The organism is Caldalkalibacillus salinus (assembly GCF_016745835.1).
In the GTDB taxonomy this organism is placed as follows: Bacteria; Bacillota; Bacilli; order Caldalkalibacillales; family JCM-10596; genus Caldalkalibacillus_A; species Caldalkalibacillus_A salinus.
Window position 1 is genome coordinate 1 of sequence record NZ_JAERVL010000028.1, and the last position, 57106, is coordinate 57106.

General features: G+C 44.2%; 72 protein-coding genes and 1 other annotated feature (1 of these 73 cut by a window edge). Of the genes, 71 read left to right on the forward strand and 1 reads right to left on the reverse strand.

Annotated elements, in window-relative coordinates:
- Positions 1-116: 116 nt before the first annotated feature.
- Positions 117-1286 (reverse strand): hypothetical protein, encoded by a 1170-nt coding sequence (locus tag JKM87_RS15090; protein WP_202081207.1) that lies wholly within the window; start codon positions 1284-1286, stop codon positions 117-119.
- Positions 1287-1425: 139 nt separating this feature from the next.
- Here JKM87_RS15090 and JKM87_RS15095 point away from each other — a divergent pair, with 139 nt between their 5' ends.
- The 71 genes from JKM87_RS15095 to rpsI form a co-directional block, all read left to right on the forward strand.
- Positions 1426-2145: an MgtC/SapB family protein gene (locus JKM87_RS15095; RefSeq protein WP_236838873.1), complete on the forward strand. Its 720-nt coding sequence runs from the start codon at positions 1426-1428 to the stop codon at positions 2143-2145.
- A gap of 263 nt (positions 2146-2408) precedes the next feature.
- Positions 2409-2870 carry a CtsR family transcriptional regulator gene (locus JKM87_RS15100; RefSeq protein WP_202081208.1) on the forward strand — a complete coding sequence of 154 codons (462 nt, stop codon included), beginning with the start codon at positions 2409-2411 and terminating at the stop codon, positions 2868-2870.
- 50 nt (positions 2871-2920) lie between these two features.
- The gene (locus JKM87_RS15105) at positions 2921-3442 is read left to right on the forward strand and encodes a protein-arginine kinase activator protein McsA (protein WP_202081209.1); all 522 of its coding nucleotides are present in this window, start codon (positions 2921-2923) and stop codon (positions 3440-3442) included.
- A 13-nt stretch (positions 3443-3455) separates the two neighbouring features.
- Positions 3456-4523 (forward strand): protein-arginine kinase McsB, encoded by a 1068-nt coding sequence (locus JKM87_RS15110; RefSeq protein WP_202081210.1) that lies wholly within the window; start codon positions 3456-3458, stop codon positions 4521-4523.
- Between the two features lie 24 nt (positions 4524-4547).
- Entirely contained in the window at positions 4548-6974 is a 2427-nt protein-coding gene (clpC, locus tag JKM87_RS15115) for an ATP-dependent protease ATP-binding subunit ClpC (protein WP_202081211.1), read from the forward strand.
- Between the two features lie 249 nt (positions 6975-7223).
- The gene (gene radA / locus JKM87_RS15120) at positions 7224-8612 is read left to right on the forward strand and encodes a DNA repair protein RadA (RefSeq protein ID WP_202081212.1); all 1389 of its coding nucleotides are present in this window, start codon (positions 7224-7226) and stop codon (positions 8610-8612) included.
- Positions 8609-9685: a DNA integrity scanning diadenylate cyclase DisA gene (disA, locus tag JKM87_RS15125; RefSeq protein WP_202081213.1), complete on the forward strand. Its 1077-nt coding sequence runs from the start codon at positions 8609-8611 to the stop codon at positions 9683-9685. The genes radA and disA overlap by 4 nt, the downstream gene beginning before the upstream one ends.
- Before the next feature lie 73 nt (positions 9686-9758).
- Complete coding sequence (gene pssA, locus JKM87_RS15130; RefSeq protein WP_202081214.1) at positions 9759-10496, forward strand: CDP-diacylglycerol--serine O-phosphatidyltransferase; 738 nt, start codon at positions 9759-9761, stop codon at positions 10494-10496.
- 139 nt (positions 10497-10635) lie between these two features.
- Positions 10636-11130: a CarD family transcriptional regulator gene (locus tag JKM87_RS15135; RefSeq protein ID WP_202081215.1), complete on the forward strand. Its 495-nt coding sequence runs from the start codon at positions 10636-10638 to the stop codon at positions 11128-11130.
- Between the two features lie 78 nt (positions 11131-11208).
- Entirely contained in the window at positions 11209-12303 is a 1095-nt protein-coding gene (locus JKM87_RS15140; protein ID WP_202081216.1) for a PIN domain-containing protein, read from the forward strand.
- A 173-nt stretch (positions 12304-12476) separates the two neighbouring features.
- Positions 12477-13190 carry a 2-C-methyl-D-erythritol 4-phosphate cytidylyltransferase gene (ispD, locus tag JKM87_RS15145; RefSeq protein WP_336885193.1) on the forward strand — a complete coding sequence of 238 codons (714 nt, stop codon included), beginning with the start codon at positions 12477-12479 and terminating at the stop codon, positions 13188-13190.
- The gene (gene ispF / locus JKM87_RS15150; protein WP_202081218.1) at positions 13187-13672 is read left to right on the forward strand and encodes a 2-C-methyl-D-erythritol 2,4-cyclodiphosphate synthase; all 486 of its coding nucleotides are present in this window, start codon (positions 13187-13189) and stop codon (positions 13670-13672) included. The genes ispD and ispF overlap by 4 nt, the downstream gene beginning before the upstream one ends.
- A gap of 75 nt (positions 13673-13747) precedes the next feature.
- The gene (gene gltX, locus JKM87_RS15155) at positions 13748-15226 is read left to right on the forward strand and encodes a glutamate--tRNA ligase (RefSeq protein WP_202081219.1); all 1479 of its coding nucleotides are present in this window, start codon (positions 13748-13750) and stop codon (positions 15224-15226) included.
- Between the two features lie 439 nt (positions 15227-15665).
- Positions 15666-16334 carry a serine O-acetyltransferase EpsC gene (gene epsC / locus JKM87_RS15160; protein ID WP_202081220.1) on the forward strand — a complete coding sequence of 223 codons (669 nt, stop codon included), beginning with the start codon at positions 15666-15668 and terminating at the stop codon, positions 16332-16334.
- Positions 16315-17709 (forward strand): cysteine--tRNA ligase, encoded by a 1395-nt coding sequence (cysS, locus tag JKM87_RS15165; RefSeq protein WP_202081221.1) that lies wholly within the window; start codon positions 16315-16317, stop codon positions 17707-17709. Before epsC ends, cysS begins: the two co-directional genes overlap by 20 nt.
- A 73-nt stretch (positions 17710-17782) precedes the next feature.
- The gene (locus JKM87_RS15170) at positions 17783-18142 is read left to right on the forward strand and encodes a Mini-ribonuclease 3 (RefSeq protein WP_202081301.1); all 360 of its coding nucleotides are present in this window, start codon (positions 17783-17785) and stop codon (positions 18140-18142) included.
- Complete coding sequence (gene rlmB, locus JKM87_RS15175) at positions 18139-18882, forward strand: 23S rRNA (guanosine(2251)-2'-O)-methyltransferase RlmB (protein ID WP_202081222.1); 744 nt, start codon at positions 18139-18141, stop codon at positions 18880-18882. The genes JKM87_RS15170 and rlmB overlap by 4 nt, the downstream gene beginning before the upstream one ends.
- 12 nt (positions 18883-18894) lie before the next feature.
- Positions 18895-19404, forward strand: coding sequence for an NYN domain-containing protein (locus tag JKM87_RS15180; RefSeq protein WP_202081223.1), 510 nt, complete (start codon positions 18895-18897; stop codon positions 19402-19404).
- A 68-nt stretch (positions 19405-19472) separates the two neighbouring features.
- The gene (gene sigH / locus JKM87_RS15185) at positions 19473-20129 is read left to right on the forward strand and encodes an RNA polymerase sporulation sigma factor SigH (protein WP_202081302.1); all 657 of its coding nucleotides are present in this window, start codon (positions 19473-19475) and stop codon (positions 20127-20129) included.
- A gap of 255 nt (positions 20130-20384) precedes the next feature.
- The gene (gene rpmG / locus JKM87_RS15190) at positions 20385-20534 is read left to right on the forward strand and encodes a 50S ribosomal protein L33 (protein ID WP_202081224.1); all 150 of its coding nucleotides are present in this window, start codon (positions 20385-20387) and stop codon (positions 20532-20534) included.
- 100 nt (positions 20535-20634) lie between these two features.
- Positions 20635-20847: a preprotein translocase subunit SecE gene (secE, locus tag JKM87_RS15195; RefSeq protein WP_202081225.1), complete on the forward strand. Its 213-nt coding sequence runs from the start codon at positions 20635-20637 to the stop codon at positions 20845-20847.
- Between the two features lie 43 nt (positions 20848-20890).
- Positions 20891-21424, forward strand: a complete 534-nt coding sequence (gene nusG, locus JKM87_RS15200; RefSeq protein WP_202081303.1) for a transcription termination/antitermination protein NusG — start codon at positions 20891-20893, stop codon at positions 21422-21424.
- A 250-nt stretch (positions 21425-21674) separates the two neighbouring features.
- Complete coding sequence (rplK, locus tag JKM87_RS15205) at positions 21675-22100, forward strand: 50S ribosomal protein L11 (protein ID WP_202081226.1); 426 nt, start codon at positions 21675-21677, stop codon at positions 22098-22100.
- A gap of 98 nt (positions 22101-22198) precedes the next feature.
- Entirely contained in the window at positions 22199-22897 is a 699-nt protein-coding gene (rplA, locus tag JKM87_RS15210) for a 50S ribosomal protein L1 (protein ID WP_202081227.1), read from the forward strand.
- A 53-nt stretch (positions 22898-22950) separates the two neighbouring features.
- Positions 22951-23114: a sequence feature (ribosomal protein L10 leader region), on the forward strand.
- Between the two features lie 35 nt (positions 23115-23149).
- A complete protein-coding gene (gene rplJ / locus JKM87_RS15215) occupies positions 23150-23638 on the forward strand; it encodes a 50S ribosomal protein L10 (RefSeq protein ID WP_202081228.1) in 489 nt (162 codons plus the stop codon).
- A 32-nt stretch (positions 23639-23670) separates the two neighbouring features.
- Positions 23671-24036 (forward strand): 50S ribosomal protein L7/L12, encoded by a 366-nt coding sequence (gene rplL / locus JKM87_RS15220; RefSeq protein WP_202081229.1) that lies wholly within the window; start codon positions 23671-23673, stop codon positions 24034-24036.
- Positions 24037-24134: 98 nt separating this feature from the next.
- Entirely contained in the window at positions 24135-24734 is a 600-nt protein-coding gene (locus JKM87_RS15225) for a methyltransferase (RefSeq protein ID WP_202081230.1), read from the forward strand.
- 246 nt (positions 24735-24980) lie between these two features.
- Positions 24981-28514: a DNA-directed RNA polymerase subunit beta gene (rpoB, locus tag JKM87_RS15230; RefSeq protein WP_202081231.1), complete on the forward strand. Its 3534-nt coding sequence runs from the start codon at positions 24981-24983 to the stop codon at positions 28512-28514.
- A gap of 31 nt (positions 28515-28545) precedes the next feature.
- Positions 28546-32181, forward strand: a complete 3636-nt coding sequence (gene rpoC / locus JKM87_RS15235; protein ID WP_202081232.1) for a DNA-directed RNA polymerase subunit beta' — start codon at positions 28546-28548, stop codon at positions 32179-32181.
- A 173-nt stretch (positions 32182-32354) separates the two neighbouring features.
- A complete protein-coding gene (locus tag JKM87_RS15240) occupies positions 32355-32603 on the forward strand; it encodes a 50S ribosomal protein L7ae-like protein (protein WP_202081233.1) in 249 nt (82 codons plus the stop codon).
- Positions 32604-32741: 138 nt separating this feature from the next.
- Positions 32742-33164, forward strand: a complete 423-nt coding sequence (gene rpsL, locus JKM87_RS15245; protein WP_202081234.1) for a 30S ribosomal protein S12 — start codon at positions 32742-32744, stop codon at positions 33162-33164.
- Positions 33165-33267: 103 nt separating this feature from the next.
- Entirely contained in the window at positions 33268-33738 is a 471-nt protein-coding gene (gene rpsG, locus JKM87_RS15250) for a 30S ribosomal protein S7 (protein ID WP_202081235.1), read from the forward strand.
- 94 nt (positions 33739-33832) lie between these two features.
- Positions 33833-35905 carry an elongation factor G gene (gene fusA / locus JKM87_RS15255; protein ID WP_202081236.1) on the forward strand — a complete coding sequence of 691 codons (2073 nt, stop codon included), beginning with the start codon at positions 33833-33835 and terminating at the stop codon, positions 35903-35905.
- Between the two features lie 132 nt (positions 35906-36037).
- Positions 36038-37228 carry an elongation factor Tu gene (gene tuf, locus JKM87_RS15260; protein ID WP_202081237.1) on the forward strand — a complete coding sequence of 397 codons (1191 nt, stop codon included), beginning with the start codon at positions 36038-36040 and terminating at the stop codon, positions 37226-37228.
- 390 nt (positions 37229-37618) lie between these two features.
- Complete coding sequence (gene rpsJ, locus JKM87_RS15265) at positions 37619-37927, forward strand: 30S ribosomal protein S10 (protein WP_202081238.1); 309 nt, start codon at positions 37619-37621, stop codon at positions 37925-37927.
- 74 nt (positions 37928-38001) lie between these two features.
- Positions 38002-38625 carry a 50S ribosomal protein L3 gene (gene rplC / locus JKM87_RS15270; RefSeq protein WP_202081239.1) on the forward strand — a complete coding sequence of 208 codons (624 nt, stop codon included), beginning with the start codon at positions 38002-38004 and terminating at the stop codon, positions 38623-38625.
- A 24-nt stretch (positions 38626-38649) separates the two neighbouring features.
- Positions 38650-39273, forward strand: coding sequence for a 50S ribosomal protein L4 (rplD, locus tag JKM87_RS15275; protein ID WP_202081240.1), 624 nt, complete (start codon positions 38650-38652; stop codon positions 39271-39273).
- The gene (gene rplW / locus JKM87_RS15280; RefSeq protein ID WP_202081241.1) at positions 39273-39563 is read left to right on the forward strand and encodes a 50S ribosomal protein L23; all 291 of its coding nucleotides are present in this window, start codon (positions 39273-39275) and stop codon (positions 39561-39563) included. The genes rplD and rplW overlap by 1 nt, the downstream gene beginning before the upstream one ends.
- A 31-nt stretch (positions 39564-39594) precedes the next feature.
- The gene (gene rplB / locus JKM87_RS15285; RefSeq protein WP_202081242.1) at positions 39595-40428 is read left to right on the forward strand and encodes a 50S ribosomal protein L2; all 834 of its coding nucleotides are present in this window, start codon (positions 39595-39597) and stop codon (positions 40426-40428) included.
- Positions 40429-40485: 57 nt separating this feature from the next.
- Entirely contained in the window at positions 40486-40764 is a 279-nt protein-coding gene (gene rpsS / locus JKM87_RS15290; protein WP_202081243.1) for a 30S ribosomal protein S19, read from the forward strand.
- A 24-nt stretch (positions 40765-40788) separates the two neighbouring features.
- Positions 40789-41130, forward strand: a complete 342-nt coding sequence (gene rplV, locus JKM87_RS15295) for a 50S ribosomal protein L22 (RefSeq protein WP_202081244.1) — start codon at positions 40789-40791, stop codon at positions 41128-41130.
- A gap of 3 nt (positions 41131-41133) precedes the next feature.
- The gene (gene rpsC / locus JKM87_RS15300; protein WP_202081245.1) at positions 41134-41793 is read left to right on the forward strand and encodes a 30S ribosomal protein S3; all 660 of its coding nucleotides are present in this window, start codon (positions 41134-41136) and stop codon (positions 41791-41793) included.
- Between the two features lie 3 nt (positions 41794-41796).
- Positions 41797-42231: a 50S ribosomal protein L16 gene (gene rplP / locus JKM87_RS15305; protein ID WP_202081246.1), complete on the forward strand. Its 435-nt coding sequence runs from the start codon at positions 41797-41799 to the stop codon at positions 42229-42231.
- Positions 42221-42424, forward strand: coding sequence for a 50S ribosomal protein L29 (gene rpmC, locus JKM87_RS15310; protein WP_202081247.1), 204 nt, complete (start codon positions 42221-42223; stop codon positions 42422-42424). Before rplP ends, rpmC begins: the two co-directional genes overlap by 11 nt.
- 17 nt (positions 42425-42441) lie before the next feature.
- Positions 42442-42705, forward strand: a complete 264-nt coding sequence (gene rpsQ / locus JKM87_RS15315; RefSeq protein ID WP_202081248.1) for a 30S ribosomal protein S17 — start codon at positions 42442-42444, stop codon at positions 42703-42705.
- A 42-nt stretch (positions 42706-42747) separates the two neighbouring features.
- Positions 42748-43116 carry a 50S ribosomal protein L14 gene (gene rplN / locus JKM87_RS15320; RefSeq protein ID WP_202081249.1) on the forward strand — a complete coding sequence of 123 codons (369 nt, stop codon included), beginning with the start codon at positions 42748-42750 and terminating at the stop codon, positions 43114-43116.
- A 50-nt stretch (positions 43117-43166) separates the two neighbouring features.
- Positions 43167-43481, forward strand: a complete 315-nt coding sequence (gene rplX, locus JKM87_RS15325; RefSeq protein WP_202081250.1) for a 50S ribosomal protein L24 — start codon at positions 43167-43169, stop codon at positions 43479-43481.
- 24 nt (positions 43482-43505) lie between these two features.
- A complete protein-coding gene (gene rplE, locus JKM87_RS15330) occupies positions 43506-44048 on the forward strand; it encodes a 50S ribosomal protein L5 (RefSeq protein ID WP_202081251.1) in 543 nt (180 codons plus the stop codon).
- A 27-nt stretch (positions 44049-44075) separates the two neighbouring features.
- Complete coding sequence (locus JKM87_RS15335) at positions 44076-44261, forward strand: type Z 30S ribosomal protein S14 (protein WP_202081252.1); 186 nt, start codon at positions 44076-44078, stop codon at positions 44259-44261.
- A gap of 30 nt (positions 44262-44291) precedes the next feature.
- Entirely contained in the window at positions 44292-44690 is a 399-nt protein-coding gene (rpsH, locus tag JKM87_RS15340; protein WP_202081253.1) for a 30S ribosomal protein S8, read from the forward strand.
- A gap of 29 nt (positions 44691-44719) precedes the next feature.
- Positions 44720-45256, forward strand: a complete 537-nt coding sequence (gene rplF / locus JKM87_RS15345) for a 50S ribosomal protein L6 (protein ID WP_202081254.1) — start codon at positions 44720-44722, stop codon at positions 45254-45256.
- Positions 45257-45289: 33 nt separating this feature from the next.
- Positions 45290-45658 carry a 50S ribosomal protein L18 gene (gene rplR / locus JKM87_RS15350; protein ID WP_202081255.1) on the forward strand — a complete coding sequence of 123 codons (369 nt, stop codon included), beginning with the start codon at positions 45290-45292 and terminating at the stop codon, positions 45656-45658.
- 20 nt (positions 45659-45678) lie between these two features.
- A complete protein-coding gene (gene rpsE, locus JKM87_RS15355; RefSeq protein WP_202081256.1) occupies positions 45679-46176 on the forward strand; it encodes a 30S ribosomal protein S5 in 498 nt (165 codons plus the stop codon).
- 34 nt (positions 46177-46210) lie between these two features.
- Entirely contained in the window at positions 46211-46399 is a 189-nt protein-coding gene (gene rpmD, locus JKM87_RS15360; protein WP_202081257.1) for a 50S ribosomal protein L30, read from the forward strand.
- 30 nt (positions 46400-46429) lie between these two features.
- A complete protein-coding gene (gene rplO, locus JKM87_RS15365; RefSeq protein ID WP_202081258.1) occupies positions 46430-46870 on the forward strand; it encodes a 50S ribosomal protein L15 in 441 nt (146 codons plus the stop codon).
- Complete coding sequence (gene secY, locus JKM87_RS15370) at positions 46870-48168, forward strand: preprotein translocase subunit SecY (protein WP_202081259.1); 1299 nt, start codon at positions 46870-46872, stop codon at positions 48166-48168. The genes rplO and secY overlap by 1 nt, the downstream gene beginning before the upstream one ends.
- Positions 48169-48182: 14 nt before the next feature.
- Positions 48183-48833 (forward strand): adenylate kinase, encoded by a 651-nt coding sequence (locus JKM87_RS15375; RefSeq protein WP_202081260.1) that lies wholly within the window; start codon positions 48183-48185, stop codon positions 48831-48833.
- Between the two features lies 1 nt (position 48834).
- Positions 48835-49581 (forward strand): type I methionyl aminopeptidase, encoded by a 747-nt coding sequence (gene map / locus JKM87_RS15380; protein WP_202081261.1) that lies wholly within the window; start codon positions 48835-48837, stop codon positions 49579-49581.
- A 9-nt stretch (positions 49582-49590) separates the two neighbouring features.
- Positions 49591-49905 (forward strand): KOW domain-containing RNA-binding protein, encoded by a 315-nt coding sequence (locus tag JKM87_RS15385; protein WP_202081304.1) that lies wholly within the window; start codon positions 49591-49593, stop codon positions 49903-49905.
- A gap of 4 nt (positions 49906-49909) precedes the next feature.
- Positions 49910-50128, forward strand: coding sequence for a translation initiation factor IF-1 (gene infA / locus JKM87_RS15390; RefSeq protein WP_202081262.1), 219 nt, complete (start codon positions 49910-49912; stop codon positions 50126-50128).
- A 56-nt stretch (positions 50129-50184) separates the two neighbouring features.
- Positions 50185-50298 (forward strand): 50S ribosomal protein L36, encoded by a 114-nt coding sequence (gene rpmJ / locus JKM87_RS15395; RefSeq protein ID WP_003322638.1) that lies wholly within the window; start codon positions 50185-50187, stop codon positions 50296-50298.
- A 56-nt stretch (positions 50299-50354) separates the two neighbouring features.
- A complete protein-coding gene (rpsM, locus tag JKM87_RS15400; protein WP_202081263.1) occupies positions 50355-50723 on the forward strand; it encodes a 30S ribosomal protein S13 in 369 nt (122 codons plus the stop codon).
- Positions 50724-50745: 22 nt separating this feature from the next.
- A complete protein-coding gene (gene rpsK / locus JKM87_RS15405) occupies positions 50746-51141 on the forward strand; it encodes a 30S ribosomal protein S11 (RefSeq protein WP_202081264.1) in 396 nt (131 codons plus the stop codon).
- 121 nt (positions 51142-51262) lie between these two features.
- Positions 51263-52207, forward strand: a complete 945-nt coding sequence (locus tag JKM87_RS15410; RefSeq protein WP_202081265.1) for a DNA-directed RNA polymerase subunit alpha — start codon at positions 51263-51265, stop codon at positions 52205-52207.
- Between the two features lie 24 nt (positions 52208-52231).
- The gene (gene rplQ, locus JKM87_RS15415) at positions 52232-52597 is read left to right on the forward strand and encodes a 50S ribosomal protein L17 (RefSeq protein WP_202081266.1); all 366 of its coding nucleotides are present in this window, start codon (positions 52232-52234) and stop codon (positions 52595-52597) included.
- A gap of 107 nt (positions 52598-52704) precedes the next feature.
- Positions 52705-53487, forward strand: coding sequence for an energy-coupling factor transporter ATPase (locus JKM87_RS15420; protein ID WP_202081267.1), 783 nt, complete (start codon positions 52705-52707; stop codon positions 53485-53487).
- Positions 53472-54353, forward strand: coding sequence for an energy-coupling factor transporter ATPase (locus tag JKM87_RS15425; RefSeq protein ID WP_202081268.1), 882 nt, complete (start codon positions 53472-53474; stop codon positions 54351-54353). The genes JKM87_RS15420 and JKM87_RS15425 overlap by 16 nt, the downstream gene beginning before the upstream one ends.
- A complete protein-coding gene (locus tag JKM87_RS15430) occupies positions 54350-55162 on the forward strand; it encodes an energy-coupling factor transporter transmembrane component T family protein (protein ID WP_202081269.1) in 813 nt (270 codons plus the stop codon). Before JKM87_RS15425 ends, JKM87_RS15430 begins: the two co-directional genes overlap by 4 nt.
- A gap of 104 nt (positions 55163-55266) precedes the next feature.
- A complete protein-coding gene (gene truA / locus JKM87_RS15435) occupies positions 55267-56028 on the forward strand; it encodes a tRNA pseudouridine(38-40) synthase TruA (protein ID WP_202081305.1) in 762 nt (253 codons plus the stop codon).
- Between the two features lie 243 nt (positions 56029-56271).
- The gene (gene rplM / locus JKM87_RS15440) at positions 56272-56709 is read left to right on the forward strand and encodes a 50S ribosomal protein L13 (protein WP_202081270.1); all 438 of its coding nucleotides are present in this window, start codon (positions 56272-56274) and stop codon (positions 56707-56709) included.
- Between the two features lie 22 nt (positions 56710-56731).
- A protein-coding gene (gene rpsI, locus JKM87_RS15445) for a 30S ribosomal protein S9 (RefSeq protein WP_202081271.1) crosses the window boundary here: on the forward strand, positions 56732-57106 show its 5' portion. Its footprint extends 18 nt past the window's final position; only the first 375 of its 393 coding nucleotides appear in the window; the start codon lies at positions 56732-56734; its stop codon lies off the right edge, out of view.

A 57106-nucleotide genomic window follows, 5' to 3' on the forward strand; every position in this document is an offset into this window, starting at 1 on the left:
GGTGTCTTTTTTTGTTGTTTTATTAAAAGGCTTTAGGAAGAGAAAAGTAGGAGAAGCACGCGTTCCTATGGCGAGACACGTAGGCGAAGCAGTGATGCAATAAATGAGGAAAGACTCTACGACATTAACCCTTTGTCCTTGTGACCCAGTACATATATAGCAACAGGCATAAAGCAGAGGAAAAAAACTATTAAAGATAATGAAGGTGAAAAGTATAGAATCTGAAACAATAATAGCGCAATAAAGGAGAGTTTACCTATACAGATAGAGAACTCTCGGAACACTAACAACTGCATCACCTTCGTTAACGTATTGGCTGAAGACGCTTTTCCTAAGGCAAAAATATGATGAAAGTGTTGCGTAAAAGCCGGAACCCATAACATGGGGAGTGATGCGGATATAACAGTGTTAAAGACAATATAGGTCACCGGTACATGAAAGAATAATGTCAGAGTAGCAGCGGTTGAGATAATCACCCCGATCATGCCCAGTACATCCCCGAAAGGCTTTAAAAATGTGCGACCAAGCATATAATACGTGAAGACACTAATACAGGCGAATAACATATTCCAGCCACCAAGTGCCCATTCATTCTGGACATACAGGTAGACGAAAACGCCTAAGGACATATGAATAAAGGATAAAAAGAAACCATACGCTGCTGAAGAGAATCCTAAGCCTTTCATGCCTTCTTCAAGTGGGATGAAGAACTCTTTGCGTCGAAATGGAAAGCGGATCCTGACTTGCGGGATCAAACTACTACAACATGCTTGAACAAGCAAAATGAGTAAAGCCGTAACAAAGAATACGTGGTAACTATAAACAAAGATGATCCAGCCAATGATAGGTGGCACGACAATCTGCATCACACCGTTTATAATGTACTGCAAACTAAGCACGTTTGATAAACGTTCTTGGGAAGCAAACCATAGGGAATAAAAGTTAAATCCTGCGTAAAATAAACCAATGAACAGCCCATTTAAAATCCCAGCCAAAGCAACAGCTTGAAGAGAGAGTTCCCCTTCAGTCCAAAAAAAGAGATACATACCTAAAGCAGTAAAAGAAGAACATAGAAATGTCCAACGACTCCCGAACCAAAACATAAAAAAGGCGCCCACCATCACCCCAATAAAAACGAATAAAAAAGTGAAGAAATAAAAGGCGGATATCATAAAGAAAGACTCTTGCTGTTTCCAGACATAAACACTGAGGAAAATAGTGGAGCAAACATTCGTCATAGCAAAGACGCTAAAAGTGATATACATTGCAATGAGTGGTAATTTCACAGAGCTCTCCCTCCTGCTTGTACCAATGTATGGGGAGAGAAGGGCCATTATGATACAGTAAACCAATTTTTATGATATAGTTATTCATAACATACAGACCCGTACCATACATATAACCTCATAGAGAGGAGGGAGTCGATTGGACTGGATCCATCAACTATGGTCTGAATTCACAGGAACACATTACGATGAAATCACGATAAGATTGTTCCTCGCAACCTTGCTCGGTGGATTAGTCGGAATAGAGCGAGAACAAAATAATCACCCTGCAGGGTTTAGAACACACATCCTTGTTTGTGTGGGATCTTCATTGATCATGCTCATCTCCATGTATGGCTTTGAGTCATTTATTTATAACAATCCTGAGATTAATACCATTCAAGATCCAGCCCGTTTGGCTGCCCAAGTTGTGAGTGGTATTGGCTTTTTAGGTGCAGGAACGATTCTCGTTCATGGAGGGACGGTGCGAGGGTTAACGACGGCGGCTTCACTGTGGGTGGTTGCTGGGATAGGTTTAGCGTTAGGGTCGGGATTTTATTATGGGGCCGTACTTTCCACTGTTCTCGTTCTCCTTAGCTTAGTCGTTCTAAACCGTATTGAAGACACTTTTATTAGAAAAGGACAATTGCACGTCGTTCAGTTAAAAGTGTTAGATTCTCCCGGTAAATTAGGCGAAGTGGCAACGAGGATAGGTGAAAAGAACATCAGTATCCGCAAAATCACGATCAATGAAACCAAAATCGAAGAAGGCATCGTACAGGTATCCATAGGGTTAAGGCTGCCGCAAAAGGTGACCATAGCCCATGTCTTGGACGAATTACGTCAAATCAAAGGCATACTCGACGTCTCTGTTGAATAAAACAGAATATGACCAACCAATCAATGAGTAGAATAAAAAGGGATAAAATCCTTGTCAAACAGGGATTTATCCTTTTTTGTATGAATAATAAGCGTAAAATTGATCAAACTAAGTAAAGAGAGTTGCACATTTTATATTTCTTGAGTATAATTTAGTTAAAGTCAAAGATAGTCAAAGTCAAAGCGAGCGTATTAAGCAACATTGATTGACACTTGACTTGAAATATTGCCAGTCAAAGCAGTGGCCATTATCGGAGGTAAGTGATGAGAAACATATCCGATATTATTGAAAATCATCTCAAGAAAATATTGGAGACCAGTAAAAAGGGATACATTGAAATACAAAGAAGTGAATTAGCAGATTTATTTCAGTGCGTGCCGTCCCAGATTAATTATGTGATTAATACACGCTTTACTGTAGAAAAAGGCTATGTCGTTGAAAGTAAGCGTGGGGGTGGCGGATTCATCCGAATTCGGAAAGTCCAACTAGAAAATGACCAACAGCTACTACAAAAAGTGGCCGATATGATCACGGATGAAATTTCTCAATCTGCAGCAGAAGATATCATACTGAGGTTAGAGGAAGCTGAACTTATAAACGCCAGAGAAGCCCGCATCATGAAATCTGCGATTCATCGCAATGTTTTATCGTTCCAAGTGCATATTCGGGATCAACTAAGGGCAAATATCATGAAAGCCATGATGATGTCTATTTTTTATAAATAAATAAAAGAAATAAATGGCCATTGTATACATCAGTAAAGGAGGGGAGCACCATGATTTGCCAAGAATGTGGTGAGCGCCAAGCCACCTTACACTTTACAAAGATTATCAACGGTGAGAAAACAGAATTCCATATATGTGAGGTATGTGCAAAGGAAAAAGGAGAAGTCCTTCCTGGCATGGATAATAGCTTTTCCATCCATAATTTACTTTCTGGATTACTTAATTTTGATGCTACTAATAACAGCACGATGAACCCCAACATGCAACAATCTAAGCAATGTCCGAAGTGTGGGCTGACCTATAGTCAGTTTTCAAGAAGCGGGCGTTTTGGTTGTTCCCAATGTTATAAAGCATTCGGGGAACGGCTAGAGCCTTTATTTCGTAAGGTGCATAGTGGGAATATTTCTCATTATGGAAAAATACCTCGTCGTTCAGGTAGCCTCATACAAATGAAGCGTGAAATACAAGAGTTGAAGCAGCAACTACAACGGGCCATTTCCAATGAAGAGTTTGAGCAAGCCGCCCAGTTGAGAGACAACATACGAAGCCTTGAGAACAAATTAAACCAATGAGGTGGGATCGACCATGTCACTAGACAAATTTATAAAAAATGCTGTAAGTGACTGGATGAAGGGTGATGGACCTGATTCCGATATCGTCATGAGTAGTCGTGTACGATTAGCCCGTAATGAGGACACCATCCCCTTTCCACTAATCGCAACCGAAGATCAGCTTCAAACAGTGGTAACAGAAGTTGGAGACGTCATTACAAGAAGCGATGTCACTGATGAACTTGGAAAGTTAGAATTACTGCGCATGAACCAATTAAAAGGGATTCAGAAAAGAGTCCTGGTGGAGAAGCATTTAATCAGTCCCAATCTAGCGGAGGAGTCAACGGCTGGAAGCGTGGTGCTGAGCGAAAATGAGTCCGTGAGCATCATGTTAAACGAAGAAGACCATATACGTATTCAGTGCCTCTATCCTGGGTTCCAACTCCAACAAGCGTGGGAAAAAGCGAACAGTATCGATGACTGGTTTGAAGCGAATATCAATTTTGCTTTTGATGAGAAAGTAGGCTATTTAACAAGTTGTCCTACGAACGTGGGCACAGGGCTTAGAGCATCAGTGATGATGCATCTCCCTGCATTAGTAATGACGGAACAAATGAATCGCATGCTCCCCGCCATTAACCAACTGGGATTAGTTGTTAGAGGAATTTATGGAGAGGGCAGCGAAGCTTTAGGGAACATCTTTCAGATTTCCAACCAGATTACCTTAGGGCGTTCCGAAACTGAAATTATAGAGGACCTAGCCAATGTAGCCAAACAACTCATTGATCAGGAGAGGCAAGCGAGAAACACCCTCGCCCAGCAGTCAAGACTAAGGCTGGAGGATAAAATATATCGTTCTTACGGTATATTGTCTCATGCTAGAACGATAGAATCGAAGGAAGCAACACAGCGACTTTCGGATGTTCGTTTAGGGATTGACCTCGGTTTTATCAAAAATACATCAGCCAACATTCTTAACGAACTGATTGTCTTGACCCAGCCTGGATTTTTACAGCAATATGCCGGAGAAATGTTAACAGCAGAACAACGGGATGAACGCAGAGCAAAATTAATTAGAGAACGATTACTACTCAATGAATAAGTATGTTAATGGAGGTGTAGGGTTATGATGTTTGGGCGATTTACTGAAAGAGCACAGAAAGTACTATCCCTCGCTCAGGAAGAAGCGATACGACTCAACCATAACAATATTGGTACAGAACATATTCTATTAGGTCTTGTCAGAGAAGGAGAAGGTATAGCAGCAAAGGCTTTACAAGCGCTGAATCTTGACCTGGAAAAAATACAAAGCGAAGTTGAAACACTGATTGGTAGAGGGGAACAACGTAGTGAAAATATACATTACACCCCTCGGGCTAAGAAAGTCATAGAACTTTCCATGGATGAAGCTAGAAAGCTAGGGCATACCTACGTCGGTACAGAACATATTTTACTAGGGCTCATTAGAGAAGGAGAGGGCGTTGCGGCACGTGTACTCAATAACCTGGGGGTCAGCTTGAATAAAGCAAGACAACAGGTACTACAGCTACTAGGGTCTAACGAGACGTCCACCAACAACAGCCAGAGTGGGCAATCTTCCTCCGCTAGTACACCGACTTTAGATAGTCTGGCCCGGGATCTCACATCCGTTGCGAGAGAAGAAGGGCTAGACCCAGTTATTGGACGTAGCCAGGAAATTGAACGCGTCATTCAAGTCCTCAGTCGACGGACCAAAAACAATCCAGTGCTCATCGGGGAGCCGGGTGTCGGTAAAACGGCGATAGCAGAGGGGCTTGCCCAGAGCATCGTCGATAATGAGATTCCAGAAACGTTAAGAGATAAGCGCGTCATGACTCTAGATATGGGGACCGTTGTCGCTGGAACCAAGTACCGTGGTGAATTTGAAGACAGACTGAAAAAGATCATGGATGAAATCCGCCAAGCAGGCAATATTATTCTCTTTATAGATGAGTTGCATACGTTAATTGGAGCGGGTGGTGCAGAAGGCGCAATTGACGCCTCCAATATTCTTAAACCGGCACTCGCTAGAGGGGAGCTTCAATGCATCGGGGCCACAACCCTCGACGAATACCGTAAATATATTGAAAAAGATGCTGCTCTTGAGCGACGTTTCCAACCGATCACCGTTGATCAGCCAAATGAAGAAGAAGCCATCCAGATTTTAAAAGGGTTACGTGATCGTTATGAAGCGCATCACCGTGTTAAAATCACAGATGGTGCCATAGAGGACGCTGTCAAATTATCTGATCGCTACATCACGGAACGTTACCTTCCAGATAAGGCGATTGACTTGATAGACGAAGCGGCTTCAAAAGTACGCCTAAAATCATATACAGCACCCCCTAACCTCAAAGAGCTTGAGCAGAAGCTGGATGGGATCAAAAAAGAGAAGGATGCTGCTGTACAAAGCCAAGAGTTTGAAAAAGCGGCTTCTTTACGTGATACAGAGCAAAAAATGCGTCAGGAGCTAGAAGAAACAAAGAACGAATGGAAGGAAAAACAAGGCCAAACAGACACAGAGGTGACCGGTGAAGATATTGCCCAGATTGTAGCGAACTGGACCGGTGTCCCTGTCAGCAAACTGGCAGAGGAAGAAACCGAGCGTCTGCTGAAGATGGAAGACATTTTACATGAGCGAGTCATTGGGCAAGATGAAGCAGTTAAAGCTATCTCTAGGGCAATTAGACGTGCACGCGCAGGTCTAAAGGACCCCAAAAGACCAATTGGCTCCTTCGTCTTCTTAGGACCGACGGGGGTAGGGAAAACAGAACTCGCACGCGCGGTGGCTGAAAGTTTATTCGGTGACGATAATGCCATGATTAGAATTGATATGTCCGAATACATGGAGAAGCATGCCACATCCCGCCTTGTAGGTTCTCCCCCAGGCTATGTCGGGTTTGATGAGGGTGGTCAGCTCACGGAAAAAGTAAGACGCAAACCGTATTCCGTCATCCTGTTAGATGAGATCGAAAAAGCACATCCCGACGTATTTAACATTTTACTTCAAGTGCTTGAAGATGGTCGGTTAACGGACTCTAAGGGGCGTACAGTCGATTTTAGAAACACCGTTGTCATCATGACCTCCAACGTTGGGGCTGATATGATTAAGAAAGGCACGTCTCTCGGATTCCAACCTGAATCTAGTGAACAAAGCTATAACAATATGAAGGATAAAGTCATGGGCGAACTAAAACGCACTTTCCGTCCAGAGTTCTTAAACCGTATAGACGAAGTCATTGTGTTCCACTCTCTTGAAAGAGAACACATCGAGGAAATTGTGGATCTCATGGCCAACCAACTCCAGAGACGTCTGAGAGAGCAGGAAATCGAATTTACCCTAACACCAAGTGCCTTAAAATATATTGCTGATGAAGGGTTTGACCCACAGTATGGGGCAAGGCCGTTACGTAGAGCGCTACAACGTCAGGTAGAGGATCGCCTATCAGAAGAGGTGCTACGAGGGAACATCGAGAAAGGTGACACATTAGTGATTGACTACCAAGACGGCGAATTTAGTGTCAGTAAGAAATAATACGAGTAATGATTGACTAGTGGTGAAGGTGCCACTCCTAATTTACAAGAAAAGGGATATCAAAAGAGAACAGAGGTGCTTTGTAAGCCCTCCGTTCTCTTTTTTTATTATCTATCGCCTATTTATCGCTGCAACTTTCCCAACCTAAATCCTTCTTTCATTTGCTTTCAAATAGTGATATCTTTTGAGTAGACGAAAAATGCTATGCGTTATAACTCAGGACCTTTTGCTAAAGAAAGAGGAGAAATAATGGCCAAGAATAAAACGAAATTTGCATGCCAAGAATGTGGCTATGAGTCCCCGAAATGGATGGGCAAATGCCCGGGTTGTCATGCCTGGAACACAATGGTTGAGGAACTAGAGCCTAAGAGTGCCAAGGGCAGAGGGGCTTTTCGCACTGGACAGGGGCAAGCAGAGAGGGAAAAGCCGATTCCCATTATTGATATTGAAGCGGAAAATGAGCCTAGGGTTTCTACTAATTTGAATGAAATGAATCGTGTCCTAGGTGGTGGTATTGTCCCAGGATCTCTCGTTCTCGTAGGTGGAGACCCCGGGATTGGGAAATCAACGCTACTCTTACAATTATCAGGTATACTCAGTCAATCTGAACATAAAGTGTTATATGTATCAGGCGAAGAATCGTTAAAGCAAACGAAGATGAGAGCAGAACGTCTGGACCTTTTATCTGAATCTTTACTCGTCTTAGCAGAAACGGATGTTCATCAGATTGAAGCACATATCGAACAGGAGCAACCTAAGGTTGTCATGATTGACTCTATACAGACCGTATATCAGGATGAAGTGACCTCTGCACCAGGCAGTGTCGCTCAAGTAAGAGAATGCACGGCTAGTTTTATGAGAATTGCCAAGACTAAAGGTATCGCCATCTTTTTGGTTGGCCATGTGACCAAAGAGGGTGCGATAGCAGGGCCACGTCTGTTAGAACATATGGTGGACGCCGTGTTGTATTTGGAAGGTGAGAGACATCACACTTACAGGATATTAAGAGCAGTGAAGAACCGCTTTGGCTCTACAAACGAAATTGGCATTTTTGAGATGAAAGAATTGGGCCTCACAGAGGTGGCTAACCCATCTGAAATGTTCTTAGAAGAAAGAGCACGCGGGGCAGCGGGGTCAATCGTCATTGCCAGTGTTGAAGGAACTCGTCCAGTTCTCGTCGAATTACAAGCATTAGTATCACCAACCAGTTTCGGGACACCGAGAAGAATGGCTACGGGTGTTGATCACCACAGAGTGTCACTCATTATGGCTGTACTTGAAAAAAGAGTGGGATTACTGCTTCAGAACCAAGACGCCTACATCAATGTGGCAGGAGGCGTGAAGCTCAATGAACCTGCCTTAGACTTAGGAATAGCGGTAAGTATCGCTTCTAGCTTTAGGGAGAAACCGACACAATCGTATGACGTTGTCATCGGTGAAGTAGGTTTAACGGGGGAAGTCCGTGGGGTATCACGAATAGACCAACGTGTATCTGAAGCCAAAAAACTAGGATTCAAGCGTGCCGTTATTCCACAGAAGAACATGGAAGGCTGGGAGCACCCTGCTGATATGACCGTCATTGGTGTGGCCACAGTTCAAGAAGCGTTGGATGTTGTATTGGGAGGAAATGAAACATGACAACAGATAGTAAAAAAAGGGATCAAATGAGTGAGGTCTTACGCTTTGTTGCTCCTGGTACCGCTTTTCGTAACGGTTTAGAAAACGTATTGCGAGCGAAAACAGGTGGTTTAATTGTGGTCGGGTACAGCAACGACGTGATGGACCTCGTCGATGGGGGGTTCTCCATTAACTGTGAATTCTCTCCTGCAAACTTATATGAGTTAGCCAAGATGGATGGGGCCATCATTCTCAGTGATGATGGCAAGAGAATATTGTTTGCGAACGCCCAGCTCGTCCCGGATTCTTCCATTCCTTCTAATGAAACGGGCATACGTCACCGGACGGCGGAGCGGGTCGCCAAACAAACAGGGCATCTCGTCGTTTCAATTTCTCAACGGCGTAATGTCATTACATTGTACCAAGGGAATTTCCGGTATGCGCTACGGGACATTGGTGTCATTCTGACCAAAGCCAACCAGGCTATTCAAACGCTTGAGAAATACAAATCGGTACTAGACCAAGCCCTGACAAATTTGAGCGCTCTAGAGTTTGAAGAGCTTGTCACGTTACAAGAAGTGTCTATGGTCATTCACCGTATCGAAATGGTACTCAGAATTAAAGCCGAGATCAACCGTTACATTAATGAGCTCGGAACAGAAGGGCGTCTAATTAGCATGCAGCTAGAAGAATTAGTCACGAATGTGGAGGAAGAGACATACTTGCTCATCAAAGACTATTGTAAGGACACGACCTGTGACCCGTATGAAGTACTCAACGAACTAAAGAAATTATCTGCCGATGAATTATTAGAAAATAACACGATCGTGAAACTGTTGGGATACACGGGTAATATCAACATCCAAGAAGCGCCTGTATCCCCTAGAGGCTATCGCATTATAAATAAGATTCCACGACTCCCATCTGCTATTGTCCATAATCTCGTTGAGCGTTTTAACGCGCTCCCTCAAGTGATGATGGCGACGATTGAAGAACTTGACGAGGTTGAGGGCATTGGGGAGGTTCGGGCGCGAGCTATTAAGGACGGGTTAACACGAATACAAGAACAAATGTTTGTAGATCGTCATATTTAGAACTATAGTCTCTGTCGCGTCCGCGGTGGTTCCTGTAAAATAGATGCAAGAGTGAAGGTGGGATGAACATTTAATGATTACAAAAAGTATTCCTAGTATGTTTACGGTGGGCAACCTATTTTTAGGAGTCATGGCCATACTGTTAGCCATACAAGGAGTCTCTCAAGAAGAGAGTCGTTTAATTGATTATGCAGCTATTCTTGTTATTATTGGTATGTTATTAGACGGTTTAGACGGGCGTATGGCGCGCTTACTGAATGCGGCGAGTGAATTCGGTAAAGAATTGGATTCCTTGTCTGACATTGTCACTTTCGGCGTGGCACCTGCCGTTATTATGTATCTCGTGACACTACAAGATGCGGGTGCATGGGGAATTGTGATTACGGCGTTATTCCCTATCTGTGGCGCATTGAGATTGGCACGCTTTAGTGTTTATCCTGGCATACCGGGCTTTTTCGTAGGTTTACCCATTACCGCCGCCGGGGGTGTTTTAGCGACATTTGCGCTATACCATGAGGTTTTTCACCCCTTATTTTTACCTGTTGGTGTCCTTATACTCTCATACCTTATGATAAGTAATATTAAGTATCCGAACTTTAAAAAGGTGGGTGTACCTCGAGCGGCTTTTTGGATCACGCCTATTATTGTAGGGGTTGTCGCTATTTTAGCCTACCAGTTCCCTAATGAGTTTCCGAAGATCGTCTTTATTCCTCTAGTGCTGTATGCCGCTTACGGCATTAAGAAGAGTATAGACAATGATTTACGCCGAAAAAGAAAGGAAAGAAGAAACAGAAAGGTAGAAAAGGAATAAAAAAGACAAAATCCTACAAAAAAATTAGAAATTCTATTGACTACATGTATGTTTGTATGCTAACATTGATTATTTTAATTTGACTTTTACGCGCTTTTGTGATATCCTAAAATTGGATATTGCTCTGGAGGTGGCGTGATTGTTCGGTGTAGGTGATAAAGTCGTATACCCCATGCATGGGGCCGGAGTCATTGAGGGAATCGAGGAGAAGGAAATATTAGGTCAGAAGAAAAAGTACTTCGTGATGAGAATGCCAGTGGGTGAAATGAAAGTGATGATTCCATTAGAAAATGTCAACCATATTGGACTCCGGACTGTAGTAGAAGACGAAGCGGTCAACCAAGTCATGGATATCTTGGGGGGTGACATCGAAGATCAAAAAGCCAACTGGAATCAACGTTATCGAGCAAATATGGATAAAATGAAGAGTGGCGACATATATGAGCTAGCAGATGTCGTACGGAGCTTAATGCATAGAGACCATACCAAAGGACTTTCAACAGGTGAACGCAAGATGCTTGATCAGGCTAAGCAAATCCTCATCAGTGAATTGGCACTCGTGAAAAATCAGAATTCAGATGATCTGTATTCTATGCTAGACGGCTTAGTTAACGAAAGAGATGCGTCCCTGTGACGCGTTTTTTTTTAAATTCGTTCTGTCAGGTTTGACACGCACAAAAATGGTCCATAATGATAAGGGAGGTGAAAAGTTGTGTTGAAAAGAGTCATTCAATTATTTTTTGCTGTGACTGGAGCTGTGCTAGGTTACAATTATGGCAGCAACGTGATACAGGAACTCAACTCACTGTTAACCCTTGGTCTTGAAAGTTTTATCGGGGACACTTATCTATATGCGATGAGCTACTCCTTGGTTACAGCGATCATTTTTGTACTTGTCACAACATGGCTAACGGATTACATCGTCAACGTTGTACGCTGGGGAGAAGAGATGTTGTTGAAGGCACCGGTGACAGATATATTGTTTGGAGCCATGGGGCTGACTGTCGGATTAATCGTCGCTTTTTTACTTATTCAGCCTATTAACAGTATTCCCCTGGTTGGTGATATACTACCTGTATTCGTCTCGTTTCTATTAGGGTACCTCGGTTTTCAAGTGGGCTTTAAGAAGAGAGAAGAGATGCTAACCTTATTTACACTCGGTAGGATTGGTAAGGATAAAAAGGCAGAAAACGACGCAACGGAACATAAGATTTTGGATACCAGTGTCATTATCGATGGTAGAATAGCAGATATTTGTAAAACTGGATTTATAGAAGGCACTATGGTCATACCGGCCTTTGTTTTAGAGGAATTACAACATATAGCTGATTCTTCTGATGTCTTGAAACGTAATCGCGGTCGAAGGGGACTAGACATATTAAATCGTATTCAAAAGGAATTGGCCGTGAATGTTCATATTTACGAGGGTGATTTCGAAGAGATACAAGAAGTAGACAGCAAACTGGTCAAATTAGCCAAGGTCTTAAACGGTAAAGTCGTCACGAACGATTTTAACCTGAACAAAGTATGTGAACTCCAGGGAGTCCCTGTTTTGAACATCAATGACTTGGCGAACGCGGTGAAGCCCGTTGTTTTACCTGGTGAGGAACTCAGCGTTCAAGTGATTAAAGATGGAAAAGAACATAATCAAGGCGTGGCTTACTTAGATGATGGGACCATGATCGTGGTCGAAGGTGGACGTGATCATATTGGGTCGGAGATTGATGTGTTAGTGACCAGTGTGCTACAAACCTCTGCAGGCCGAATGATTTTTGCTAAGCCTAAATTATTAGAAAAGGCCTTATAACCCATTTTTATTACCGTTCTGTTCGTCATGGAACATTATCACGAGTGTCTTCATGAGTGAAGGAAATACAGACTTAAGGTATAATGTCTCTCAGATACGTTCTATTAATGTGTGTTAATGGAATTATAACGAGAGACATTATTTTTTTATTTCCCGGTGAGGAGGGAATAATGGTGAGTACAATAGGTGCGATTATCTGTGCAGCTGGGCAAGGCAAGCGTATGGGTCTTGGCCATAATAAACAGTTTGTTGAACTGGACGGCATCCCGCTCCTCGTTCATACTCTAAAACGGTTAACACAGACCACGATGATAGAGACATTTGTTGTTGTCGTGGGGCACGGAGAAGTGGACAAGGTCACGTCATTATTATCACAGTACAAGCTACCAAGTGGCATACATGTGATTACAGGGGGGGATGAGAGGCAAGATAGTGTTTACGAAGGCGTCAAGCACATGGCATCACTAGCGGAAACCCCAGATATCGTTTTGGTTCATGACGGTGCACGTCCTTTCATCGATGAACTAGACCTTGACCGTGTGGTGAATGAAGCCCAACGAGAAGGCGCAGCCATCTTTGCTGTTCCTGTCACGGACACGATTAAGGAAACGGATCAACATCAACATGTCAGCCAAACGTTAGATCGTACAAAGCTATGGGCTGTTCAGACGCCCCAAGCTTTTCGATATTCCTTGTTAAAAGAGGGGCATGAGAGTGCAAAGGAACGTCACATTTATATGACAGACGATGCGGCGCTAGTTGAGCGCTTAGACAAACGTGTGGTCATCGTCGAGGGAAGTCGTTATAATATAAAATTGACGACACCAGAAGATCTGACATACGCACAGGTTTTACTACGAATGAAGCAAGAGGGGAATCGTGAATGAATATTAGAGTGGGACAAGGCTTTGATGTACATCAGTTAGTTAAAGGGCGCAAGCTTATTCTAGGGGGCATAGACATTCCCCATGATAAAGGCTTGCTCGGCCACTCAGATGCGGATGTACTTCTACACACCATTAGCGACGCTATTTTAGGTGCCATCGGTGAAGGGGATATCGGGAAGCATTTTCCTGACACCGATCCCAATTTTAAAGATGCAGATTCTATGATTCTGCTACAACAAGTATGGAAAATGGCCCAAGATAAAGGGTATTCCCTTGGAAATATTGACGCAACTATCATGGCCCAAAAGCCGAAGTTAGCCCCCTTTATCGCTCAGATCGCACAACGGATCGCAAAAGGGTTGGGCGTTAATCATGAACAGGTCAATATCAAAGCGACAACAACGGAAAAACTAGGCTTTACGGGTCGAGAAGAGGGGATCGCTGCACAAGCCGTGGTCCTCATATATCAAGCCCATTCTTGACCAACAGGAAACTTATGATTACAATACATTAAGGTTAAATAAATGACGGAAACAAACAACGAAAGGTGATGAGTCATGGCAAATGACGTAAGAGTCAGGTACGCACCAAGTCCTACGGGGCATTTACATATAGGAAACGCTAGAACGGCGTTGTTTAACTATCTATTCGCTCGCAGTCAGCAAGGAAAGTTCATTATTCGTGTTGAAGACACGGATCAGAAGCGAAATGTTGAGGGTGGCGAATACAACCAGCTTAAGTACCTCGAATGGCTCGGTATCGACTGGGATGAGAGTATTGATAAAGACGGTGGTTACGGCCCTTACCGTCAGATTGAACGCCTAGACATTTACAAAAAGTACTGGCAAGACCTTCTAGATCGGGGGCTCGCCTATAAATGTTATTGCACGGAAGAAGAGCTAGAACAAGAACGTGAAGAACAGATTGCCCGCGGAGAAACCCCACGTTACTCTGGCAAGCACCGTGATCTGACCCCTGAACAGCAGGCTGCATTTGAAGCTGAAGGTAGGCAAGCGAGCATTCGTTTTCGTGTGCCTGAGGGACGGACCTATATCTTTCAAGATATGGTTAAGGGAGAAGTGTCCTTTGAATCAGAGGGGACAGGGGATTTTGTCATCGTTAAAAAAGATGGCATCCCTACCTACAATTTTGCTGTTGTCATTGACGACCATCTCATGAACATTTCGCACGTTTTACGTGGTGATGACCATATCTCCAACACGCCGAGGCAGATGATGATCTATGAAGCGTTTGGTTGGGAGCCTCCAATATTTGGGCATATGACCCTCATAGTGAACGAACAACGCAAAAAACTGAGTAAGCGCGACGAGTCTATTATTCAATTCATTGAGCAGTATGAATCTCTAGGTTACCTACCAGAAACACTGTTTAACTTCATTGCCTTATTAGGTTGGTCACCGGAAGGAGAAGAAGAGATATTCTCCAAAGAACAACTGATTGAGATTTTTGAAGCGCAGCGTTTGTCCAAAAGTCCGGCCGTTTTCGATACGGAAAAACTAGCTTGGATGAACAACCACTATTTAAAGCAATTAGATGAAGAGGACATTGTGGCCTTAGCCTTACCTCATCTACAAGAAGCGAACAAACTTCCAAAAGATTTAACACCAGAGCAGAAGACTTGGGCCAGCCAACTCATCACCTTGTATCAGGAGCAAATGCACTATGGCGCTGAAATCGTTGAACTATCGACTATGTTCTTTGAAGCGGATGTCACCTATGACGAAGAAGCGAAGGAAGTATTACGTGGGGAGCACGTACCGGAAGTGGCAGCTGCCTTTGCCCAACAGTTACGTGAACTAGAGGCGTACGAACCTGATCAAATCAAGCCTGCGATTAAAGCGGTGCAGAAAGAAACAGGCTATAAAGGCAAACAGCTGTTCATGCCCATCCGAGTCATGTCGACGGGGCAAATACATGGACGTGATTTAATCCAAACACTGTATCTTCTCGGACAAGAGAAGGTGCTTCAAAGAGTGGAACGTCTCGTTAACGACTATCATACTATGGTTCAATAAAACAATGTAAAGCATGACGCTTTCCCAATATACCTATACTAATGATATGATATAGACAATAGAACAACGCTTACAAACTGAAATCTAATGATGAGGAAAAGTACTGAGGCAGAAATGTCCCAGAGAGAGCTACCATCCTAGAGATGGCTGAAAGTAGCTTACATTCACTGCTCAGGAATGCCCCTCTGAAGAGTGCGTCGAAGACACAGTAGACGTCACCGGGATGCAGCCGTTATCTGCATAAAAGGGAAGTGCGTATAGACGATAGGATGGTCTAACGTACTTAAGCAGAGTGGAACCGCGGGAAAGCCGTCTCTGTGCGAGGCACAGGGTCGGCTTTTTTTGTGTGAAATAATGAAGATTCAACCATGACTCCAGATCACGATGCTCGATAAAAAGATCGTTTGATAACCATAGTGAGTCAGGAGGAGAGCGGAAAATGTGGAAAACGTTAAAATCAGATATCCTTGCTGTATTTGAGCGGGATCCCGCGGCAAGAAGCACCCTTGAAGTGGTGTTCACATATTCAGGTCTACACGCTATTTGGGCTCATCGTATTGCCCATGTTCTCTACAAGCGACGTTTCTTCTTTCTTGCCCGGTTTATATCTCAATTCAGTCGTTTTATCACCGGTATTGAAATACACCCCGGTGCCAAGATCGGAAAAGGCCTTTTTATCGACCATGGTATGGGTGTGGTGATTGGAGAAACGTGTGAAATAGGGGACAACGTGACGATTTATCAGGGTGTGACACTTGGTGGAACGGGTAAAGAAAAAGGAAAGCGCCATCCCACCGTCGAGGACAACGTTTTGATTGCATCGGGGGCGAAAGTATTAGGGTCCTTTACCATAGGCAAAAATTCTAAAATAGGGGCGGGCTCCGTCGTGCTAAGAGAGATCCCTCCCAACTCAACCGTTGTGGGGATACCTGGGAGAGTCGTGATGCAGGAGGGCTACCGTGTGCTCAACGATTTAGACCACGTGAACCTGCCAGATCCCGTCTCCGACGTATTGCGTAACATGGAAAAAGAAATAGAGAGATTAACGAAAGAAGTAGAAGAATTAAAGAAAGGACAGGAACAAACCTATGGCCATAAAAATTTATAACACGCTCACGCGGACAAAAGAAGAATTCAAGACATTAGAGCCGAACAAGGTTAAAATGTACGTATGTGGACCAACCGTTTACAACCATATTCATATCGGTAATGCCAGGCCTGCTGTTTTCTTTGATACCGTCCGTCGCTATCTAGAGTATCGCGGGTATGACGTTCAATACGTACAAAACTTCACAGACGTAGATGATCGGATCATTGAAGCAGGTTTAGAACTTGGCAAGAGTGCCGAAGAAGTGGCGGATATGTTTATTGATTCTTATCATGAACATACTGAACAGTTAGGAGTAGAAAAAGCGGACACACATCCACGTGTCACTGAAAACATCCCACAGATTATCGCGTTTATCAGCCAGCTCATTGATAAAGGCCTCGCTTACGAGTCTAACGGGGATGTGTATTATCGTACAACGCGTTATGATGAATATGGAAAGTTATCACATCAGGATACGAACGAATTACAAGAAGGCGTTCGTATAGAAGTAGGCGAGCAGAAAGAAACCCCACTTGATTTCACACTGTGGAAGAAAAGTAAGCCGAATGAAGTCGCTTGGGATAGCCCGTGGGGACCGGGAAGACCCGGGTGGCATATTGAATGCTCATCCATGATTCGCACCTATCTAGGAGATACAATCGATATACATGGCGGGGGCATTGACCTTATTTTTCCCCATCACGAAAATGAAATTGCTCAGACCGAAGGCTTAACAGGCCAACCTTTGGCTCGTTATTGGATGCACAATGCGATGTTGAATATTAATAATCAAAAAATGTCCAAATCACTAGGAAACTTTGTACGTGTGAATGATGTGCTATCCGCGCATGACCCTCAAGTAGTACGCTACTTTATGTTAAACGGTCATTACCGTAGCCCTATTAACTTTAGTGATGAGCTGCTCGAGTCAGCCAAGAACGGATTTGAACGTTTGAAGACCGCTGTGGCCAACCTGCAGCATCATCAGTCTGGAGCACAACCCGGTCAATCTGATGATATAGAGCAAAAAATCGACGAATGGAAAGCACGTTTTGAAGCATCTATGGATGATGATTTCAACACAGCCGATGCCCTAAGTGTTTTATTTGAACTCGTGCGAGAAGTGAATACGGCTATCCATGAACAGGATGCTTACCAAGGAGATTTACAACTTTACCTTGAGCTCTTGTTGAGTTTGTCGCAAGTATTAGGGCTTGAGTTGGTGGAAGAACAAGAATTGTTAGACGATGAGATTGAGCAATTAATTGAAGAACGGAACCAAGCGAGAAAAGAACGGGATTTCGCTAGAGCAGATAAGATTAGAGACGACCTCCAAGCCCAAGGTATCCTCTTGGAAGATACACCTCAGGGCGTACGTTGGCGTAGGAAGTGAGGCGTAAGTCGTGCTATTTTCAGTAGATCTACCGAAAAGTCCTGCGCAGTATAACGGCCTAGCTTTAGCTTATATGGGAGATGCTGTATACGAAATTTATATTCGGCAGCATCTCCTACAAAAAGGTGGGACTAAAGCGCAAGCATTACACCGTAAGGCCACCAGCTACGTCTCCGCAAAAGCACAAGCCAAAGCGATTCTAGAACTCATCAATCAGGAGTGGCTAACAGAACGGGAACTGGACATCGTCAAAAGAGGCCGAAATGCCAAAAGTGGGCAAACACCCAAAAACACAGACGTCCAAACTTATCGATACAGTACTGCTTTTGAATGCTTAGTCGGATATCTATATTTAGACGAACAGTGGGATCGTCTAGAAGCATTATTTGTACAGGCCTTAGAAGTAATCGATAGAAAAGAGGGAGATTCATGAGTGAAGAATGGATTGCAGGCAAGAACCCCGTTTTAGAAGCTTTGCGCTCTGAACGCCCAATCAACAAGATTTGGATAGCTGAGCAATCACAGCAAGGCGCGATGAAGGAAGTTGTTCGTCTTGCAAAACAAAACAACATCATCGTACAGCACGTGCCTCGACAGAAGCTAGATCAACTATCATCAGGTATGGCACACCAAGGTGTATTAGCATCTATTGCTGCTTATGCTTATGCAGAGCTAGATGACCTGTTTAGCAGGGCGGAAGAGAAAGGTGAACAACCATTCTTTTTAATATTAGATGAGATTGAAGACCCACATAATCTAGGTTCCATCCTGCGTACGGCTGACGCAACGGGCGCACATGGTGTCATTATCCCTAAACGCAGGGCAGTGGGGTTAACGGCCACTGTCGCTAAGTCTTCTGCAGGTGCGATTGAATATGTTCCAGTGGTCCGGGTGACCAACATCGCCCAAACGATTGATGAATTGAAGGACAGAGGGGTCTGGATCGCCGGAACGGACGCGAAAGCAGAAGAAGATTACCGGCAAGCGAACTTCGACATGTCCATTGCACTTGTGATCGGTAGTGAAGGCAAGGGAATCGGTCGGTTAATACTAAAAAAATGTGACTTCACCGTGCAACTCCCTTTACTCGGACAAGTGAACTCTCTTAACGCCTCCGTTGCAGCCTCCGTATTAATGTACGAAGTGTATCGCCGCAGGCATCCCTTAACCTAGGGGGGCGAGACATTGGAGGATATACTGATTGTTGATGGCTACAACATCATCGGGGCGACTAAATCAATGGGGATTTTAAATGATGACGACCTTGGAAACGCTAGAGATTGGCTCATAGAGAAGCTAGCGGAATACCAAGGCTATAAAGGGATCAAGGTATATATCATTTTCGATGCACACATGGTGCCAGGGATCGGTAGTAAGCTAAAACAAAGAAGTATCGACATTATTTACACTAAGGAAAACGAAACAGCCGATGAGAGAATAGAAAAGCTCGTACAAGAAATTAAACGTGTCCAGCGTAGGATTACAGTAGCGACATCAGATCATACAGAACAATGGGTTGTGTTTGGACAAGGGGCACTACGACAATCGGCTCGAGAGCTCGTCAACGAATTGAGAAACATGGAAGAGAGCATTGGGCAAACCCTAGAGAGCAAATATCAACAAAAACCAAAATCCCATTTTCCTCTAAGCGATGAACTGGCAGAACTTTTTGATAAATGGCGCAGGGAAAAGTAGCAGACGATTGACGATATTCAGGAAATTCATGTATAATGACGTTACTATTGGGTTGCCGGTTCGGGGGGATGAAGTTGAGTCTTGACTACCAAGAGGTGCGCGAAGTTGATTATGAACAAGTACCAGATGAAGAAGTTGTCGAATTCGTCAAAGAAGGAGATCTAGATGCTTTAGAACATCTGATTAACAAGTACAAGAATTTTGTCCGTGCGAAAGCAAGGTCTTACTTTTTAATCGGCGCAGACCGTGAAGACATTATACAAGAAGGTATGATTGGTCTTTACAAGGCCATACGTGATTTCAAGGAGGACAAGCTATCCTCTTTCAAAGCTTTCGCAGAATTATGTATCACAAGGCAAATTATCACTGCGATTAAGACGGCAACGCGTCAGAAACATATTCCCCTTAATTCCTACGTCTCCTTAGATAAGCCGATTTACGATGAAGATTCTGATCGGACTTTGCTCGATGTGATTTGTGGGACAAGAGTCACTGACCCAGAGGAACTCATTATTAATCAGGAAGAATTTGATGACATAGAAATCAAAATGGGAGAAATTTTGAGTGACCTTGAGAGAGAAGTCCTTATGCTGTACTTAGATGGCCGCTCTTACCAAGAGATTGCGGTCGACTTAGACCGACATGTCAAGTCGATCGATAATGCGTTACAGCGTGTTAAACGCAAACTTGAACGTTATCTGGAGATACGAGAGGTCTCTCTTTAAAAGAGAAATAAATACTCGTAAAAAGCGATTTTACTCTTTGAACTTGAATCGTTTTTTACGAGTATTTTTATACATGTATGCAGCAGGAATGAATTGGAAACAATGAGACTGACCTTCCTCTTGGTATGCGAATTGACAGTCAATTCGCCATATGATAAAGTATTTGGGTGACCATGCGTTCTTTTTGCTAAAAATCGTAAACGTACACAATGAATGGTGTGGAGATAGAAACCCAACTAAGAGGAGGTGTGCGCCATGCGTGTTACAGTAACCCTTGCTTGTACAGAATGCAAACAACGCAATTATACGACAGAAAAAAACAAGCGTACGAATACTGAACGCATTGAAATGAAGAAACACTGTCATTTCTGTAATGCTCATACCACTCATAGAGAAACAAAATAAATAAGCGCGATACTCGCAAGTGTCGTGGTTTTATTTTGCTATTAAGCTATCAATATTCGGAGAGAGAAATCGCGAGTTTTTTTCATGGAGGTGTTGCGTTGTGGGATTCTTATCTAAAGTAGGCAACGGATTCAAAAAGTCAACTAGCTTTTTTCGTGACGGTTGGTTAGAGTTGAAAAAAGTCCGCTGGCCAAACCGCAAAGAGCTAACAAGCTACACGTTAGTCGTGCTATGTACTGTAACATTGGTGGCATTGTTCTTCGCAGTCATAGATTATGGGCTATCTGAAATGCTACGCATTGTATTTCAATAATAATTAAATCCGTAGGGGGGAAGGACGAAGAGTCCTATTCATGATGGAAAAGAGATGGTACGTGGTTCATACTTATTCTGGGTATGAAAACAAAGTTAAAACAAATTTAGAAATGCGCGTTGAATCGATGAAAATGACAGACAAGATCTTTCGCGTTCTAGTGCCCCAAGATGAAGAGACGGAGCTCAAAGATGGAAAGAAAAAGACTGTTATGAAAAAGAAGTTCCCAGGCTATGTGTTAGTTGAAATGATAATGACGGATGACTCTTGGTATGTTGTTCGTAATACGCCTGGTGTAACAGGATTCATCGGTTCATATGGCGGTGGGTCTAAGCCAACTCCCCTATTACCAGAAGAAGTGAACTCACTATTAAAACAAATGGGTGTCGAAGAACCTCGCGTCAATGTCGATTTCACATTGCATGAGAGTGTTAAAGTAAAAGAAGGGCCGTTTACGGACTTTGTTGGCACCATTGAAGAAATTTCGGACGAGAAACAAAAAGTGAAGGTAAGTGTCAATATGTTCGGTCGAGAAACGCCCGTTGAACTTGACTTCACAAGTGTAGAGAAGGTATAGGCAGCGTCCATACCTCTTCTTTTTTTGTGACTTGAAGTGTGTAAGGGTTACATACTGGTCCTTACCAAAAAGTTCATTATTAAAAAGTCCAAAAAAGATTTGAAAGTTATTTAAAACTATGATAACTTTATTGTGTTAGTCTCTAAATAGAGATTTCAATCAAACTGGACGAGTGTTCAGTCTTTTATTGTACACGAGTGGGAGGGCTTAGTGCCCGCAAACCACATCACGGACTAAGGAGGTGTGTCGCGTGGCTAAAAAGGTCATTAAAATCGTAAAGTTACAAATCCCAGCTGGGAAAGCGAATCCAGCTCCACCTGTAGGTCCTGCTCTAGGTCAAGCGGGGATTAATATCATGGGATTCTGTAAAGAATTTAACGCTCAAACTGCTGATAAGGCAGGTTTAATCATTCCTGTAGAAATTACGGTGTTTGAAGATCGTTCATTTACATTTGTAACCAAAACTCCACCCGCAGCCGTTCTACTTAAGAAAGCTGCTGGTATTGAGTCTGGTTCTGGTGAACCTCACACAAACAAAGTGGCTACAATCAAGCGTGATCAAGTACGTGAGATTGCAGAAACAAAAATGCCTGACCTGAATGCAGCTAACGTTGAAGCTGCCATGCGCATGGTAGAAGGAACAGCGCGCAGCATGGGAATTGTTATTGAAGACTAATGATAATCGATAAAAAGATCTTCATGTGAGGGGGCCGAGCTAAGGGCCCCTTCATCGTGGGAGGTACAACCGCTAAGACCACAAAGGAGGAAAATATCATGGCGAAAAAAGGTAAAAATTATCAAGAAGCTGTAAAGCTTGTGGATCGTGAAAAAGCGTACGATCCATCAGAAGCGATCGAGCTTGTTAAAAAAACAGCGAAGGCTAAGTTTGATGAAACGATCGAACTTGCTGCACGCTTAGGTGTTGACCCTAAGAAAGCAGATCAACAAATCCGTGGGGCTGTCGTATTACCTCATGGAACAGGGAAAACACAACGCGTTCTTGTGTTTGCCAAAGGTGAAAAAGCGAAAGAAGCAGAAGCTGCGGGCGCAGACTACGTTGGTGACGAGGATCTCATCAACCAAATCAACCAAGGTTGGTTTGAATTTGACGTCGTTGTAGCAACACCTGATATGATGGCTCAAGTCGGGAAATTAGGTCGTGTATTAGGACCTAAAGGTTTAATGCCTAACCCGAAAACGGGTACCGTTACGTTTGAAGTAGAGAAAGCAGTAAACGAAATTAAAGCAGGTAAAGTGGAGTACCGTGTAGACAAGAATGGTAACATTCATGTACCGATTGGGAAGGTATCCTTCAGCACGGATCAACTTCAAGAAAACCTAGACGCGATTGTTGGCACACTGATCAAAGCGAAGCCAGCATCTTCTAAAGGTATTTACTTGAGAAACGTATCTGTTAGCTCTACAATGGGACCAGGAGTCAAAGTAAACACAGGCGTCTTCACTGGTAAATAATGAAATCTTGACTTGACATCAAGTCAGTGATAAGATAGTATTTGTTTTTGAAAACTAAATTTGGATTTATACCGTAGACAGAAGGTGCGACATGCTTAATATCCTTCCGAGGTATTGACTCAATGTCTGATATAAATGTGAGTAAGTCACGTTTAAATTGACTTTTGAATCATACTGCCTTCGACTGTCTACCGGTCGAAGGTTTTTTAATGCACATACGGTATAGATCATGGTTGAGCAGGAGGTGTAAAAATGGGCGTACGTGAAGAAAAACAACAAATCGTTGAAACAATTGCAACAAAGCTTCGTGACAGCAAGAGCACATTGCTAGTAGATTACCGCGGTCTTGACGTTTCGCAAGTAACTGAACTTCGTAAGCAATTACGTGAAGCTGGAGTAGAATTTAAAGTCTACAAAAACACACTTGCGCGTCGTGCAACGAAAGAAACGGACTGGACTGAACTTGATCAATTCTTAGTAGGGCCTACAGCTATTGCATTTTCAGAGGAAGATCCGATTGCACCAGCTAAAGTAATTGCTGGTTTTGCCAAAGAAAATGAAGAGCTTGAGATTAAAGCGGGTGTTGTAGAAGGGCAACTACTAGAATTGGATGAACTAAAAGAAATCGCAGAGCTACCATCTCATGATGGATTGCTATCTATGTTGCTTAGCGTACTACAAGCGCCTATGCGCAACTTTGCATTGGCTACTCAAGCCGTTGCAGACCAGAAAGAAGAATAATCAATTAAAAATAATAATAGGAGGTCTCACTCATGTCTAAAGATCAAATCATTGAAGCGATAAAAGAAATGTCAGTACTTGAGTTGAACGACTTAGTAAAAGCAATTGAAGAAGAATTCGGCGTAACTGCTGCTGCTCCTGTAGCTGTAGCTGGTGGTGCTGCTGCAGGCGGTGCTGCAGAAGAACAATCTGAATTTGACGTTGTACTTGAGAGCGCTGGCTCTTCTAAGATTAATGTCATCAAAGCTGTTCGTGAAATCACAGGACTTGGGCTTAAAGAAGCCAAAGCACTTGTTGACGAAGCACCAAAGCCTCTTAAAGAGGGCGTAGCAAAAGAAGAAGCGGAAGAAATGAAGAGCAAGCTTGAAGAAGCAGGCGCGACTATAGAGCTTAAATAACACCATTTTTACACTCACTAACAACCATGACCCGCTGTCCTTTGTCAGCGGGTCATCTTAATCAACTGTTTCCCTGTTGGAATAGGAGGCGTGATATGGTGGCTGACCATTATTACACTAAACATCCGCGGGTCAAAAGTGCAGAAGAAATGATTTCGGTCAACCTGAGATCCAAAACTTTAACACTATACACGGATAGCGGTGTTTTCTCAAAAAAAGGGGTCGATTACGGTTCTAAGCTACTCGTAGAGCATATTGAAGCTGGGGCAGATGCTAAGATCCTCGATATAGGCTGTGGGTACGGCACAATCGGATTGACTCTAGCCAAAGAAATGAGTAGCAGAAAAGTCACATTAGTCGATGTGAACGAGCGAGCCGTCTTACTTAGCAAAAAGAATGCTGACCAGAACAATATTGCAAATGTGAGCATCTTTCAAAGTGATTTATTCCATTCCGTTCAGGATAGGGATTACGATATGATCGTATCAAACCCTCCTATTCGAGCAGGGAAACGAGTCGTCCATGCATTGTTAGAGGAAGGTTATGACTACTTGAGCCCTACTGGGGAATTATGGATTGTGATTCAAAAGAAACAAGGGGCAGCTTCTGCTCTAAAAAAACTAGAAGAGATTTATAGTCAAGTACAGGAAGTAACAAAAAACAAAGGATATCGTATCTATCAGGCTAAAAAGGGTTAAATTGTAAATATATTGACTGCATATAGGATTTGTGATAACCTTATAAAATGCCAATATAATTTTTTCTTTTAGAACGGCTTGATCACGGTTTGTCAAGTGGATTTTCTGCTGAAAAGGAAGTATGAATTGTATAGTTTTCGGAAAATCTACAATAATAGAGGAATTGTTTAAAAAATGAGGTTTACATATAACCCATTTTTCTTTTTTGTATGAATATCACAATACTCGCGTTGAGGGGTGAATGACTTGGCAGCTAAACTTGTTCAGTATGGACGCTACCGCCAAAGAAGAAGTTACGCCAGAATCAATGAGGTATTGGATCTCCCTAACTTAATTGAGATTCAACAGGCTTCCTACGATTGGTTCTTAGAAGAAGGTTTAAGAGAGATGTTTAAGGAAATCTCTCCAATAGAAGACTTCACAGGGAACCTCGTATTAGAATTTATCGATTATAGTTTAGGAGAGCCGAAGTACTCTGTAGAGGAGTCAAAAGAGCGCGATGTCACCTTTGCCGCTCCCCTTAGGGTCAAAGTACGCCTCATCAATCAAGAAACAGGCGAGGTAAAAGAGCAAGAAGTATTCATGGGAGACTTCCCACTGATGACCGATACAGGAACGTTTATCATTAATGGTGCTGAACGTGTCATCGTCAGTCAGCTTGTTCGCTCACCTAGCGTGTACTTTAGTAAAAAGATTGATAAGAACGGGAAAATGGGATTCAATGCAACTGTCATCCCTAACCGAGGAGCCTGGTTAGAGCTAGAGACGGATGCTAAGGATATTGTATACGTGCGTATTGACCGTACCCGTAAGTTGCCCGTTACAGTGTTATTGAGGGCTTTAGGATTTGGAAGTGACCAAGAAATCCTAAACTTATTCGGGGAAGATGAATATATTCGCAATACATTAGAAAAAGACAACACAGACTCAACAGAAAAAGCTTTAATTGAGATATATGAACGCTTAAGACCGGGTGAACCACCAACAGTAGACAATGCCAAAAGCTTATTGGAATCTCGCTTCTTTGATCCTAAGCGTTATGACCTTGCTAATGTTGGGCGCTACAAAATTAACAAGAAACTACACATTAAGAACCGTCTGTTCAACCAGAGATTAGCTGAAACGCTCATAGACCCTGAAACGGGTGAAATTTTAGCAGAAGCTGGACAACAGATTGATAGAAGGTTACTCAATAAATTGATACCATTACTAGAACAAGGTATGAACTTCAAAGATGTTCATCCTGTTGAAGGTGTCTTAGAAGATGATATCGGGCTACAAAGCGTTGATATTTTCTCTCCGCTAGATCAAGAGAGTGGGGAAGTCGTTAAAGTCATATCAAACGCACAAATAGACAAAGATGTTAAGCATATCACACCTGCAGATATTATTTCCTCAATTAACTATTTTATTAATCTCTTGCATGGTGTGGGTAACACGGATGACATTGACCACCTAGGTAACCGTCGTCTGCGTTCAGTAGGGGAACTGCTCCAAAACCAATTCCGTATTGGATTGTCTAGGATGGAACGTGTTGTAAGAGAACGGATGTCCATTCAAGATGCAAACGCGATTACCCCTCAGGCACTAATCAACATACGTCCTGTAATTGCATCCATTAAGGAGTTCTTCGGTAGCTCGCAGTTATCCCAATTCATGGACCAAACAAACCCACTAGCTGAGCTCACGCATAAGCGTCGTTTATCAGCACTAGGGCCAGGTGGTCTTACACGTGAACGGGCCGGGTTTGAAGTGCGTGACGTTCACCACTCTCACTATGGACGGATGTGCCCAATCGAAACACCAGAGGGACCAAATATCGGGCTGATTAACTCCTTGTCATCCTTTGCGCGTGTGAACCTCTACGGTTTTATTGAAACACCATACCGAAGAGTCGACCCAGATACAAACAAAGTAACGGATGAGATAGAATACCTAACAGCAGATGAAGAAGATAACTATGTCATCGCACAGGCCAACGCTAAACTTGATGAAGATAAGCGATTCCAAAATGAACAGGTTGTTGCACGTTTCAAGGATGAAATTCTAACTGTAGGAAGAGACCGCATCGATTACATGGACGTTTCTCCAAAACAGGTTGTATCAGTCGCGACCGCATGTATCCCATTCTTGGAAAACGATGACTCTAACCGTGCACTGATGGGTGCGAACATGCAACGTCAGGCGGTGCCATTGTTAACACCACGTTCACCTATCGTAGGAACAGGAATGGAATACAAAGCAGCAAAAGACTCTGGGGCAGCTATGATCGCCAAGTATCCAGGGGTCGTTGAGAGAGTAACTGCAAAGGAAGTTTGGGTACGACGTACAGAAGAAGTAGATGGCAAGACGGTCGAAGGCCCTCTTGATAAGTATCGTTTACTCAAATATCAACGCTCTAACCAAGGAACTTCCTATAACCAGCGTCCGATTGTTAGAGCAGGGGACGTTGTGACCAAAGGCGAGATTCTAGCTGATGGACCGTCAATGGAAGTTGGTGAAATGGCACTAGGGCAAAACGTACTCGTCGGATTTATGACTTGGGAAGGTTATAACTTCGAGGACGCCATTATCTTAAGTGAAAGACTTGTGAAAGACGATGTCTATACTTCGATTCATATCGAAGAGTATGAGTCTGAAGCGAGAGACACGAAGCTAGGGCCAGAGGAAATCACTCGCGATATACCGAACGTCGGGGAAGATGCGCTAAAGAACTTAGACGAAAGAGGTATTATCCGTATCGGTGCTGAGATTCATGACGGAGACATTCTAGTGGGTAAAGTCACCCCTAAAGGTGTAACGGAACTCACAGCTGAAGAACGTCTACTGCATGCGATCTTTGGAGAAAAAGCGCGTGAGGTTAGAGACACGTCACTCAGAGCACCACATGGAGGCTCCGGTATCGTACTAGACGTGAAAGTCTTTACGAGAGCAAACGGAGACGAATTACCACCAGGTGTTAACCAATTGGTGCGCGTCTATATTGCTCAGAAGAGAAAGATTTCCGAAGGGGATAAGATGGCAGGTCGACATGGTAACAAGGGTGTTATCGCTCGTATCCTTCCTGAGGAAGATATGCCTTACCTACCAGACGGTACGCCTCTAGATGTCATGCTCAACCCATTAGGGGTACCTTCTCGAATGAACATCGGGCAAGTGCTGGAGCTACACCTAGGAATGGCAGGTAGAAAACTCGGTCTACACATGGCTACACCTGTTTTTGATGGCGCTAGAGAGGAAGATATCTGGGATACGCTCGAAGAAGCAGGCATGGATAGAGACGGTAAATCAAACTTGTTCGACGGTCGAACAGGAGATCAATTTGACAATCGTGTATCTGTCGGGATCATGTACATGATTAAGCTAGCACATATGGTTGATGATAAGATCCACGCTCGTTCAACAGGTCCATACTCTCTTGTTACGCAGCAGCCACTGGGCGGTAAAGCACAGTTTGGTGGACAGCGTTTTGGTGAGATGGAGGTTTGGGCGCTTGAGGCTTACGGTGCGGCATACACACTACAAGAGATTCTCACAGTGAAATCTGACGACGTTGTGGGCCGTGTCAAAACTTATGAATCCATCGTAAAAGGAGAAAATGTACCGGAGCCAGGCGTACCTGAGTCCTTTAAGGTTCTGATTAAAGAACTCCAAAGCTTAGGTATGGATGTGAAAGTACTTTCCTCCGATGAACAAGAGATTGACATGAGAGAGATTGACGAAGAAGAAGAACAATCAAACGAGAAACTTAACCTTAACCTTGAGGCGAATGAGCAATAATCATATGTGAAAAAAATAGGAGGTATGCTCCTTGATCGATGTAAATAACTTTGAGTACATGCAAATTGGTTTAGCGTCGCCAAACAAGATTCGTTCATGGTCTAGAGGGGAAGTCAAAAAACCCGAAACGATTAACTATCGAACGCTTAAACCTGAAAAAGAAGGGCTTTTCTGTGAGAAGATTTTCGGACCCACTAAGGATTGGGAATGTCACTGCGGGAAGTATAAGCGAGTCCGTTACAAAGGTGTCGTTTGTGACCGCTGTGGTGTTGAAGTGACAAGAGCGAAGGTCCGCCGTGAGAGAATGGGGCATATTGAACTCGCTGCCCCTGTATCTCACATCTGGTACTTCAAAGGTATCCCTAGTCGTATGGGCCTTAGCTTGGATATGAGTCCGCGTTCTTTAGAGGAAGTCATCTACTTTGCTTCTTATGTCGTTGTAGACCCTGGAGAAACACCACTAGAGAAGAAGCAGCTTCTTTCTGAAAAAGAGTATCGTAGCTATCGAGAGAAATACGGTACCACCTTTAAAGCGGCCATGGGGGCTGAAGCGATCAAATCACTACTGCTTGACCTTGACGTTGACAAAGAAGTTAATATGCTTAAGGAAGAGCTCAAAACAGCCCAAGGCCAACGACGCAATAGAGCAATTAAACGATTAGAAGTTTTAGAAGCATTTAGAAACTCAGGTAACGATCCATCATGGATGATTTTAGAGGTACTCCCCGTCATCCCGCCTGAACTAAGGCCGATGGTGCAGTTAGACGGGGGGCGTTTTGCCACTTCTGACCTTAACGATTTATACCGTCGTGTGATCAACCGAAACAATCGATTAAAGCGTCTATTAGATCTCGGAGCGCCTGAGATCATCGTGCAAAACGAAAAGAGAATGCTTCAGGAAGCGGTTGACGCATTAATAGATAACGGGCGTAGAGGCCGTCCAGTAACGGGACCGGGTAACCGTCCGTTGAAATCTCTCAGTCATATGCTAAAAGGGAAACAAGGTCGCTTCCGTCAAAACCTTCTCGGTAAGCGTGTGGACTACTCCGGACGTTCCGTTATCGTTGTAGGTCCTCACTTGAAGATGTACCAATGTGGTCTACCAAAAGAAATGGCACTAGAACTATTTAAGCCGTTTGTGATGAAAGAGCTTGTCTCTAAAGGCATTGCACATAACATCAAGAGTGCCAAGCGTAAAGTCGAGCGCGTGAATCCAGAGGTATGGGACGTTCTAGAAGAAGTGATCAAAGAGCACCCTGTCCTGCTTAACCGTGCGCCTACACTTCACCGTCTAGGGATTCAGGCATTTGAACCTACTCTTGTTGAAGGGCGTGCCATTAAGCTTCACCCACTCGTTTGTACAGCATATAACGCCGACTTTGACGGTGACCAAATGGCCGTACACGTGCCGTTATCTGCAGAAGCGCAAGCAGAAGCGCGCGTACTGATGCTCGCAGCTCAGAACATCCTGAACCCTAAGGATGGTAAACCGGTCGTAACGCCGTCACAGGATATGGTTCTAGGTAACTACTACATCACCCTAGAAAGACCAGGTGCGGTGGGAGAAGGCAGTATCTTTAACAACTCAGCAGAAGCTATCTCGGCTTATCAAAATGGTTATGTCCATCTGCATACAAGAGTAGCCATTCGCGGTAACTCATTAAATAAAACGTACTTTACAGAAGAACAAAATAACGCACTGGTTGTGTCAACGGTAGGGAAAATTATCTTTAATGAAATCCTGCCAGAGTCCTTCCCGTATATCAATGAACCAACGAAATATAACCTTGAGGTGGCTACACCCGAGAAATATTTCATTTATGATAAAGGGACTGACGTTAAAGAGTTTATCTCTAAGATGCCGCAAGTGGATCCATTTAAGAAAGGTTTCTTAGGCGATGTCATTGCAGAGTGCTTCAAACGATTCCAGATTACAGAGACATCCAAAATGCTTGACCGCATGAAAGATTTAGGCTTTGCTTACTCCACGAAAGCAGGGATTACCGTTGGTGTGGCCGATATCGTTGTGCTTGAAGAGAAAAAAGAGATTCTGGAGCAAGCAGAAAAAGACGTCGAAGTGATCTTGAAGCAATACCGCCGAGGTCTCATAACAGAGGATGAACGATATGACCGCGTCATCTCTATCTGGAGTAAAGCGAAAGATGTCATCCAAGAGAAACTAAAAAAATCACTCGATCCACTGAACCCGATCTTTATGATGTCTAACTCTGGTGCTCGTGGTAACGACTCAAACTTTACGCAGCTTGCGGGTATGCGTGGGTTAATGGCCAATCCGTCAGGTCGTATCATTGAAATCCCGATTACATCTAGTTTCCGTGAAGGGCTAACGGTACTCGAGTACTTTATCTCTACACACGGTGCACGTAAAGGTCTAGCGGATACAGCCTTGAAGACGGCCGACTCAGGTTACCTCACACGTCGTCTAGTTGACGTGGCTCAAGACGTCATCATTCGAGAAGATGACTGTGGTACGGACAGAGGCTTAGACGTATCAGCTATACGTGATGGAAGAGAGATTATTGAAGGCATCCATGATCGTCTAGTAGGACGTCTTGCTTTTGAAACGGTGAAACATCCGGAGACAGGCGAAGTGCTTATAAGACCGAACGAATTAATCACTGAAGATATCGCCACAGTTATCGTTGAAGCAGGGGTCGAACAAGTCAAAATCCGTTCCGTCTTCACATGCCGTACGCGTCATGGTGCATGTCAAAGATGTTACGGGCGCAACCTTGCGACAGGTAACCAAGTTGAAATCGGTGAGTCTGTTGGTATCATCGCGGCCCAATCCATTGGTGAACCGGGTACTCAGCTTACAATGCGTACCTTCCACACAGGTGGGGTTGCAGGAGACGATATCACACAGGGTCTGCCACGTATCCAAGAGATATTCGAAGCCAGGAATCCAAAAGGGCAAGCGGTTATCTCTGAGTTAGAGGGTAAAGTGGTGGAGGTCCGCGAAGTCAAAGATCGACGCGAGATTGTTGTTCAAGGCGACGTGGAAACACGCAATTACACTGCCCCATATGGCGCACGCTTAAAAGTAAGTGAGGGTGACGATGTAATAGCTGGGCAAGAACTCACAGAAGGTTCCGTGGATCCAAAAGAACTACTCAAGGTTCAAGGCATGCACGGCGTACAAGAGTATCTGTTAAAAGAGGTACAGAAGGTATACCGTATGCAAGGGGTAGAAATTGGAGACAAACACGTCGAAGTGATGGTACGTCAAATGTTGCGTAAGATTCGTGTCATGGACGCGGGAGATACCGACCTGCTCCCAGGCTCTTACATTGATATCTATGATTACGAAGTCGCCAACCACAAAGTATTACAACAAGGTGGCGTACCTGCAACAGCTCGTCCTGTCTTGCTCGGTATCACTAAAGCTTCACTTGAAACAGACTCCTTCTTATCTGCAGCATCCTTCCAAGAGACAACAAGAGTGCTTACAGATGCTGCCATCAAAGGTAAACGTGACGAATTACTCGGCTTGAAAGAGAACGTCATTATCGGTAAGCTAGTACCAGCTGGTACGGGAATGAACCGTTACCGCCAAGTTGGAGTCCGACATACGGATGAAACGCCTGGAGAGACTGATGGTGACCAGGACCCATCCGTTGTTCAAGACCCGGTCATCGCTGAATAACAGTCATCGTGTAAACGGGAGATCATGGTAACTAAATAAAGTGTGAGGGTGCTTTGCACCCTCACCTTTCATACAGGAAGAAAATCCTAGCCTGAAGTCATTGACACAACGTGTCGAGAATGATACTATATCTGAGTGTGCTTAGATGCCTAAATGCTTTGGAGGATGTATAAATGTCTTATGAAAAAGTAAAGCAGGCAAAGGAAATCAGAATAGGTTTGAAACAGACAATGAAGTCTGTTCAACAAAGTGAAGTGGACGAAGTGCTTATTGCGAAAGATGCAGATCCACACATCGTCTCAAAAGTCCATCGCATATGCGAGGAACACCGTGTTAGCACCATCTATGTAGATTCCATGAAAACGTTAGGTCAAACGTGTGGAATTGATGTAGGGGCTGCAACCGTGGCTCTTAAAAAGTAAGGAAGTTGCGAAGGTGAGAGCGGCTTTCTTATTCAGATATGTTTTTGTTCGGACACCCTCCTGACAAAAACTACAATTTTGCCTTTTTACGAACCACCTGGATCTGTGTACTTGAAAAATTGGAAGGAGGTGCGATGAATGCCTACTATTAACCAGCTAGTAAGAAGAGGTCGCGTAGCGAGATCAGAGAAGTCTAATTCTCCTGCCTTGCAGAAAGGTTACAACAGCTTCAAGAAAACAAGCACGGACTACAGTGCGCCACAAAAACGAGGCGTTTGTACGCGTGTGGGAACAATGACGCCTAAGAAACCAAACTCAGCGCTACGTAAATATGCGCGTGTTCGTTTAACAAACGGAATTGAAGTGACAGCTTACATTCCGGGGATTGGACACAACCTTCAAGAGCACAGCGTTGTGCTTATCCGTGGTGGTCGTGTAAAAGACTTACCAGGGGTACGTTACCACATTGTACGTGGTGCGCTTGATACTGCAGGTGTTCAAGACCGTGCGCAAGGACGTTCTAAGTATGGTACGAAGAGACCAAAGGAAGCTAAAAAATAAGCTTTAATCTATCGCTAGCGCTTACCATAAGCGCTGGCCTCTACTTAGGATGATAACCCTAAAAATCGATAGATAGGAAAACAGATGTAAAGGAGGGGAAAGCATGCCAAGAAAAGGTCCAGTAACTCGCCGTGATGTATTACCTGATCCGGTATACAACAGTAAGCTTGTCACTCGTCTGATTAACCGCATCATGCTTGACGGAAAAAGAGGAGTTGCACAACGCATTCTATATAACGCATTTGATCTTATTCAAGAGCGTACAGGGCAAGAACCTATGGAAGTATTTGACGAAGCGCTTAAGAACATCATGCCAGTACTTGAAGTTAAAGCACGCCGTGTAGGTGGGTCTAACTACCAAGTACCAGTAGAAGTACGTCCTGATCGTCGTACGACACTAGGTCTACGTTGGTTAGTAAACTACGCGCGTTTACGTGGTGAAAAAACAATGGAAGAGCGCTTAGCTGCAGAAATCATCGATGCTTCAAACAACACAGGCTCTGCTGTGAAGAAGCGCGAAGATGTGCATAAAATGGCTGAGGCGAACAAAGCGTTTGCTCACTACCGTTGGTAATTTGATAACACATTGCTTGACTTCATGGTCTCAGAAGCCATGTCACAAAAGAAACCAAATAGAAAATTTTTCTTACGGAAGGAGAAAATAACCTATGGCAAGAGAGTTCTCCTTAAAAAATACGCGTAATATTGGGATCATGGCTCATATTGACGCTGGTAAAACAACGGCAACAGAACGTATTTTGTTCTATACAGGTCGTATTCATAAAATTGGTGAAACGCACGAAGGTGCTTCCCAAATGGACTGGATGGACCAAGAGCAAGAACGTGGTATCACAATCACGTCTGCTGCCACAACTGCTCAGTGGAAAGGCCATCGTGTCAACATTATCGACACGCCTGGACACGTAGACTTCACAGTTGAGGTTGAGCGTTCCCTTCGCGTATTAGATGGAGCTGTCGCACTACTTGATGCACAATCAGGTGTTGAGCCCCAAACCGAAACTGTTTGGCGCCAGGCAACAACTTACGGTGTACCACGTATCGTCTTTGTTAACAAAATGGATAAAGTCGGCGCTGACTTCTTAGGCTCCGTTCAAACGATACATGATCGTCTTGAAGCGAACGCCGTAGCTGTCCAACTACCGATTGGTGCAGAAGATGAGTTTGAAGGGATCATTGACCTCGTAGAAATGCAAGCTTACTACTATATTGATGACCTTGGTACTCGTACAGAGGCTCGTGACATCCCTGATGAATACAAAGAGCAAGCTGATGAGTATCGTACTAAACTAGTGGAGGCAGTCGCTGAACTAGATGAAGAACTCATGATGAAATATCTTGAAGGAGAAGAACTCACTAAGGATGAGATTAAAGCAGCACTCCGCCAAGGGACATGTGACGTTGAAATCTATCCTGTACTTTGTGGTTCTGCTTTCAAAAACAAAGGGGTACAATTAATGATCGACGCTGTCATTGATTACCTACCTTCTCCAGTAGATGTACCACCGATCAAAGGAATCTTACCAGATTCTGAGGAAGAAGTGACTCGTGAATCAAGTGACGATGCACCATTCTCTGCATTAGCATTCAAGATTATGACTGACCCTTATGTCGGTAAGTTATCATTCTTCCGCGTCTACTCAGGTATACTCAAATCAGGATCTTACGTCTTAAACTCAACAAAAGGGAAGCGTGAACGCGTAGGTCGTATCCTACAGATGCACGCCAACTCTCGTGAGGAAATATCTGAGATCCACGCAGGTGAGATTGCAGGTGCAGTTGGACTTAAAGATACGGCTACAGGGGATACGCTATGCGATGAGAAAAACCCTGTTATCCTAGAATCTATGTCCTTCCCTGAGCCTGTTATTAAACTTGCGATTGAGCCAAAAACAAAGGCAGACCAAGAGAAAATGGGTATTGCCCTTGCTAAGCTTGCAGAAGAAGACCCAACGTTCCGTACTGAGACTGACGATGAAACAGGACAAACGATCATCGCTGGTATGGGTGAGCTTCACCTCGATATCATCGTTGACCGCTTGAAACGTGAATTCAAAGTTGAAGCGAACGTAGGGGCACCTCAGGTTGCTTACAAAGAAACGATTCGTCAAGCGGCTAAGGTTGAAGGTAAATTCGTACGTCAATCCGGTGGTCGTGGACAATACGGACACGTATGGGTTGAATTTGAACCACTTGAGGCAGGTAGCGGCTTTGAATTCGAAAACAAAATTGTGGGTGGGGCTGTACCAAGAGAGTACATTCCATCAGTACAACAAGGGATCGAAGAAGCGATGCAGAACGGCCTCATAGCAGGCTATGAAGTCATCGACATGAAGGCGACATTATTTGATGGAAGCTACCACGACGTTGACTCCAGTGAGATGGCCTTTAAGATTGCCGGTTCCATGGCACTTAAAGAAGCTAAATCCAAGTGTGACCCTGCGCTTCTAGAACCGATTATGAAAGTAGAAATCGTTGTTCCAGAAGAACACATGGGTGATGCAATGGGGCATGTTAATGCTCGTCGTGGACGTGTAGAAGGTATGGATGCTCGTGGTAATGCGCAAGTTATCCGTTCGTTTGTGCCACTATCTGAGATGTTCGGATACGCAACAACGCTACGTTCTAGCACACAAGGTCGTGGAACATACTCCATGCATTTTAGCCACTTCGAAGAAGCGCCTAAATCTATTACAGAAGAAGTAGCAAAAGGCAACGAATAATTTGTATAAATGATTGTCTTTTGAATTGTCTTGTTATAAGCTAAGGTTGGTTGATATCCATGATGGGATAGCCCAACCCTAGTCTTAAATAAAAATTATAATTATTCTCTTAAAACAAGGAGGAAATCAATAATGAGTAAAGAAAAGTACGAACGTACGAAACCGCATGCTAACATTGGTACGATTGGTCACGTTGACCATGGTAAAACAACATTAACTGCTGCCATTACAACTGTACTATCCACCAAAGGTGGGGGAGAAGCAAGAGCTTACGACTCTATCGATGGTGCACCAGAAGAGCGTGAACGTGGAATCACGATTTCCACTGCACACGTAGAGTATGAAACTGACAACCGTCACTATGCTCACGTTGACTGCCCAGGACACGCTGACTACGTTAAAAACATGATCACTGGTGCTGCACAAATGGATGGTGCAATCCTCGTTGTGTCTGCAGCTGACGGCCCAATGCCTCAGACTCGTGAGCACATCCTACTTTCTCGTCAGGTAGGGGTACCTTCTATCGTGACATTCTTAAACAAGTGTGACATGGTAGACGACGAAGAACTACTAGAGCTTGTTGAAATGGAAGTACGTGACCTTCTTTCTGAGTACGACTTCCCTGGAGACGACGTACCAGTCATCAAAGGTTCTGCACTTCAAGCACTAGAAGATCCTTCTAGCGAATGGGCTGACAGAATCATTGAACTAATGGAAGCTGTTGACGCTTACATCCCAACACCAGAACGTGACACTGACAAGCCTTTCCTAATGCCTGTTGAGGACGTATTCTCAATCACAGGTCGTGGAACAGTTGCAACTGGCCGTGTTGAACGTGGTGTCATCAAAGTGGGTGACTCTCTAGAGATCCTTGGTCTTGAAGAAGAGCCTAAAAACACAACTTGTACTGGAGTTGAAATGTTCCGTAAGCTTCTAGATCAAGCAGAAGCAGGGGACAACGTTGGGGTACTACTTCGTGGTGTTGACCGTGAAGAAGTACAACGTGGTCAAGTACTTATCCAACCTGGAACAGTAAAAGCGCACACTAAATTCTCTGCGCAAGTTTACGTCCTAAGTAAAGACGAAGGTGGACGTCACACGCCTTTCTTCGCTAACTACCGTCCACAGTTCTACTTCCGTACAACTGACGTAACAGGCATCATTCAACTTCCAGAAGGCGTAGAAATGGTTATGCCTGGGGACAACATTGAAATGACTGTTGAACTTATCGCACCAATCGCGATCGAAGAAGGAACTCGTTTCGCGATCCGTGAAGGTGGACGTACAGTAGGTGCAGGTGCGGTTGCTACAATTCACGAATAATATAGAAGCTTTATGATCTCTCACAGATCGTACAAAGCTTAATCTATAAAAGAAGCATCCTATTAGAGGGTGCTTCTTTTTTCTACGACTATATGCATGACGTATATCGTTCATACCAAAAAGAGGATGTTAAGGCATAGGGAAACAACGCTAATAACAACTTGCTTTTTAATTTTATATATTATAAGATTATTGAGTGCCCAACTGACATAGTTTTTTAGCGATAATACTTGATATTTAGGTCGATTTTCGATAAAATAGTGTCTGTTGGTCATTGGCTGCGATGAAGTAGGAGGTTACCGACACACCCGGCCCCTTTGCCATGGCTGGCGTCGGAAAATTTCTATGGAGAAGTCTAATTTAAAATTGGGCGACGAAGGAGGGAGACATATGGCAAAGCAAAAGATTCGTATTCGTTTAAAAGCTTATGATCATAGAGTGTTAGATCAATCAGCTGAGAAAATTGTAGACACTGCGAAGCGTTCTGGTGCGGACGTATCTGGACCGATTCCATTACCGACGGAAAAAGCAGTATATACAATCCTACGTGCGGTACACAAGTACAAAGATGCACGTGAGCAGTTTGAGATGAGAACCCATAAGCGTTTAATCGATATCGTAAATCCGACACCACAAACAGTGGATGCTTTAATGCGTTTGGATTTACCATCTGGTGTCGATATTGAGATCAAACTATAATCTCTCGATGGTATAAATGGAAATCTTCCATTTAATATGGCAAAAAATAAAACTTACATTAGGAGGTGGCTTTCATGACCAAAGGAATCTTAGGTAAAAAACTTGGTATGACTCAAGTTTTTGGTGATAATGGTGTCGTCCTTCCTGTCACAGTAATCGAAGCTGGCCCATGTGTTGTGCTTCAGAAAAAAGATGCTGAGACAGACGGATACGAGGCGGTTCAACTTGGTTACGATGATAAAAAAGAAAACCGTGCAAACCAACCTGAAACTGGCCATGCCAAAAAGGCAGAAACTGCGCCTAAGCGCTACATTAAAGAAATTCGCGGAGTTGAAGGCGAATTTGAAGTTGGTCAAGAAGTCAAAGCTGACATTTTTGAAGCTGGTGAAGTTGTAGACATCACTGGTGTATCCAAAGGGAAAGGATTCCAAGGCTCCATTAAGCGTCATGGTCAAGCGCGTGGTCCTATGACTCACGGTTCACGTTACCATCGTCGCACAGGTGCCCTAGGTGCTACAGATCCAGCCCGTGTATTTAAAGGTAGACCTTTACCAGGTCGTATGGGTGGCAATAAAGTCACAATTCAAGGCCTAGAAATCGTGAAAGTTGACACGGACCGCAACTTGCTTCTAGTGAAAGGAAACGTTCCTGGAGCGAAGAACAGCTTTGTGACTGTGAAAACTTCAGTGAAGCAATAAGGTTGAAGGAAAGGAGGAATCGCTATGCCAAAAGTAGCATTATACAACCAATCCGGCTCTACAGTTGGAGATATTGAACTTGCAGATGCCGTGTTTGGAATTGAGCCAAACGCTCATGTACTACATGATGCTGTTGTTATGCAACAAGCGTCTGAACGCCGTGGTACGCATGATGTGAAAAACCGTTCAGAAGTACGCGGTGGTGGACGTAAACCATGGAGACAAAAAGGAACAGGTCGTGCTCGTCAAGGATCTATCCGCTCTCCACAATGGGTTGGTGGTGGAACTGTATTTGGACCAACGCCACGCAGCTATGCTTACAAATTACCAAAGAAAGTTCGTCGTCTAGCTATTAAATCTGCGCTATCTTCCAAAGTGAAGAACGACGAAGTTAAGGTGCTTGAAGCGCTAGCGTTTGATGCACCGAAGACAAAAGAATTAGCTACGATCTTATCTAACCTAAACGTCGGTCGTAAAGCACTAATCGTGACAGATTCACTTGAGGATAACCTTGCGCTATCTAGCCGCAATATCCCGGGCGTGAAATATGTCACTGCTGATAGTATTAACGTTTTTGACGTTTTAAATTATGACCACTTTATCGTGACGAAGGATGCAGTAGCGAAGATAGAGGAGGTGCTTGCATAATGAGAGATCCACGTGATATCATCAAGCGCCCAATCATTACTGAAGACACGACGGACATGATGGCTGATAACAAATACGTGTTTGAAGTTGACGTGTACGCAAACAAATCAGAAGTGAAGAAAGCAGTTGAACAGATCTTTGACGTGAAAGTCGTTAAAGTGAACACAGTTAACACTAAGAAGAAGCCTAAGAGATTTGGTCGTTACAGTGGGTTTACTGCGCGCCGCAAAAAAGCGTACGTAAAACTTTCTGAAGACAGCAAGCCTCTAGAGTTCTTTGAAGGTGTATAAGCACTAACAGTGGTGAAAGGAGGAAAAAGAGATGGCTATTAAAAAGTATAAGCCGACATCCGCAGGTCGTCGTGGTATGTCAGTATCTACATTCGAAGACATCACGACAGACCGTCCAGAGAAGTCCTTGCTTGCGCCATTAAGCCACAAGGGAGGACGTAACAACCAAGGTCGTCTTACTGTTCGTCACCAAGGTGGCGGTCATAAGCGTAAGTATCGTATTATTGATTTCAAACGTAACAAAGATGGAATACCAGGCCGCGTTGCCACAATCGAGTATGATCCTAACCGTTCTGCCAACATTGCTCTCATCCACTATGCTGATGGTGAGAAACGTTACATCCTACACGTGAACGGCTTGAAAGTAGGGGACGTCGTACAATCAGGACCAGATGCAGATATCAAAAAAGGTAATGCATTACCACTAGAAAACATTCCAGTAGGGACGATGATTCATAACATCGAACTTAAAGCTGGTAAAGGTGGGCAACTTGTGCGTGCGGCTGGTGCTGAAGCACAACTATTAGGTCGTGACGGAGACTATGCCCTTATCCGCCTAAGATCAGGCGAAGTTCGCATGGTGCGCAAAGAGTGCCGCGCAACAATCGGTCAAGTAGGTAACCTAGATCACGAGCTCATCAACGTTGGTAAAGCTGGACGTTCTCGTTGGAAAGGTATTCGCCCAACTGTTCGTGGTTCTGTTATGAACCCTGCGGATCACCCACATGGTGGTGGTGAAGGACGCGCGCCAATCGGACGTAAATCACCAATGTCACCTTGGGGTAAACCAACACTTGGTTACAAGACTCGTAAGAAAAACAAACCATCTGACAAGTATATCGTTCGTCGCCGTAAGAAGAAATAAGGATCGGCATATCGTTCGAATTAAAACTCGTGAGTTGTTGCGAAGGGAGGTACAACGATGGGTCGTAGCTTAAAAAAGGGACCTTTTGTTGATGACCACTTGATGAAAAAAGTGGAAGCAATGAATGAGAAAAACGAGAAAAGAGTAATTAAAACATGGTCTAGACGCTCAACGATTTTCCCTGATTTCATTGGGCACACACTTGCTGTTTACGACGGACGTAAGCACGTGCCAGTGTACATTAGTGAGGATATGGTAGGACATAAGCTAGGAGAATTCGCTCCTACTCGTACCTACAAAGGCCATACGGATGATGACAAGAAAACTAGACGCTAATAGATAAGAGAGGAGGTACAGTTCATGGAAGCCAAAGCTGTTGCCAAATACGTGCGTATTGCTCCTCGTAAAGTCCGCTTAGTCATCGACTTGATTCGAGGCAAGCAAGTAGGTGAAGCGATCGCAATTCTGAAGCACACGCCAAAAGCAGCTTCTCCTGTCATAGAGAAAGTGCTCATGTCTGCCGTAGCAAATGCGGAACACAACTACGAAATGAACCCAGATAACCTAGTGGTATCTGAGATCGTGTGTGACGAAGGACCAACATTAAAGAGATTCCGTCCACGTGCAATGGGACGTGCAAGTAGAATTAATAAGAGAACGAGCCACATTAAAGTTGTGGTTACAGAACAGAAGGAGGGATAATGCGTGGGTCAAAAGATTAACCCGAAAGGTCTTCGAGTCGGCGTTATTCGCGACTGGGAGTCTAAATGGTATGCAGGAAAAGACTACTCTGAGCTTCTTCATGAAGACCTTAGGATTCGTGAATATATCGAAAAGCGCCTTGTAGATGCAGCTGTCTCTACGGTTGAGATTGAACGTGCTGCTAACCGCGTGAACATTACCGTTTACACGGCTAAGCCAGGAATGGTGATCGGTAAAGGTGGTTCAGAAGTTGAAGCACTACGTAAGGCGTTAAACAACCTAACTGGAAAAAGAGTACACATCAACATTAGTGAAATTAAATACCCAGACTTAGATGCGAAGCTAGTGGCAGAGAACATTGCTCGCCAACTAGAAAACCGTGTGTCATTCCGTCGTGCGATGAAGCAAGCGATCCAACGTACAGTCCGTGGAGGCGCTAAAGGAATTAAAACCATGGTTAGCGGACGTCTAGGTGGAGCAGATATTGCTCGTAGTGAAGGATACAGTGAAGGTACTGTCCCACTACACACATTACGTGCTGATATTGACTATGGAACAGCGGAGGCAGACACAACATACGGAAAGATCGGTGTGAAGATCTGGATCTATCGTGGTGAAGTATTGCCTGGCAGAAAGTCAAAGGCAGCAGAAGGAGGGAAATAAAACATGTTAATGCCTAAACGAGTGAAACACCGTAAAGAGCATAGAGGTCGCATGAGGGGCCAAGCAAAAGGCGGGAAAGAAGTCGCATTCGGTGAATACGGCTTGCAAGCACTTGAAGCATCTTGGATCACAAACCGCCAAATCGAAGCTGCGCGTATCGCGATGACTCGTTACATGAAACGTGGCGGTAAAGTATGGATTAAGATTTTCCCTTCTAAGCCATACACGAAAAAGCCTTTAGAAGTTCGTATGGGTTCCGGTAAAGGGGCACCTGAAGGTTGGGTAGCGGTTGTGAAACCAGGAAAAATCATGTTTGAAGTAGCAGGAGTACCAGAAGATGTTGCGCGTGAAGCTCTCCGTCTTGCTTCTCATAAGCTACCGATTAAAACGAAGTTCGTAAAACGTGAAGGATTGGGTGGTGAAGCAAATGAAAGCTGAAGAATATCGTAACTTAACCACTGCCGAAATCGAACAGAAAATTGCTTCTCTAAAAGAAGAATTGTTCAACCTCCGTTTTCAATTAGCAACCGGTCAATTAGATAACCCAACTCGTATCCGTGACATCCGCAAGGGCATTGCTCGTGCAAAAACTGTCTTACGTGAGAGAGAATTAGGAATTAATAACGGCTAAGGAAGGAGGACTTTGGCGTGGCTGAACGTAATAACCGTAAAGTTGTAATCGGAAAAGTAGTTAGTGACAAAATGGATAAAACGATTACTGTAAGTGTAGAAACGTATAAGATGCACCCTTTATACGGTAAGCGCGTGAAATATACGAAGAAATTCAAAGCGCATGATGAGCATAACCAAGCTAAGAAGAACGATATCGTCAAGATTATGGAAACTCGTCCACTATCTAAGGATAAGCGTTGGCGCTTGGTCGAAATCGTAGAAGAAGCAGTTATTATTTAAGCTCAGCGAATACACTTCCAGACCTGAGAGGAGGTACGTCAGATGATCCAAGCTGAATCACGTTTAAAAGTGGCTGACAACTCTGGTGCGAGAGAATTACTATGTATTAAGGTACTAGGCGGCACCGGTCGTAAATACGCCAACATTGGTGATGTTATTGTTGCGACTGTTAAGCAAGCAACACCAGGAGGCGTTGTCAAAAAGGGTGAAGTCGTTAGAGCTGTTATCGTTCGTTCAACTAGTGGTAAACGCCGTGATGACGGTTCATACATCCGCTTTGATGAGAACGCAGCAGTTGTAGTTCGTGACGATAAGAGCCCTCGTGGAACTCGTATCTTTGGACCAGTTGCCCGCGAGCTTCGTGAGAGAGATTTCATGAAAATCGTTTCCTTGGCTCCAGAGGTTCTATAATTCGGTCTTAAAGATTTTAAAAAAATATAGTTCTACAAGGAGGTGCAATTATGCACGTCAAGAAAGATGACACTGTGATTGTGATCACGGGTAAAGATAAAGGCAAAAAAGGACGTGTGATTGCGGCTTACCCAAGAGATAACCGTGTACTTGTTGAAGGAGTTAACATGGTAAAAAAACATGCGAAACCTTCTCAAGCTAACCCGCAGGGCGGTATCTTGAACCAAGAAGCGCCAATTCATGTGTCCAACGTTTTGCCTACAGATCCAAAGAGCGGTGAACCGACTCGCGTTGGATATAAAACGTTAGATAACGGTAAGAAAGTTCGCATAGCGAAAAAGTCCGGTGAACCATTAGATAAGTAATGGCAAGAAAGGAGGTCCTAACTGATGGCAGCAAGAATGCAAGAAAGATATCATAACGAGATTGTTTCAAGCTTAGTGAATAAATTTGACTATGCTACAGTGATGCAAGCCCCTCGTGTTGACAAAGTTGTCATTAACATGGGTGTAGGTGAAGCTGTAGGTAACGCAAAAACACTTGATGGAGCAGTAGAAGATCTGCAAAAGATCACAGGTCAAAAACCTGTCGTCACTCGTGCGAAAAAATCTGTTGCAGGTTTCAAAATCCGTGAAGGTATGCCGATCGGTGTTAAAGTCACATTACGTGGCGAAAGAATGTTCCATTTCCTAGATAAATTATTTAACGTTTCGCTACCACGTGTTCGTGACTTCCGTGGGGTATCCCCTAAAGCATTTGACGGAAGAGGTAACTATACGTTAGGGATTAAAGAACAACTCATCTTCCCAGAGATTGAGTATGATCAAGTTGATAAAGTACGAGGCATGGACATTGTGATCGTAACCACTGCTCAAACAGACGAAGAGTCTAAATCATTATTAGAAGAGCTTGGAATGCCGTTTCAAAAATAATATCCCTAAATTTAAGGAGGGTTTTGAGTGGCGAAAAAATCAATGATCGCAAAACAGCAGCGTAAGCCGAAGTTCAAAGTGCGTGGATATACTCGCTGTGAACGTTGTGGCCGTCCACACTCTGTGATGCGTAAATTTGGAATTTGCCGTATCTGTTTCCGAGAACTTGCCTACAAAGGTCAAATTCCGGGCGTAAAAAAAGCAAGCTGGTAATCCCGAAGCAAGGGAAGGAGGTTATTAAACATGGTAATGACAGATCCAATTGCAGATATGCTGACTCGTATTCGTAATGCGAACGCTGTGCGTCACGAATCACTAGAACTTCCAGCATCCAACATTAAGAAAGACATTGCAGACATTTTAAAGCGTGAAGGTTTCGTGCGTGACGCTGAAGTGATAGATGACAACAAACAAGGGATCGTTCGTATCTTTCTAAAGTATGGCCCGAACGATGAGCGTGTCATCACTGGCCTTAAGCGTATCAGTAAACCTGGACTACGCGTCTATGCAAAAAGCACTGAAATTCCTCGCGTCCTAGGTGGATTAGGAATCGCGATTATCTCAACATCTAAAGGGCTTATGACCGACAAAGAAGCCCGCCAACAAAACATCGGTGGCGAAGTCCTAGCCTATGTTTGGTAATCTGTAGAACGAAACGGAGGTGTCGAAACATGTCCCGAGTAGGTTTAAAACCTATTACAGTACCTGAAGGCGTACAAGTGAACCTGAACGGTGAAGAAATCACAGTCAAAGGACCCAAAGGTGAGCTTACACGTACCCTTCACCCTGACATGAAAGTAAATATTGAAGATAACGAAATTCGCATAGAGCGCCCATCGGACCATAAAGCACATCGTGCGTTACACGGAACAACACGTTCCATCATCAATAACATGGTCCAAGGCGTGACGAATGGATTTGAAAAAACACTTGAGCTTGTTGGTGTTGGTTACCGTGCAGCAAAACAAGGCAACAAACTTGTCCTTACTGTGGGATACTCTCACCCAGTTGAGATGGTACCAGAGCAAGGCGTTGAAGTAGAAGTAGACGGTCAAACCAAAGTGAAAGTGAAAGGCATCGACAAAGAACGTGTAGGTGCTTTCGCAGCTAACGTACGCTCTGTACGCCTACCTGAGCCTTATAAAGGAAAAGGTATTCGTTACGAAGACGAAAGAATTCGTCGTAAAGAAGGTAAAACAGGTAAATAAAGTGAGTAAGGTCCGGAAAGGAGTGAAGGTAGCGTGATTACTAAAAGCGATAAAAACAAACTGCGTAAGAAAAGACATGCGCGCATCCGTCGTACCGTTACAGGTACACCTGAGCGCCCTCGTCTTAATGTGTTCCGTTCATCCAAACACATTTACGCGCAACTGATTGACGATGTCAATGGTCAAACACTTCTAGCCGCTTCCTCTTTAGATAACGAGCTAAAAGATTCCATTACTAACGGTGGGAACGTGGAAGCAGCCCAATCCGTAGGCGCGCTAGTCGCTAAACGCGCTTTAGATAAAGGATATAAAAACGTGGTATTCGATCGTGGTGGCTACTTATACCATGGCCGTATCAAAGCCTTAGCAGAGGCAGCACGTGAAACTGGATTAGAATTTTAAGCAAAAGGAGGGAATAACTCGTGCGAATCGATCCAAACACATTAGAACTTGAAGAGAAAGTCGTTCAGATAAACCGTGTATCTAAAGTTGTTAAAGGTGGTCGTCGTTTCCGCTTTAGTGCACTTGTTGTCGTAGGTGATCGTAACGGACACGTCGGATTCGGAATGGGTAAAGCAACGGAGGTACCTGAAGCGATCCGCAAAGGTATTGATGATGCGAAGAAAAACCTCATCCGTGTACCACTCGTAGGAGCAACGATTCCTCACCAAGTGGTCGGACACTTTGGCGCAGGGAAAGTCTTACTCAAGCCTGCTGCAGAAGGTACCGGGGTAATCGCAGGCGGACCCGTCCGTGCGGTGCTTGAATTAGCAGGTGTTGGTGACATCCTAACGAAATCCTTAGGTTCTACCAACGCGGTAAACATGATCAACGCAACCTTTGAAGGACTTGGCCGTCTAAAACGTGCAGAAGACGTTGCTAAGCTACGCGGTAAGTCTGTCGAAGAGATCTTAGGATAAAGAAGATAAGTTGCTAAGATAAGGAGGGATTAAAGTGGCAAAAAAACTAGAAGTTACCCTCAAGCGCAGTACAATCGGTCGTAAACCAGAGCAAAGAAAAACGGTCGAAGCTTTAGGACTAAAAAAGATCGGCCAAACGGTTGTCCAAAACGACAACGACGCCATTCGTGGCATGGTTGGAAAAGTGAGTCACTTAGTCGAAGTTAAAGAAGTCGAAGCATAAAGTTGATTTCCGAATAGGGGAGGTGTAAATGTGAAATTACACGAATTAAGATCAGCAGAAGGCTCTCGTAAGGTTCGTAAGCGCGTTGGCCGTGGGATCGCGACTGGTAACGGTAAAACTGCAGGACGCGGACACAAAGGACAAAAAGCTAGATCTGGTGGAGGCGTAAGACCAGGATTCGAAGGTGGTCAAAACCCTCTATACCGTCGCTTGCCGAAGCGTGGATTTACAAACCCAAACCGCAAAGAGTTTGCGATTATTAATCTAGACACATTAAATCGCTTCGAAGCCGGTACGACAGTCACACCTGAATTCCTAAAAGAAAAAGGCGTGATCAAAAATGCACGCGATGGTGTGAAAATCCTTGGAGATGGCGAATTAAACGTTAACCTAACCGTGAAAGCCAATAAATTCTCTTCTGCAGCGGTCGAGAAAATTGAAGCTGCCGGCGGAAAAACTGAGGTGATTTAATGTTTGCTACAATCTCCAATATCTTGAAAATAGACGATCTTCGTCAAAAAATCGTATTCACATTGCTCATGCTTGTGGTATTTCGTATTGGAGCATTTATTCCAGTACCAAACATTAATGCTGAAGCTCTCGCGTTAGATTCTGAGATGAATGCATTAACTGTTTTTAACGTGCTCGGTGGTGGTGCCCTTCAGAGGTTCTCCATCTTTGCTATGGGGATTATGCCCTACATCACCGCATCCATTATTGTGCAGCTACTAACAATGGATGTCGTACCTAAATTTGCGCAGTGGGCTCGTGAAGGTGAAGCTGGTAAGCGTAAGCTTGCTCAATTCACTCGTTACGGAACAATCGTGCTTGGATTTATCCAAGCTATTGGTATGTCTATCGGGTTTAACACGATGACACAGGGTGCGCTCGTGATGAACCCAGGCTTTACGACGTATCTGTTCATTGCTCTCGTGCTCACAGCTGGTACAGCGTTCTTAATGTGGCTAGGTGAACAGATTACAGAGAAAGGGATCGGAAACGGGATCTCTATTATCATTTTCGCAGGTATAGTTGCTGGTTTCCCAACGGGGATTAACCAACTCTATGCAGTAGAAATGTCCAAGATACAAGAAGGGGCTAACCCGGCTATCAGTATCTTAACAGGCTTTATTTTACTGTTGGTGATCGTTGCCATCACAGTTGGTGTCATTTATGTACAACAGGGGATTCGTAAGATTCCAGTTCAGTATGCGAAACGCGTTGTTGGACGTAAGATGTACGGAGGTCAATCCACGCACATTCCGCTAAAAGTGAATGCGGCTGGGGTTATACCTGTCATCTTTGCCATGTCCCTCATTATCTTCCCATCAACTATTGCAAGTTTTTGGTCAGGTAATGCAGTAGCAGACTGGATTACGGCAAACATGCACTATACAAGTGGGCTAGGCATGTTCTTCTATGTTCTTCTCATCATTGGTTTTACGTATTTCTACACGTTCGTACAAATCAATCCGCTACAAATGGCTGAAAATATGAAGAAGAACGGTGGTTACATTCCTGGTATCCGCCCTGGTAAAACAACGTCCGTCTATCTGACTAGAATTCTTAACCGTATCACGCTTGCAGGGGCCCTATTCCTTGCAGCTGTTTCCATCTTACCATTCTTTATCTCCGCGCTATCGGATGTCCCTCCGAGCGTACAGATTGGTGGTACAGCGTTACTCATCGTTGTCGGTGTTGCACTTGATACGATGAGGCAAGTGAACAGTCAGCTCATTAAGCGCCACTACAAAGGCTTCATTAAGTAATCTGGAGGGATAGAATGAATCTCGTATTTATGGGCTTACCAGGTGCCGGTAAAGGAACGCAGGCGGAGCATGTTGTCGAACGTTTCGACATCCCACATATCTCCACAGGTGATATGTTCCGTGCTGCAATCAAAGAGGAAACCCCGCTAGGCAAAGAAGCGAAGTCTTACATGGATCAAGGCGGTTTGGTACCAGATGAAGTTACGATAGGTATCGTAAAAGAAAGATTAGCCAAAGATGATTGTAAGCACGGCTTTTTGCTAGATGGATTTCCACGAACGGTAGCACAAGCAGAAGCATTAGAAGATATCCTCGCGGAAAGCGACCGAAAGATAGATCATGTGGTGTACATTGATGTGGCACGAGATGTTCTACTCGCACGATTAACAGGTAGACGGATCTGTAAAAATTGTGGCGCCACTTATCATGTAGAATTTAATCCTCCAAAAGAGGAAGGCGTTTGTGACCGTTGCGGTGGGGAGCTCTACCAAAGAGAAGACGACAACGAAGAAACCGTCGCGAACCGCTTAGACGTCAATATGCAAAAGCAACAGTCATTACTTGACTTCTATTCGGATCGTGGTTACCTTCGTAAAGTGAATGGTCAACAAGATATTGACCAAGTCACTGATGACATCTCAAAACTGGTAAGAGGACAGTTGTAATATGATTATAACGAAATCAAGCTCTGAACTAGAGCTGATGAGAGAGGCCGGCAGGATTGTCGCGCTCACTCATCAGGAACTAGCTAAAGCCGTAAAACCTGGTATTACAACTAAAGAACTCGATGCCATCGCAGATAAAGTCATTCGCCGCTATGGCGCAACTCCTTCGTTTAAAGGGTATGGAGGCTTTCCTGGAAGCATTTGTGCCTCTGTCAATGAAGAGCTTGTTCATGGTATCCCCGGAGAACGAAAGTTGAATGAAGGAGATATCATCAGCATCGATGTCGGTGCGCACTACAAGGGCTACCATGGCGATTCAGCCTGGACTTATGCAGTAGGAACCATTAGCGAAGAAGACAAACACTTAATGCGAGTGACCGAAGCGTCCCTTTACAAAGGTTTAGAACAAGTCAAACCGGGGGCGAGGTTATCTAATATCTCACATGCCATACAACAGCATGTAGAAAACGAACATTTTTCTATCGTGCGTGAATATGTTGGTCATGGTGTTGGAACGAATCTTCACGAAGATCCGCAAATTCCAAACTTCGGGCCACCTGAAAGAGGGCCGCGTTTAAAACCAGGTATGGTTTTAGCCATAGAACCAATGGTAAACGCAGGAAGTCGATATGTGAAAACTCTCGCTGATAATTGGACCGTTGTTACTCAAGATAAGAAGAACTGTGTGCATTATGAACACACCATTGCTGTTACTGAAGACGGCTATGAGATTTTTACGAAAGCCTGAGTGTAGGTGATGAATGTGGTTGATTCTGAGTCAGTTCCGCAGGTTGGTCAACTAGTGAAGGTTCTTCGTGGTCGTGATGCTGAGAGCTATGCTGTCATCATCAGAATAGAAGATCAGCGTTTTGTCTGGATCGCAGATGGAGATAAAAGAAAGTTTGATTCACCGAAGAAGAAAAATCGACTTCATCTTCAAACTTTCGATTACATTTCCACTGAAGTCCGAGATAGTATGACTGAGTCGGGGCGCGTCACGAATGGCAAGCTTCGATTTGCGGTGAACAAGTTTAAACAAACCATAGAGGGACAAAGTGAGAAAGGAGAGTGAGCCCATGGCCAAGGAGGACGTTATTGAAATGGAAGGTACGGTGATCGAACCTCTTCCAAATGCGATGTTTAGAGTAGAACTCGAAAACGGTCATAAAGTTCTTGCCCATGTCTCTGGTAAGATTCGAATGCACTTTATTCGTATTTTACCAGGAGATAGAGTGACGGTTGAATTGTCTCCTTATGATTTAAGTCGTGGTCGGATCACGTATCGTTATAAATAAATTGCTCAATGCCTCTTTTCAAAGGCTTTTGGGCCATTAGGTAAGGAGGTTACAAAATGAAAGTAAGACCATCCGTTAAGCCAATCTGTGAAAAGTGTAAGGTGATTCGTCGTAAAGGTACCGTTATGGTCATTTGTGAGAACCCTAAGCATAAACAGAAGCAAGGCTAACGTTAACAATGAGAAGATGAAAGTGAACAGGAATTAACAGGAGGTGCTTAAATAGCATGGCACGTATTGCAGGTGTTGATATTCCTCGTGATAAACGAGTTGTCGTTGCATTAACGTACATTTATGGGATCGGTAAATCCACTGCAGCTCAAGTTGTAGCTGATGCTGGTGTGAACCCTGAGACACGCGTTCGTGACCTAACGGATGAGGAAGTAACTAAAATCCGTGACGTCATCGATAAGGTTCTAACAGTAGAAGGGGACCTACGTCGTGAAGTGTCTCTTAACATCAAACGTCTAATCGAAATCGGTTCTTACCGTGGCATTCGCCATCGTCGTGGCCTACCTGTACGCGGACAACGTTCTAAGACAAACGCTCGTACTCGTAAAGGTCCTCGTCGTACAGTAGCGAACAAGAAGAAGTAAAAGTAAAGGAGGGAAACCTTAAATGGCTAAGCGTAAAGTACAAACTCGTACAAGACGTCGTGACCGTAAGAATATTGAGTCTGGTATCGCTCATATTAGATCTACCTTTAACAACACAATCGTGACGATTACGGATACTCATGGAAATGCGATTTCTTGGGCAAGTGCTGGTAATCTAGGATTTAGAGGCTCTCGTAAAAGCACACCATTCGCTGCACAAATGGCGGCTGAGACTGCTGCAAAAGCAGCGATGGAACACGGCTTAAAAGACGTAGAAGTCATGGTTAAAGGTCCTGGAGCTGGACGTGAAGCAGCAATCCGTTCATTGCAAGCGGCTGGTCTTGAAGTTAACATGATCAAAGACGTAACGCCAATTCCACATAACGGATGTCGCCCACCAAAACGTCGTCGAGTATAACAGCGCAGAAGAATCACAAACCCTGTTTTGGTTTTGTGGTATAAATTTCCTAAAGTAGGTTTATAATGGTTGGTATAATAGGATGCGTGTGCGAGTAGGCGTTTTGAAGGAGGGTTCGTAGATGATCGAAATCGAAAAACCGAGTATTGAAGCCGTTGAAGTCAGTGAAGATGGTATGTATGGAAAATTTGTTGTAGAACCCCTAGAGAGAGGGTACGGAACGACGCTTGGAAACTCTATGAGAAGAGTCCTTCTATCCTCTCTTCCGGGAGCTGCAACACGTTCTGTACAAATTGATGGCGTCCTTCATGAGTTCTCTACGATTGAAGGCGTGGTCGAAGACACAACGGAAATCATTTTAAATCTAAAAAAGCTTTCACTTAAGATTCACTCCGATGAAGAGAAAACATTGGAGATTGATGTGGAAGGCGAAGGTGCTGTCACTGCCGCAGACATCCGTCATGACAGTGACGTTGAAATCTTAAACCCAGACCTCTACATTGCCACATTGGCGAAAGGTGCACGTCTGCACATGAGAATTACTGCTGGGCGTGGGCGTGGATATATTCCTGCAGAAGGGAACAAACGTGACGATCAACCGATCGGGGTCATTGCCATAGATTCTATCTATACGCCAGTAGACCGTGTGAACTATCAGGTGTCCAATACTCGTGTCGGTCAGGTGACGAACTTTGACAAACTGACATTAGAAGTGTGGACTAACGGAAGCATCCGTCCGGAGGAAGCGGTCAGTCTAGGTGCAAAAGTCCTTTCTGAACACTTGAATCTCTTTATCTCACTCACTGACGAAGCACAGGATGCTGAAATCATGGTTGAGAAGGAAGAGGACAAAAAAGAGAAAGTACTAGAGATGACCATCGAAGAATTGGATCTCTCCGTACGTTCCTATAACTGTTTGAAGCGTGCAGGAATCAATACCGTACAGGAACTTACGCAAAAATCAGAAGAAGATATGATGAAAGTGCGTAACTTAGGTCGTAAGTCTCTTGAAGAAGTGCAGGAGAAACTAGCTGAACTTGGACTTGGATTACGCAATGATGATTAAGGTCAGCTAAAGGAGGGATAACACATGGCTTATCAGAAACTAGGTCGAGACAGTGCGGCTCGTAAAGCATTGTTCCGTGATTTAGTCACAGACTTATTCATCTACGAGCGAATTGAAACAACGGAATCGAAAGCGAAAGAGCTTCGCTCAATCGCTGAAAAAATGATTACATTAGCAAAGCGTGGCGACTTACATGCTCGCCGTCAAGTCGCTGCATATGTTCGCCCTGAGCAAGCGGGTGATGAGAGCGGTAAAAACGCCATTCAGAAATTGTTTGATGATATTGCTCCTCGTTATGCTGAGCGTCAAGGTGGATACACACGTGTTCTAAAAATAGGACCTCGCCGTGGAGACGGAGCACCGATGGCATTTTTAGAATTAGTAGAATAAGAGCGACTCCAAAAAGGGTGAGGACAGGATCTGGGCCAACCAGATTCTAGTCAGTACCCTTTTTATTTTTTATATATAGATGGGTAGGGAGAAAGAGAGGGGTCAACATGATTCAATGTCAAAACCTGACCTTTGCCTACGGTGAAAAACCTGGACAAACGCCCGTCCTTAATGGCATTAATCTCTCCATTACAAAAGGGGAGTACGTCGTGATTGTCGGGCCGAACGGGTCTGGTAAATCTACATTACTCAGGCTTATTAATCGGTTGCTGACGCCAACAACAGGTGAAGTGATTGTAGACGGTCAGATCGGGATGGTCTTTCAAAATCCTGAGAACCAGTTTGTCGCTACCACTGTACTAGATGATGTCGCCTTTGGCCTTGAAAATATAGGATTTCCACCCGATAGCATGATGGAACGTATAGAAGAAACGCTACGGATGGTGGGGATGTGGGAGTTTCGCGACCGAGAGCCGCAGCAACTCTCTGGTGGGCAAAAGCAGAGAGTGGCCATTGCCGGTGTACTCGCCGTGAAGCCCGATGTTATCTTATTTGACGAAGCCACATCGATGCTTGACCCGAGTGGCAAGGAAGAGCTGGTTCAGACCATGAGAGACTTGCATCACAAAGGTATGACCCTTGTGAGCGTCACACACGACATGAATGAAGCTTTAGAAGCCGATCGTGTCATTCTCATCGATCAGGGACAAGTGATCAGGGACGAAGCGCCAAACGTTTTTTTCACGCAACATGATGACCTCGAAGATTATCAACTTCATCGCCCCTTCTTCTATGACCTGACCAACACATTGAGAGCAGAAGGGATCCAAATACCTTCAACCATTCAAACAGAAAGGGCCTTAGTGGAGTACTTATGGACATACAATTAGATAACGTCTCTTTTGTGTATCATCCGCGCACCCCCTTTGAACAGAAAGTGTTGGATCATATTTCTCTGGAAATAAACACAGGGGAATGGCTGGCGATCATTGGTCATACAGGCTCGGGGAAATCAACGCTGGTACAGCACTTGAACGGTTTACTGACCCCAACAGAAGGGACCGTTCACGTGGGAGATACAGACATTGAATCACATATCTCAACGGACACCAGTGAGTTATATCAGGATGTCGGGATGGTCTTTCAATATCCAGAGCACCAGCTTTTTGGCGAGACGGTGGCAGAAGATATCGCCTTTGGATTGAAAAACCTAGGGTGGAAAGAGGATATGATTCCATCAAGAATTGAGGAAACACTCCAAGTACTAGGGATGCCGACCACCTTACTAGACCGGTCCCCCTTTGAGCTCAGTGGCGGACAGAAACGGCGCGTGGCGCTAGCCGGTGTCATCGCCATGGACCCTGATGTGTTAATCTTGGACGAGCCCACTGCCGGATTAGACCCAGTTTCTAAGCGCCAGCTCATGCTATGGTTCCAAGAATGGCAGAAAGCCCACAATAAGACGATCATCACCATCACGCATGACATGCAAGAGGTGGCGGACTATGCCAACACTGTCGCTGTCATGGAAGATGGCAAGTGTCGACTCAAAACAGACCCACAAGACCTGTTTACGGCGCATCATACAGATCTAGAGCGCATGAGCTTACAGCTCCCTCGTTCTTACAGGTTTGTTCAACAATTGCAGGAGCGAATGGACATTGACATTCATTCAGTGAAAAAAGAAGCATTATATCAAGCCATTGTACATGCTGTTAAAAGGGAGAAAAGGGAGAAAGGAGGAGGCCAAGGTTGAATCTACTCACGCAGCTTCCTGTCGGCCGTTACATCGTAGCGGACTCTTTTCTTCATCAGTTAGATCCCAGGACCAAGCTACTGGTTATATTGGCCTTTATTTTTACCATCTTTCAAGCCAATAACATCATGTCCTTTGCCGTGGCGACGCTGTTTGTTTTCTATGCGATAAAGCTTTCGCCAGTGTCTTCCACTTACTTGATTAAGGGTTTCAAACTCGTGTGGATGATCCTCGTCTTAACCAGTTTCTTTCACATATTTTTCACGAGGCAAGGAGAACTGATCTTTTCATTAGGTTTTATAGAGATTTACCGTGAAGGCCTTGAAAGAGCTGGCATCGTGAGCTTACGGCTCGCTTTATTAATCTTATTGGCTTCTTTACTCACCTTAACGACAAAACCGCTCGCCCTCGCATTAGGGATAGAACGTTTACTGCATCCGCTTAAAAAATTGAAAGTGCCGGTCCATGAATTTGCATTGATGCTCACCGTCGCCTTGCGTTTCGTCCCTACACTGACTCAGGAATTAGAGCGCCTGATAAAGGCGCAACGTGCGCGAGGGGCGACTTTTACAAAAGGCAGGACCAAAGATCGAATGGCAGCCGTTATTCCGATCTTTATCCCCTTGCTTGTTTCATCCTTTCAACGGGCGGAGGACCTTGCTGTTGCTATGGAAGCGAGAGGTTATACCGGGGGAGAAGGGCGAACACAGCTGAGACAATTACATTTTTCGGCGGATGATGCTATCGCAGGTGTCGTGACTGTGGGTGTGTGTCTACTGCTGTTAACCGTGAGGAGTTGGTCACTGTGACAGCTAAATTTACGAATCAGCGTGATGATGTACAATATATTGATGATAAAGCGCAGCACGCTCTTAAAAGTGTGCATACTCAGGAAGTATTCAATCAACGGTACATGGCTATCGTGGCGTATGATGGCACCGCCTACCATGGTTTTCAGACACAGCCCAATGTGCCAACGGTCCAAGATAGTATAGAAAAAGCATTAACTCGGATGCACAAAAGATCTGTGCCCATTGTGGGCTCCGGTCGAACGGATGCAGGTGTACATGCGAGGGGGCAAGTGTTTCATTTTGATAGTCCGTTAACGCTTACGCCGACACAGTGGGTTAAGGCAATGAATGCGCAGTTAGATGAAGCGATACGTGTGCAACAAGTATCAGCTGTGTCAGAGGATTTTCATGCCCGTTATCATGTGGAACAGAAAGAGTACCGTTACTTCTTGTATCGTGCAACGGAGCTTGATCCGTTTCAACGTCACTATGCGGTGCGCGTACAACCAGACATTCACATTGCTAAGATGGAGGAAGCCGCCCAACGGTTGCTAGGGACGCATGACTTCACCGCTTTTTCATCCGCTAAGTCCGATGTTGAAGACAAAGTGAGAACCTTGTATCGTCTAGAGTTGGTCGAGGAGGGTGACCGAGTGACAGTCGTTTGTGCAGGAAATGGCTTCTTATATAATATGGTTAGAATCATCGTGGGGACCCTGATAGAAATAGGAGCAGGTAAAAGGGCCTTGGAGGACATAGACAAGGCACTGACCCAACAGGATCGTCGCGCTGCTGGAAGGACCGCACCCGCCCACGGTTTGTTTCTATGGAAAGTGACATATTCAGAGACTCTTATAAATAGGGGGAAACTGACGAGAATATAGTAAAAAACCTTGACTCAAGAACGTCAGTGTAGTATTATATTCTTTGGTATTTCTAATACCCACAGCCCCGGGTATCGCAAATACACGTGTGATCGTAATGACACATGATACACTTAAACAAACCTAATGAACTCCATATAGATGAACCAATTCTATAGGGCATTAGGACATGACATGAACATGATTGATGAAAACATGGAACATGGACAATAGATATGTTTAAAATGATGGAGGGATATACTCATGCGTACCACATTTATGGCTAAGCCAAACGAAGTAGAACGTAAATGGTACTTAGTGGACGCAGAAGGCAAAACACTTGGTCGTTTAGCAAGTGAAGTTGCAAGCCTTCTACGTGGTAAGACCAAACCAGAATACACACCGCACATTGACACTGGAGATTTCGTCATTATTATCAATGCTGAGAAGATCGTCCTTACGGGAGATAAGCTCAACAAGAAAATCTACCGTCACCATACGCAACATCCAGGCGGATTGAAAGAAACAACGGCAGGCGAAATGCTACAAAGACGCCCAGTAAAAGTTCTTGAGCTAGCGATCAAAGGGATGCTACCGAAGAATAAACTTGGCCGTCAACAGTTCAAGAAGCTACACATTTATGAAGGAAGCGAACACAAGCATCAAGCACAAAAACCAGAAGTTTATGAACTTCGCGGATAATGATTGAAGGAGGGTATTTAACTTGGCACAAGTAACTTATTACGGTACAGGTCGTCGTAAAAATTCCGTAGCTCGTGTACGCCTTGTACCTGGTGATGGAAGAGTTGTCATTAACAAACGTGATATAGATGAATACTTTGGACTAGAAACACTCAAGCTTATCGTGAAGCAACCGCTTCGTTTAACTGAAACAGAAGGTCAATACGATGTTCTCGTTAACGTAAGTGGTGGAGGCTACACAGGGCAAGCGGGTGCCATCCGTCATGGCGTTGCACGCGCATTACTACAAGCGGACCCTGAATTCCGCCCTGCACTTAAGCGTGCTGGTTTCCTCACACGTGACCCACGTATGAAAGAGCGTAAGAAATACGGTCTTAAAGCCGCTCGTCGTGCGCCA

Excerpts from the sequence above, each read along its gene's own strand:
- rplW (WP_202081241.1), top strand. The coding sequence starts at position 39,273 with ATGAGAGATCCACGTGATATCATCAAGCGCCCAATCATTACTGAAGAC.
- cysS (WP_202081221.1), top strand. The coding sequence starts at position 16,315 with ATGGCCATAAAAATTTATAACACGCTCACGCGGACAAAAGAAGAATTC.
- rplF (WP_202081254.1), top strand. The coding sequence starts at position 44,720 with ATGTCCCGAGTAGGTTTAAAACCTATTACAGTACCTGAAGGCGTACAA.
- JKM87_RS15240 (WP_202081233.1), top strand. The coding sequence starts at position 32,355 with ATGTCTTATGAAAAAGTAAAGCAGGCAAAGGAAATCAGAATAGGTTTG.
- rplB (WP_202081242.1), top strand. The coding sequence starts at position 39,595 with ATGGCTATTAAAAAGTATAAGCCGACATCCGCAGGTCGTCGTGGTATG.
- rpsG (WP_202081235.1), top strand. The coding sequence starts at position 33,268 with ATGCCAAGAAAAGGTCCAGTAACTCGCCGTGATGTATTACCTGATCCG.
- epsC (WP_202081220.1), top strand. The coding sequence starts at position 15,666 with ATGTGGAAAACGTTAAAATCAGATATCCTTGCTGTATTTGAGCGGGAT.
- fusA (WP_202081236.1), top strand. The coding sequence starts at position 33,833 with ATGGCAAGAGAGTTCTCCTTAAAAAATACGCGTAATATTGGGATCATG.
- map (WP_202081261.1), top strand. The coding sequence starts at position 48,835 with ATGATTATAACGAAATCAAGCTCTGAACTAGAGCTGATGAGAGAGGCC.
- JKM87_RS15375 (WP_202081260.1), top strand. The coding sequence starts at position 48,183 with ATGAATCTCGTATTTATGGGCTTACCAGGTGCCGGTAAAGGAACGCAG.
- rplL (WP_202081229.1), top strand. The coding sequence starts at position 23,671 with ATGTCTAAAGATCAAATCATTGAAGCGATAAAAGAAATGTCAGTACTT.
- JKM87_RS15105 (WP_202081209.1), top strand. The coding sequence starts at position 2,921 with ATGATTTGCCAAGAATGTGGTGAGCGCCAAGCCACCTTACACTTTACA.
- JKM87_RS15385 (WP_202081304.1), top strand. The coding sequence starts at position 49,591 with ATGAATGTGGTTGATTCTGAGTCAGTTCCGCAGGTTGGTCAACTAGTG.
- rlmB (WP_202081222.1), top strand. The coding sequence starts at position 18,139 with ATGAGTGAAGAATGGATTGCAGGCAAGAACCCCGTTTTAGAAGCTTTG.
- rpmC (WP_202081247.1), top strand. The coding sequence starts at position 42,221 with ATGAAAGCTGAAGAATATCGTAACTTAACCACTGCCGAAATCGAACAG.
- rplA (WP_202081227.1), top strand. The coding sequence starts at position 22,199 with ATGGCGAAAAAAGGTAAAAATTATCAAGAAGCTGTAAAGCTTGTGGAT.
- rpsS (WP_202081243.1), top strand. The coding sequence starts at position 40,486 with ATGGGTCGTAGCTTAAAAAAGGGACCTTTTGTTGATGACCACTTGATG.
- rpsK (WP_202081264.1), top strand. The coding sequence starts at position 50,746 with ATGGCTAAGCGTAAAGTACAAACTCGTACAAGACGTCGTGACCGTAAG.
- JKM87_RS15110 (WP_202081210.1), top strand. The coding sequence starts at position 3,456 with ATGTCACTAGACAAATTTATAAAAAATGCTGTAAGTGACTGGATGAAG.
- truA (WP_202081305.1), top strand. The coding sequence starts at position 55,267 with ATGGCTATCGTGGCGTATGATGGCACCGCCTACCATGGTTTTCAGACA.
- clpC (WP_202081211.1), top strand. The coding sequence starts at position 4,548 with ATGATGTTTGGGCGATTTACTGAAAGAGCACAGAAAGTACTATCCCTC.
- rplJ (WP_202081228.1), top strand. The coding sequence starts at position 23,150 with ATGGGCGTACGTGAAGAAAAACAACAAATCGTTGAAACAATTGCAACA.
- rplE (WP_202081251.1), top strand. The coding sequence starts at position 43,506 with ATGGCAGCAAGAATGCAAGAAAGATATCATAACGAGATTGTTTCAAGC.
- JKM87_RS15170 (WP_202081301.1), top strand. The coding sequence starts at position 17,783 with ATGGGAGATGCTGTATACGAAATTTATATTCGGCAGCATCTCCTACAA.
- pssA (WP_202081214.1), top strand. The coding sequence starts at position 9,759 with ATGATTACAAAAAGTATTCCTAGTATGTTTACGGTGGGCAACCTATTT.
- radA (WP_202081212.1), top strand. The coding sequence starts at position 7,224 with ATGGCCAAGAATAAAACGAAATTTGCATGCCAAGAATGTGGCTATGAG.
- rplX (WP_202081250.1), top strand. The coding sequence starts at position 43,167 with ATGCACGTCAAGAAAGATGACACTGTGATTGTGATCACGGGTAAAGAT.
- rplM (WP_202081270.1), top strand. The coding sequence starts at position 56,272 with ATGCGTACCACATTTATGGCTAAGCCAAACGAAGTAGAACGTAAATGG.
- secY (WP_202081259.1), top strand. The coding sequence starts at position 46,870 with ATGTTTGCTACAATCTCCAATATCTTGAAAATAGACGATCTTCGTCAA.
- JKM87_RS15100 (WP_202081208.1), top strand. The coding sequence starts at position 2,409 with ATGAGAAACATATCCGATATTATTGAAAATCATCTCAAGAAAATATTG.
- ispF (WP_202081218.1), top strand. The coding sequence starts at position 13,187 with ATGAATATTAGAGTGGGACAAGGCTTTGATGTACATCAGTTAGTTAAA.
- nusG (WP_202081303.1), top strand. The coding sequence starts at position 20,891 with ATGGAAAAGAGATGGTACGTGGTTCATACTTATTCTGGGTATGAAAAC.
- rpsM (WP_202081263.1), top strand. The coding sequence starts at position 50,355 with ATGGCACGTATTGCAGGTGTTGATATTCCTCGTGATAAACGAGTTGTC.
- rplC (WP_202081239.1), top strand. The coding sequence starts at position 38,002 with ATGACCAAAGGAATCTTAGGTAAAAAACTTGGTATGACTCAAGTTTTT.
- sigH (WP_202081302.1), top strand. The coding sequence starts at position 19,473 with ATGAAGTTGAGTCTTGACTACCAAGAGGTGCGCGAAGTTGATTATGAA.
- rplP (WP_202081246.1), top strand. The coding sequence starts at position 41,797 with ATGTTAATGCCTAAACGAGTGAAACACCGTAAAGAGCATAGAGGTCGC.
- disA (WP_202081213.1), top strand. The coding sequence starts at position 8,609 with ATGACAACAGATAGTAAAAAAAGGGATCAAATGAGTGAGGTCTTACGC.
- rplV (WP_202081244.1), top strand. The coding sequence starts at position 40,789 with ATGGAAGCCAAAGCTGTTGCCAAATACGTGCGTATTGCTCCTCGTAAA.
- rpmG (WP_202081224.1), top strand. The coding sequence starts at position 20,385 with ATGCGTGTTACAGTAACCCTTGCTTGTACAGAATGCAAACAACGCAAT.
- rplD (WP_202081240.1), top strand. The coding sequence starts at position 38,650 with ATGCCAAAAGTAGCATTATACAACCAATCCGGCTCTACAGTTGGAGAT.
- tuf (WP_202081237.1), top strand. The coding sequence starts at position 36,038 with ATGAGTAAAGAAAAGTACGAACGTACGAAACCGCATGCTAACATTGGT.
- rplQ (WP_202081266.1), top strand. The coding sequence starts at position 52,232 with ATGGCTTATCAGAAACTAGGTCGAGACAGTGCGGCTCGTAAAGCATTG.
- JKM87_RS15420 (WP_202081267.1), top strand. The coding sequence starts at position 52,705 with ATGATTCAATGTCAAAACCTGACCTTTGCCTACGGTGAAAAACCTGGA.
- JKM87_RS15410 (WP_202081265.1), top strand. The coding sequence starts at position 51,263 with ATGATCGAAATCGAAAAACCGAGTATTGAAGCCGTTGAAGTCAGTGAA.
- rpsL (WP_202081234.1), top strand. The coding sequence starts at position 32,742 with ATGCCTACTATTAACCAGCTAGTAAGAAGAGGTCGCGTAGCGAGATCA.
- rpsJ (WP_202081238.1), top strand. The coding sequence starts at position 37,619 with ATGGCAAAGCAAAAGATTCGTATTCGTTTAAAAGCTTATGATCATAGA.
- JKM87_RS15425 (WP_202081268.1), top strand. The coding sequence starts at position 53,472 with ATGGACATACAATTAGATAACGTCTCTTTTGTGTATCATCCGCGCACC.
- rpmJ (WP_003322638.1), top strand. The coding sequence starts at position 50,185 with ATGAAAGTAAGACCATCCGTTAAGCCAATCTGTGAAAAGTGTAAGGTG.
- infA (WP_202081262.1), top strand. The coding sequence starts at position 49,910 with ATGGCCAAGGAGGACGTTATTGAAATGGAAGGTACGGTGATCGAACCT.
- gltX (WP_202081219.1), top strand. The coding sequence starts at position 13,748 with ATGGCAAATGACGTAAGAGTCAGGTACGCACCAAGTCCTACGGGGCAT.
- rplN (WP_202081249.1), top strand. The coding sequence starts at position 42,748 with ATGATCCAAGCTGAATCACGTTTAAAAGTGGCTGACAACTCTGGTGCG.
- rpsH (WP_202081253.1), top strand. The coding sequence starts at position 44,292 with ATGGTAATGACAGATCCAATTGCAGATATGCTGACTCGTATTCGTAAT.